Origin of the sequence: Chimaeribacter arupi (assembly GCF_002858805.1) — a bacterium.
GTDB classification, from domain to species: Bacteria; Pseudomonadota; Gammaproteobacteria; order Enterobacterales; family Enterobacteriaceae; genus Chimaeribacter; species Chimaeribacter arupi.
The window spans coordinates 1-57,671 of the sequence record NZ_PJZI01000018.1 but is presented as its reverse complement, the minus strand read 5'-3'; the positions used below and the strand labels follow the sequence as shown (position 1 = coordinate 57,671).

Genomic DNA, 57,671 nt, shown 5'->3' with positions numbered 1-57,671 from the left:
CCGCCCGCCTGTTCAAAATTAAGGTAGAGCACCCGGTGGGTGTCGGTGTCTGACGAGGGCTTTTTGCTGCCTTCCACCACGCGGCCGCTCTCCAGCTCCACCACCACCATGTCTTCGGCCGTCATATGCGCATACTCCACCCCCGAGGGTTTGATCACCAACAGCCCCTGTCCGCGGTCAACGGCGCTGACATTTCCCCAGGTAAAGGTCACCAGATTGTGGCGCGGCAGGGCCAGGTTTGCTTCCAGCACCTGTTGTTTCAATTCGTTAAGCATCTTCATGTCCTTGGTTACTGCGCAGATGCCCTATTCTGGAAGCCCGGCCCGATGCCCGGTATGGGTGAAATCGCTGAAGAGTGCGTAGAAACCTGCTGTGTCGCCATCTGTGTCTTTTTGTGCGGCACCCATTCCGGGCGAAATAAATTAAGAATATTTACCTAGTCGCTGCGCCGGCAATAAATAGAATACGCCCTGTCCGGTTCTGTTTTTTTGCGTTGTTTTTATGGCCGTTCTGTCGGGCGGCGAAATAGAACACCAGGAAACCCGGTTCATTCCACGGGAATGCCAATGAACATTCTGATGTTCCCGATAATCTGCTGTGTGGAATTCCACCCAGAGACACGAAGCTGGGCATTATTGCCTATAATGAATACAGCAGTACCGGCTTGGGTTGATTAATTTCACTTAAGTCAAAATATGGCGTATTCCCCTGCAAGGAGAAGTAAACATGATGAAAGTCAATAAACGTCTGACCACCGTGGTGCTGGTCACGACCCTGGCCCTTTCCCTGTCGGCCTGTTCCAACATGTCCCACCGCGGCCGTAACACCGCCATCGGCGCAGGTGCCGGTGCACTGGGCGGCGCAGTCCTGACAGACGGCAGCACCCTGGGTACGCTGGGCGGTGCAGCCATCGGCGGGATTATCGGCCATCAGGTTGATCGTTAATTGAAATAGCGTTGAAAAAAGAAAAGTAAAGAAATGTCTGTCCGGGTCAGGTTATTTAACCGGCCGCGTTTACCTGCTAAAGGCGTTATAAACGCAACAACAGGCAGGACAGATAATCAGGCAGGATGCCGGTAACAGATTTCAGGTCTGATAATAAAAAAGGTGCGTTAAAGGCACCCGCGTCAGGAATAACCGGGCTATCCGCCGGGATATCCCCCTCAGCGTTACCTGAGCGCATTTTGATAAGTATGACGTTTATTCACGCCCAGCAACCTCAACGTTGTCACCTGCGGGCGCACTGTGCGCCCGCAGTTTTCATCACCGGTATCAGCCGCCCGCCAGTTTGACTTTCATGCCTTTGGCTTCCAGCAATTGCTGCAACAGCTCACGCTTGTCGCCCTGGATTTCAATCACGCCCTCTTTTACCGCACCGCCGCAGCCGCATTTTTTCTTCAGCTCCGCCGCCAGTTTCTCCAGTGCCGCGTCATCCAGATCCACCCCGGTGATCACGCAGACCCCTTTGCCTTTACGGCCGCTGGTCTGGCGCTGGATACGTACGATGCCGTCACCTTTCGGCCGCGCCGGTTTGCTCTGTGGGGCGACAATCCGGCCGCTGTCGGTGGAGTACACCAGCGGGTTATCATCACGTGCCATCCTCTTCTCCTCAGGCCAGTTCAGCTAAAATAGCGCGCAGCGCCGCAGCCGGATCGGCAGATTGGGTAATCGGACGCCCGATCACCATATAGTCCACGCCCGCGGCCTGTGCCTGTTGCGGGGTCATGATGCGGCGCTGGTCGCCTGCGTCACTGCCCGCCGGGCGGATGCCGGGGGTCACCAGCCGGAAATCAGGGCCGCACTGCTGCTTGAGGCGCACCGCTTCGTGGGCGGAACAGACCACGCCATCCAGCCCGCAGTCACGGGTCAGGCGCGCCAGCCGCTCTGCATGGTCTGCCGGGGAGAGATCAATGCCGACGTCGGCCAGATCGCCCTGTTCCATGCTGGTCAGCACAGTGACGGCAATCAGCAGCGGCGCATCGGCACCCAGCGGCAGCAGCGCCTCGCGGGCGGCCGTCATCATCCGGCGGCCACCGCCGGCGTGCACGTTCACCATCCAGACGCCCAGCTCAGCGGCTGCGGCCACCGCTTTGGCCACGGTGTTGGGGATGTCATGGAATTTCAGATCGAGAAACAGCTCAAAACCCCGGCTGTGCAGGTCACGCACCAGTTGCGGCCCAAACAGGGTGAACATCTCCTTGCCGATTTTCAGGCGGCAGTCACGCGGGTCAATCTGGTCAGCAAAGGCCAGCGCGGCCGCCTGATCAGCATAGTCCAGCGCGACAACAACCGGTGAGGAGACCGGGCCACGGGAGGTGGGGGTGAGAACAGACGCCATTTCTTCATCCTTATACGCGGGGGGTTGGGCAGGGATCGCCATTTTTACCGCCCGCATTCTACATGGCAGCGGCGGGAAAGCCCAGCGTGCGCCGGGCCGCACGGCAGAGCGCCGTGCTTACTGGCCGTCTAGGCCGCGGATCGGTTTGACGGAGGCCCAGGCACGGCAGGACGGGCAGTGCCAATACAGGGAATGGGCGGTAAAGCCGCATTTATGGCAGCGGTAGCGCGGTTTGGTACGGATCTGCTCGCCGACCATGTCACGCAGCAGTTGCAGGCTCTCTTTGGCGCGCCCCTCTTCGGCGTCGGCCAGGTGGTAATCCATCAGCCGGTAGAAGACGCGCATGGTCGGGTGGCGCTGCAACTGGCGGTTGATATAGACCTGCGCCACGTCACGGCCTTCGTCCTGCTCCAGGATCTCCGCCAGATAAAGCTCCGCCACCGCGCCGGTGTTGCTCTCCACACAGCGCTTGAGGAAGGCTGTCCACTCCGCCGGTTGTTGCAGGTGAGAAAAACATTCATGCAGCATCGGCAGGGTTTCGCTGACCATCTCTTTGTCCTGCTCCAGCACCTGCTCCAGTGCGGCGGCGGCTTTCGCCCACGCCTCCTGCGCCATAAAAATGCGGCCCTGCATGATGGAAACGCGCGCGCAGTTGCGGTCGGCGGCGGAGGCTTTTTTCAGCAGCCCCATCGCCTTTTCCTGATCGTCACTGCCCATCGCCAGCAGGGCCAGTTCACAGTAGAAGTGCGCCACCTCGGCCCGTTTGTCCTCTTTGCCCAACCGGGTGAGTTTTTCCGCGACATCAATCGCTTTTTGCCAGTCGCTGGTGGCCTGGTGAATCACCAGCAGCTGTTGCAGTGCCGAGTGCTGGAAATCCTCTTCTTTAATCAGCTGGGTGAACATCTCCTCCGCCCGGTCATAGAACCCGGCGGCCATGTAGTCGCGCCCCAGTTGCTGTACCGCCAGTAACCGCTGTTCAAAAGAGAGCGACGCGCTCTCCATCAACGCCTGGTGGATGCGGATGGCGCGATCGACCTCGCCGCGTGAACGGAACAGGTTACCCAGCGTCAGGTGGGCTTCCACGGTGCTGCTGTCCTCTTTCAACATATCGAGGAACAGGTCGACCGCTTTATCCTGCTGGTTGGAAAGCAGGAAGTTCACCCCGGCCACATACTCGCGTGACAGGCGGTTCGCCTCCTGTTGCTTGTTCTGTTGAGCACTTCTGTGCCCCATGTACCAGCCGTAGGCGGCTGCCACAGGCAACAACAGAAACAGCAGCTCTAACATAGGGGGCTATTCCTTGCTGAGAGAGGTCTGCGCGGCAGGCTGGCTCTCACCGGCCGGTGCAATCTGCTGCTCCAGGCGTTTGATCTTACGCTGTGCGCGGGAGAGTGACAGGCGTACGCGCAGGTAGAACAGGCCGCAGATGACCCAGCCAAGGATAAAGCCGGTGCCGAACAGCGTGGCCAGCAAGGTAGAGACGCGGTAATCGCCCTGGGCAAGGAGATAATTAAAGGTGACCACCTGATCGTTATGGGCGCCTAACGTGATGGAAATCACGATGATCACCAGCAAGACCAAAAAAATGAGCAAATATTTCACATTTATTCCTGTGATGCCGGGTTAACCGGATGAATTAAGCCAACATTGTGGCGTCCTGACCTATTAAGTTAGCACTTCCCATTGCAGCTGGGAAACCCTGCGCCATGATAAAGCCGCTTACCGCCGCTATTTGCACACTGTGTGCCCAATGGCCGGAATAAACCGGCAGGGGCGCGGCGGGAAAACGCCCGCCCTCGCCCCGCCAGGATCAGGTTTTTTCGCGCTCGGCGATCTCTTTATGCTCGTCACGCTCCACGTTCAGCGGGCCGATGAAGCGTTGCACCACACAGCAGGCCAGCGTCACCAGCGCCCAGCTCATCACCGTCGCCATCGCCAGATCGCGCGGCCAGTGCATCCCGAGCACCAGCCGGCTGCCCATCACCGCCACGGCCCAGACCACCAGCAGCACAATGGTTTTATAGCGGCGGCGCGGCCAGAGCAGGCCGATGCCGAGCAGCGCCCAACTGGCGGCAAACATGGTATGGCCGGAGGGGAAGGCAAAACCGGTCTCAAACTGCCAGTGCGCTTTCAGCCAGTGCGGCACCTGGGTATTGTCCCGCAACTGTTCCTCCACCAGCGCGCTGCGGTCCGCCCGCTTGAGCTGGTAGAACGCCTGGTTATCCACCTGGTACTGCTGTTCCATCCAGACCACAAACGGCCGCGGCTCCTGGACATGCTCCTTGACCAGGCTTTTGAGTTGCTGCCCCAGCAGGATGGCCGCTGACAGCAGCAGCGCCAGCCCGATCGCCCCACGCAGCTGGAAACGCAGGCACCACAGGAACCAGGCGATCAACAGCGCAGAGGTGATAATCCCCCACGGGCGGGTCACGGTCTGGGTTATCCAGTACAGCCCCCGCAGGAAAGGCCCGGCATCACCCGGCTGCCACTGCCAGCCCGACGCCCAGACGGCCAGCGGCATCAGCAGCAGGATCAGCGCACCCAGCGTGGTGCGTTTTACAATGGCGAACAGCGTGCCGTTTGCCAACAGGGAAGTGCGATTTTCAGGCATGGTACCGTCCTTGTAAAAATGAGCGTTAATTTAACCACGTCGTCATAAGCTTGACACAATAAATCCATTTCACCGCGGCCAAAGTACGCTAGTATTTCGAATGGCCGAAAACAGGCCGCTCCCCGGCAGGTCATCAGCCCTTTTGTTGCCTATCCAGCATGATCGGCGGGTTTTTGCCTGCCCGGCGTCTGCTTTTTGCTGTGGCGGCGGCGGCCGGTTGTACGGCTCCCCGGCGGTTTAGTGCTGGTCAAGGCGCGCCGCAGAACGTAGGATGCGCAACAAGAATAACGTCAAATATCAGTTTTTTTGGAGAGTAACATGCAGCTTAAACGGGTCGCCGAAGCGAAACTGCCGACGCCGTGGGGGGATTTCCTCATGGTCGGCTTCGAAGAGTTGGCCACCGGGCAGGATCACGTGGCGCTGGTGTACGGCGATGTCTCCGGCAGTGCGCCGGTGCTGGCACGTGTGCATTCAGAGTGCCTGACCGGCGATGCCCTGTTCAGCCTGCGTTGCGACTGTGGTTTCCAGCTGGAAGCCGCCCTGACGCAGATTGCCGAAGAGGGGCGCGGCATCCTGCTCTACCACCGTCAGGAAGGGCGCAACATCGGGCTGCTGAACAAAATCCGCGCGTATGCGTTGCAGGACAAAGGCGCAGACACCGTGGAAGCCAACCATCAGCTCGGGTTCGCCGCCGATGAGCGTGACTTCACCCTGTGCGCGGATATGTTCAAGCTGCTGGGGGTAGACGCCGTGCGCCTGCTGACCAATAACCCGAAAAAAGTGGCGATCCTGACGGAAGCCGGCATCAACATCACCGAACGTGTGCCGTTGATTGTGGGGCGCAACCCGAAAAATGAGCACTATCTGGCGACCAAAGCGGCCAAAATGGGCCACCTGCTCGACCCGAAAAAATAAGCCGTTCCGGCACGAAAAAGGGCACCCCAGCGGGTGCCCTTTTTTATAGGCCGCCGGGCAACAGGTGCCCGGCACATCGCGGCTTAGGCCAGCATTTTACGGATCATATAGTGCAGGATGCCGTCATTGTTGAAGTAGGTCAGCTCATTGCTGGTATCGATGCGGCAACGGGCGTCGATCTCAGCGGTATGGCCATCTGCGTAGGTCAGCGTCACTTTTACCGTTTGCCCCGGTGACAGGGTTTGCAGGCCATGAATACTGATCTGCTCCTCGCCGGTCAGCGCCAGGGTTTTGCGGGTTACCCCGTCCGGGAACTCCAGCGGCAAAATCCCCATGCCGATCAGGTTAGAACGGTGGATACGTTCAAACGATTCGGCAATCACCACACGGATCCCCAGCAGTCGCGGCCCTTTCGCCGCCCAGTCACGGCTGGAGCCGGAACCATATTCCTTACCGGCAATCACCGCCAGCGGCACCTTCTCCTGCTGGTAACGCATTGCGGCATCATACACTGCCATCTGCTCCTGGGACGGCAGGTGGCGGGTGATCCCACCCTCCACGCCCGGCACCAGCTCGTTACGGATGCGCACGTTGGCAAAGGTCCCGCGTACCATCACCTCGTAGTTGCCGCGGCGCGAACCGTAGGAGTTGAAATCCTCTTTCGCCACGCCATGATCGCGCAGATAGTACCCGGCCGGGCTTTCCGCCTTGATGTTACCCGCCGGCGAGATGTGGTCCGTGGTCACTGAGTCGCCCAGCATCAGCAGGATGCGCGCGCCTTCGATGTCCTGCACCGTTTTCGGCTCCGCCTCCATGTCGTCGAAGAACGGCGAATGGCGGATGTAGGTGGAGTCATGCTGCCAGCTGTAGGTCGGCGAGCCTTTCACCTGAATCGCCTGCCAGTTTTCATCGCCGTTAAACACCTCAGAGTACTCTTTGAGGAACATCTCGGTGCGTACCTGCTCCACGGCCTGCGCGATCTCATTGGCACTCGGCCAGATCTCATGCAGGTAGACAGGTTTGCCCTCTTTGTCGGTGCCGAGCGGATCGGCACTGAGGTTGACCTTCAGGTTACCGGCCAGCGCATAGGCCACCACCAGCGGCGGCGAGGCGAGCCAGTTGGTTTTGATCAGCGGGTGGATGCGCCCTTCAAAGTTACGGTTGCCGGAGAGCACCGCGCCCACCGTCAGGTCACCGGCTTTGATCGCCTCTTCAATCGGGCCGAGCAGCGGGCCGGAGTTGCCGATACAGGTGGTACAGCCGTAGCCCACCAGGTTGAAGCCGAGCTTGTCGAGATAGCTCATCAGCCCCGCCTTGGCCAGGTAGTTGGTCACCACCATTGAACCGGGTGCCAGCGAGGTTTTTACCCACGGCTTGCTCGTCAGGCCGCGCTCCACCGCTTTTTTCGCCACCAGCCCGGCGGCCATCAGGATGCTGGGGTTGGAGGTGTTGGTGCAGGAGGTGATGGCGGCGATCACCACCGCGCCGTTTTCCAGGTTCAGCTCCTCACCGCGCAGGGTGATGGTTTCGGCCTCGCTGCCGGCACGGGCGTTGACATCCAGTTCCGTCGCGGCGTTAAACGCCTGCGGCACGCCGGGCAGCGCCACGCGGTCTTGCGGGCGTTTCGGCCCCGACACGCTGGACTCCACCGTCCCCATATCCAGCGCCAGGGTGCTGGTAAAGATCGGTTCGTCGCCCTCATGCCGCCACAACCCCTGCTCGCGGGTGTATTTCTCCACCAGCGCGATCTGCTCATCGCTGCGACCGGTGAGTTTCATGTAGCTCAGCGTCACCTCGTCTACCGGGAAGAAGCCGCAGGTGGCACCATATTCCGGTGCCATGTTGGCGATGGTGGAGCGGTCGGCCAGCGGCAGATCGGCCAGCCCGTCGCCGTAGAACTCCACAAATTTGCCGACCACGCCGTGTTTGCGCAGCATCTGCGTCACCGTCAGCACCAGGTCAGTGGCGGTGATGCCCTCACGCAGTTTGCCGGTGAGTTTGAAGCCCACCACATCCGGGATCAGCATCGACACCGGCTGGCCGAGCATCGCCGCTTCCGCCTCAATACCCCCCACCCCCCAGCCCAGCACGCCCAGGCCGTTGATCATGGTGGTGTGGGAGTCGGTGCCGACCAGGGTGTCCGGGTAGGCGATCTCTTTGCCGTCCTGCTCCTCATGCCACACCGCCTGCCCGAGGTACTCCAGGTTCACCTGGTGGCAGATGCCGGTACCCGGCGGCACCACGCGGAAGCGGTTAAACGCCTGCTGCCCCCAACGCAGGAACTGGTAGCGCTCATGGTTACGTTCCATCTCCAGCCGCACGTTCTCATCAAACGCGTGGGTGGTGCCGTACTCATCCACGGTGACCGAGTGGTCAATCACCAGGTCAACCGGTGACAGCGGGTTAACCTGATCCACGGCCCCGCCCAGCCGTTTCACCGCCTCACGCATTGCGGCCAGATCCACCACCGCCGGGACGCCGGTGAAGTCCTGCATCAGCACGCGTGCCGGGCGGTAGGCAATCTCACGGTTGGCATGGCCGGTTTTCTGCCAGTTCACCATCGCCCGCAGGTCGTCCTCGGTGACGGTGTCGCCATCAATATGGCGCAACAGGTTCTCCAGCAAGACCTTCATCGATTTCGGCAAGCGGGAGATGTCCCCCAGTTGCTCAGACACCGTATTCAGGCTGTGGTAGTGGTACTCGTGATTCAGCGCGTCCAGCTTTTTCTGACTTTGCTCACGAAGATCGGATGACATGGCGCTCCTCCCATTTGGATCTGTTCATGTCACACAATGCCCGGCCGGAGAGCGGAATACCGCCAATACCCGGTCAGGTTGTGCGTCTTAATTTAAAGATAACACAAACAGCGCGTAACGTTTTGATAACAACACCTTTTGATCAGGACGATCGGCGCAACCCCTTAATGGCAGGGGAAAATCGGTAAAACCGCGTAGACAGGGGGGAACAGGCGGGAGGGCAAAGCCGCCGGGCAGTACCCGGCAGGCAGGGTTATTTTACCGGCAGGGACACGGTTATTTCACCGGCAGGGAGATGTCTTTGAACATCGCCTCAATCTCTTCGTTCGAGCGCAGTGACACCGCGCTGTCCACCACGTCACGCGTCAGGTGCGGTGCGAAACGGTGGATGAAGTCGTACATGTAACTGCGCAGGAAGGTGCTGCGGCGGAAACCGATTTTGGTGGTGCTGTAGGTAAAGATGTCGCGCGCATCCACCGTGACCAGATCCGGGTCTTGTACCGGGTCAATCGCCATGCTGGCGATCACGCCGACGCCCAGCCCCAGCCGTACGTAGGTTTTGATCACATCGGCATCGGTGGCGGTAAACACGATGCGCGGCGTCAGCCCGGCGCGGTTGAAGGCAGTGTCCAGCTCCGAGCGGCCGGTAAAGCCGAAGGTGTACGTCACGATCGGGTACGTCGCCAGTTCTTCAATGGTGACATGCTCTTTCCCGGCCAGCGGATGGTCGGGCTGGACCACCACGGCACGGTTCCAGTGGTAGCACGGCAGCATCACCAGATCGTCATACAGGTGCAGCGCCTCGGTAGCGATGGCGAAATCAGCCGTGCCTTTGGACACCGCCTCAGCGATCTGGGTCGGCGACCCCTGGTGCATATGCAGCGACACCCGCGGGTAACGCTCAATAAAGCCCTTAATCACTTGCGGCAAGGCATAACGCGCCTGGGTATGGGTGGTGGCGACATAGAGCGAGCCTTTGTCAGGATAGGTATGCTCACCGGCCACGGCTTTGATGGCGTCAACTTTAGACAGCACTTCACGTGCAATGCGGATGATCTCCTGCCCGGCGGGCGTCACCTGGGTGAGGTGCTTGCCGCTGCGGGCAAAGATCTGAATGCCCAGCTCATCCTCCAGCATCCGCACCTGCTTGCTGATGCCCGGTTGTGAGGTGTAAAGCCCTTCAGCCGTCGAGGAGACGTTAAGGTTGTGATTGACAACTTCCACAATGTAACGAAGCTGCTGCAATTTCATATCTTTACCGTCCTAGGTTAAGCACTGCCCCGCAGGCAGTCAGACAAGGGGTGATAAGCGCATCGCCGATCTGTGCATCGCCGGGGGAAGCGTAACGCCGGGGCGAAAAAAGTCAGGTCAGTTAATGACAATTAAACATAAAAAAAGATTTTATATAACCATTATAACAATCGGGACGGGCCTGTATAGCGCTTCACCCTGCCTGCTGGTAATTTCTGTCAATCAATGCACATAAAATCATATGTATGCATGATGATAAATCCACCCGCTATAAAAAAACCAGCGTTTAGACGCTGGTTTTTTGCGGAGTGCTCAGGCGGTCACCTTCTCAGGGACGCTTATTTTTTGGTTTCAGCCCACTTGCCGTCGACAAAGAACGCTGACCAACCGGTCGCCTTGCCGTCTTTCTCAGAGGAGACGTACTGCTGCTTGGTTTTGCGGCTGTAGCGTACCAGGGTTTTGTTGCCGTCCGGGTCAGTGGCCGGTGCATCCGCCAGGTAACGCAGTTTCTCCGGCAGGCGGTCACGGAAACGGGCCAGCTCTTCAACCAGCGGCGCACGGGTTTCGCGCGATTTCGGGAAAGTGTTGGCCGCCAGGAAGACCCCGGCCGCGCCGTCACGCAGCACGAAATAAGCGTCAGACTTCTCACACTCCAGCTCCGGCAATGGTACCGGATCTTCCTTCGGCGGCGCCACTTCGCCGTTACGCAGGATTTTACGGGTGTTTTTACAGGCGTCGTTGGTGCAGCCCATGTACTTGCCGAAACGCCCCATTTTCAGGTGCATCTCTGAACCGCACTTCTCGCACTCCACCACCGGGCCGTCATAGCCTTTCAGGCGGAATTCGCCCTGCTCAATCTCGTACCCTTCACAGGCCGGGTTGTTACCGCAGACGTGCAGCTTGCGCTGGTTGTCGATCAGGTAGCTGTCCATCGCCGTGCCGCATTTCGGGCAGCGGCGGCGGGCGCGCAGCGCGTTGGTTTCGGCATCTTCGCCTTCCAGCACGTTAAGCACTTCGGTTTCCGGCACCAGGTTAATGGTGGTTTTGCAGCGCTCTTTCGGTGACAGCGCATAGCCGGAGCAACCGAGGAACACGCCGGTGCTGGCGGTGCGGATCCCCATTTTACGGCCGCAGGTCGGGCAGTCGATGCTGGTCAGCACCATCTGGTTCGGGCGCATACCGCCCTCTTCCGGGTCCTGCTCAGCTTTGCCGAGCTGGTCACTGAAATCGCTGAAGAAGCCGTCCAGCACCGCTTTCCATTCCGCCTGATTGTTGGCGACCTGGTCGAGGTCATTTTCCATGCGTGCCGTGAAATCGTAGTTCATCAGCTCGCGGAAATTCTCTTCCAGCCGGTCAGTGACGATCTCACCCATCTTCTCAGCGTAGAAACGGCGGTTTTCCACCCGCACGTAACCCCGGTCCTGAATGGTGGAGATAATCGACGCATAGGTTGACGGGCGGCCGATGCCGCGTTTTTCCAGCTCTTTCACCAGCGAGGCTTCGCTGAAGCGCGCCGGCGGCTTGGTGAAGTGCTGGCTCGGCAACAGCTGTTGCAGGCTCAGTTCGGTACCGATCGCCACGTTCGGCAGCGTGCGGTCTTCATCATTTTTACGCAGCGCCGGCATCACGCGCGTCCAGCCGTCAAAGCGCAGGATGCGCCCCTTGGCGCGCAGCTGGTAATCCGCTGCCTGCACCGTCAGGGTGGTGGAATCATATTTGGCCGGGGTCATCTGGCAGGCAACAAACTGGCGCCAGATCAGCTGGTACAGCTTCTGCGCGTCCGCTTCCATGTCTTTCAGCTGCTCGGCCACCACCTGCACATCCGAAGGACGGATCGCTTCGTGCGCTTCCTGGGAGTTCTCTTTGCTGCTGTAGGTGTTCGGCTCTTTCGGCAGGTATTTGTCACCAAATTCGCTGCCGATGTAACCGCGCACCATGGTCAGGGCGTCCTGGCTCAGGTTGGTGGAGTCGGTACGCATGTAGGTGATGTGGCCCGCTTCATACAGGCGCTGCGCCATCATCATGGTTTTTTTCACGCCGAAGCCCAGACGGGTACTGGCCGCCTGTTGCAGCGTGGAAGTAATGAACGGGGCGCTGGGGCGGCTGCTGGTCGGCTTGTCTTCACGATCCAGCACCGTGTAGCGCGCTTTTTCCAGCAGCGCGACGGCGGCATGGGTCTGTTCGCGGTTGACCGGTTTGAACGGCTTGTCATGGTGGTGGGTCACCTCCATGTTCAGCACGGTGTCGTCCTGGGTGTTCAGCTGGGCATGCAGCTCCCAGTACTCTTCCGGCACGAACGCCTTGATTTCGCGCTCACGCTCCACCACCAGCCGGACGGCCACCGACTGCACGCGGCCGGCGGACAGGCCGCGGGCGATTTTTTTCCACAACAGCGGGGAGACCATGTAGCCCACCACGCGGTCCATAAACCGGCGTGCCTGCTGGGCATTAACGCGGTCAATGTTCAGCTCGCCAGGCTGGTTAAACGCCTGCTTGATGGCGTTTTTGGTGATTTCGTTGAACACCACGCGGCTGAAGCGGCTGTCATCACCGCCGATCACTTCCCGCAGGTGCCAGGCAATGGCTTCCCCTTCGCGGTCAAGGTCGGTAGCGAGGTAGATGTGGTCGGCGTTTTCCGCCAGGGACTTCAGCTCCGCCACCACTTTCTCTTTGCCGGGCAGGATTTCATACTGCGCCTGCCAGCCGTGGTAAGGGTCAACCCCCATGCGGTTTACCAGTGCGGCTTTCTCATCCTTTTTGACTTTTTTCTTTGGTTTTTCTTCGGAAGATTCGGCGCTTTTTTTACTGGCTGACCCGCTGGTGGGTAAATCGCGGATATGACCGACGCTGGACTTCACCACGTAGTCATTGCCTAAATATTTATTAATCGTTTTGGCTTTTGCCGGGGACTCAACTATTACGAGAGCTTTTCCCATATTTATCTTTACCTAAATTAATTCTTCCGAAAAAGAAATTTTTATCTCGTTATGCCGCAGCAGTATGACTCTCTTTTTTATATTGCGGCAGTGAAGCAGGAGATCAAGGCATTTTTCATCATCGGGTTCCTGATTGGTCATCACTGACACAATCCGCCCGGTCCGCCTGCGGGGCTGGCCCCGGCACCTGCCGATTGCAACCACTTTTTTGACGCGCCTGACGGATGACCGGCACACAAAAAAGTCTGAAGCGTAAAGTAAATCTTCCACTTATCCGGCGAAAGGCCACACTCTACCTGATAAATATCGCCACGCAACCTAATTAGCATGGATCCTGCGTTTTCGCCAATGGTCTCTTTTGCACGCCATACCCTTGCGGGGTTTGCGGGTTTTCCGTTGGCGCACTACACTGGCGGCGGATAATCAGTTGCGGAGTCATCAGGATGAACAAAAATAGAACGGCCATCAGTAAAAACGCGTTACTGGATCTCGCCAATAATATTATCAAAACACATGAAGATTATTTGCACGGTATGGTTGCCACCGATGTGCGGCAAAATGGCGACGTGCTGGTTTTCAGCGGGGAGTTTTTCCTTGATCAGCAAGGGTTGCCAACGGCGAAAAGCACCGCGGTATTTAATATGTTTAAACATCTGGCCCATCAGTTATCTGATAAATATTATCTGGAAAATTAACCATTCGGTTAAAAGGGGCTGACGCCCCTTTTTCTTCTTTATAACACCGCTGTTTTGTTTATAACATTGGCTTCTGGCCCCGCTGCCACCAGCGCAGCAGCAGGCGGTCAGCACTTTCGGCGGCGCTGCCGGTAAAGCGGTCCATCAGGCGCTTGCGGCGGGTGTAACGAACGCTTATCACCTCGTGGTTTTCCATCTCCGCGATCAGCAGATCATCACTGGTGCCGATGGCGTCAATCAGCCCTTTTTCGCGGGCCTGCATCCCGAACCAGTGCTCGCCGGTGGCCACGCTGTCGATGTCCAGTGACGGGCGCTGCTGCTTGACGAACTCTTTGAACAGCAGGTGCGTTTCATTCAGGTCCTCGCGGAACTTCTCCCGCCCCTGCTCGGTGTTTTCACCAAACAGGGTCAGGGTGCGTTTGAACTCGCCGGCGGTGTGCAGCTCCACGTCGATGTCGTTTTTCTTCAGCAGCCGGTTGAAGTTAGGGATCTGGGCCACCACGCCTATCGAGCCAATCACCGCGAACGGTGCCGCGATGATGCGGTCCGCCACACAGGCCATCATGTAGCCGCCGCTGGCGGCCACTTTGTCCACCGCCACCGTCAGCCGGATACCGGCCTGGCGCAGGCGGGTCAGCTGAGAGGCTGCCAGCCCGTAGCCGTGCACCACCCCGCCGGGGCTTTCCAGGCGCAGCAGCACTTCATCCTGCGGCGTTGCCACCGCCAGAATGGCCGTGATCTCCTCACGCAGCGACGCCACTTCATGCGCGTCGATGCTGCCGCGGAAATCCAGCACGTAGAGGCAAGGTTTGCCGTGGCTGACGCCCTGCTTCGCATTGTGTTTTGCCTGTTTCGCCTCCGCTTTGCGCTCTTTTTTCAACGCTTTGGCGCGGGCCTTGCGCGCGGGCTCATCCAGGCGCGCCGCACGCATTTCCTGCTGCACCTCCCGGTACTGCTCCGAAAGATCGGTGAGTTGCAGTTCGCCGGGGCGCTGCGCTTTGCGCGCCCGCAGGCTGAAGATCAGCACCACCAGGGCGCCGATGGCCACCACCAGGGTGACGACTTTGGCCAGAAACAGCCCATACAGAGAGAGTAACTCCACGAATTTCCGCCTTTTTCCTGTCAGTAAACGTCCGGTTAACCAGTGTAAACATTTCCGGCGGCGGCGTCTTGCCGCAGGCTGCCGGACCGGGCAAAGAGTGTCGCACGGCCGCTGCGCCCACGCACGGTATGTTCCTGTTTTGTTACAAATAATAGGATGAAATTGCGGTTATTCATTGAAAAGTCGATCCATTTAAGGCATATAACGTGCAATATTCCTGAAATCACCCACGATTCGCGCCAGGGCTGCGTTGACGGTCGAGCCTGCTCCCGCCGTGCCCTGGTCTTTGTGACCGGCCCACGCCGCCGGCACCTTTGCCACGCGAGAGGACACCCCTGTGCACTACCATCCAAAGCGTAACCTGCTTGAAAACCGCCTGATTCTGGTCACCGGTGCCGGTGACGGCATCGGCCGTGAAGCCGCCCTGACCTACGCCCGCTTCGGCGCGAGCGTCATCCTGCTGGGCCGTACCGAAAGCAAACTGCTGGCCGTGCAACAACAGATCGCCCAGGCCGGGCTGAAACCGGCACGCGTCATCACCCTGGATCTGCTGACAGCCACCCCGGCCGATTGCCGCGCGGTGGCCGACACGCTGGCGCAACACCTGCCGCGCCTTGACGGCGTGCTGCACAATGCCGGGCTGCTGGGTGAAATCACCCCGATGGCGCAACAGGACAGCGAGATGTGGCATCAGGTGATGCAGGTCAACGTCAATGCCACCTTTATGCTGACCCAGGCGCTGCTGCCGCTGTTGCTGAAATCCCCCGGCGGCTCGCTGGTGTTTACCTCGTCCAGCGTTGGCCGCGAAGGGCGTGCGGGCTGGGGCGCGTATGCCGTCTCCAAGTTCGCCACCGAAGGCATGATGCAGGTGCTGGCGGAAGAGTATAAACACTCTACCCTGCGGGTGAACTGCATTAACCCCGGCGGCACCCGCACCACCATGCGCGCCTCGGCGTTCCCGCAGGAGGATGCCAACAAGCTGAAGACCCCGGCAGATATTATGCCGCTGTATCTCTACCTGATGGGCGATGACAGCCGCCGTAAAACCGGCATCAGTTTCGATGCGCAACCGGGCCGCAAGCCCGGCCCGGCGGAGTGATGCGATGAGCGACCGTCACCAGCAACGTCAACAGAAACTCAAAGAACAGGTGGATGCGCGCATTGCTGCCGCCCAGGAGACACGCGGCCTGTTAATGGTGTTCACCGGCAACGGCAAAGGCAAAACCACGGCCGCTTTCGGCACCGTGACCCGCGCAATTGGGCATGGGCTGCGCGCCGGGGTGATCCAGTTCATCAAGGGCGAATGGCCGAACGGCGAGCGCAACCTGCTGGAACCGCACGGCGTGGAATTTCAGGTGATGGCGACCGGCTTCACCTGGGAGACGCAGAACCGCGACACCGACACCGCTGCCTGCCAGGCGGTGTGGCAGCACGGCAAAAAGATGCTGGCTGATGAAACGCTCGACCTGGTGCTGCTGGATGAGCTGACTTACATGGTGAGTTACGGTTACCTTGATCTGGCGGAGCTGATGGCCGCGCTGGATGCCCGCCCGGCGCACCAGACGGTGATCATCACCGGGCGCGGCTGCCACCGTGACCTGCTGGAGAAGGCGGATACGGTGAGCGAACTGCGTCCGGTAAAACACGCCTTTGACGCCGGGATCATGGCGCAGAAAGGCATCGACTGGTAATCGTCAGCGCTGACTGGCCGTTAAAGCTGAATATTGCACTCTGCCAGCGTGGCCATGTCGTTGTGCATGGCGCAGGCAGCATCCACCAGCGTAAAGGCCAGCGCAGCCCCGCTGCCCTCACCGAGGCGCATTGAGAGGTCGAGATAGGGGCACAGTTGCAGATGCGCCAGCGCCAGCTGGCTGCCGCGTTCCGCCGACCTATGTGACGGAATCAGGTAGTCACGGGCCGCCGGGGCGATCAGGCAGGCCGCCAGCGCCGAGGCATAAGAGAGGTAGCCGTCCAGCACCACCGGGATGCCCGCCGCCGCTGCGCCGAGGATCGCCCCGCTCATTGCCGCCAGCTCAAAGCCACCGACGGCGGCCAGGATGGCGATGCCGTCCTGCGCGTCCGGCTGGTTGGTCGCCAGTGCGCGCTGCACCACCGCCACTTTGTGGCCCAGCTGCTCCGGCGGCAGGTTTGCGCCAAGGCCCACCACCTCTTCCGGCGGCTGGCCGGTCACGGCACATATCACTGCGGCGGCCGGGGTGGTATTGCCCATACCCAGCTCACCGACGCCCAGCAGATCCAGCCCCTGTGCCACCTGTGCTGCCACCCAGCGCACACTCCACAGGATAATCGCCTCTGCCTGCGCACGGCTCATGGCCGGCCCCACGGCGATGTTCGCGCTGCCCTGCCCCTGGTGGCAGTCAACGGCCCCGGCCACCGGGCCGCCGATGATGCCGGTGTCCACCAGCGTCACGCGGGCGCCGGCGGTTTTAGCCATCACATTGACCCCAGCCACCCCGCGCAGAATATTGTTTGCCTGAATCGCTGTGACGACCTGCGGTGACGGGGTGATCCCCTCCTGCCAGACGCCATGATCGGCGGCCATGACCACAATCTCTTTCTGCGGGAATTGCAGCGGCCGATCGCTGCCGCGGATACCGGCCAGCTGGATGGCCAGGGTTTCCAGGCGGCCGAGGCTGCCGGGCGGCTTGACCAGGGAGTCCAGCCGTTGCCGGGCGCGCGCCATCGCGGCGTTGTCCAGGGGGGCGATAGCGCCGGGGATGTCGTTGACCGATGTCATGTTAACTCTCCATGTGATGTCGCGGCAGCCATGCCGCCGCCGTTCATTTAATAGGTTCAGAAAGGGGGTAATGCGCCGCCGGGCGGGAATAGCCCCCTGCGGAAAAAGGGCTGCCCCGCCATCACGGGCGGTGTGGGCAGCCGGGGGATGACATCAGTGCCACATCAGTGCCAGCAGGAACACAATCTCAAACAGCTCATTACCGGCACCCAGCGTGTCACCGGTCTGGCCGCCGATCTTTTCCTGCACCGCACTGCGGAACATCAGCGCAAAAAACAGCGTGACGGCCACCGCAATCAGGCTCATGACGCCGCACAGCAGCGCCACGCCTGCCAGGGTGATAAGCAGGGTAAGCACGAAGCGGCGCGGGCAGATCTTGCCGATATAGAGGTTGCCCAGCCCATCCTCCCGCGCATAGTTCTGCCGGAACATCAGCAGCAACAGCGTACCGCGGCTCAGCAACGGGGTGGCGAGCAGCACCGGCAGCATGGCGTAGCCGCTGACGCTCATCTGGTAAATCGCCCCCACGCGGATCAGCAGCGTCAGGACCACCGCAGCGGCGCCATACGTGCCGATACGGCTGTCACGCATAATCTCCAGCGCCCGCGCCCGGCCGGAACGGGAAAACAGCCCGTCACAGCTGTCTGCCAGGCCGTTGAGGTGGAATGCCCCGGTCACCAGCACATTGGTGGTGACCGCCAGCATCGCGGCCATCAACGGCCCCAGCGCACTGGCCGTCAGCATATAGATGACGGTGCAGCACATCCCCACGATTAATCCGATAACCGGGAACCAGTAAACGCCGCGGGGATAGTCCTCCACACTCATCCGGGCTGAGGCGTTGGCCGGAACCGGAAGGCGGGTTAAAAATTGTAAGGTTGCCAAAAACACTTTCATAGCGAGCATCTGTCCATTGATGTTAATCCTAGCCTTTAATGTTGTACTCAATGCCGGTGACCCTGGGCGCGGCCCAGCGTGCATCCGGTAATATGCAGGCATTCCCTGCCGGCCTGATGGTTTCCCTCCCTTCCCGTGCCGCAGGGCATTCCCTGCCGGACGGGCATTGCTCACGGCTTGTTGTCATATGGCCAACCTGTCCGGCGGAGCCGGGTCAATGCGCGCACCACTCTATTTTGGTGGTTTATCCGATCACGGCCTAATAACCGTGACGGCATGATGAACAGGCAGAATGCCCGCCCCCGGCGCATTTCCTCCGGTGTCGCCGTTTATTAATATCACAGGTCTTACCACGGGTTAATCGCAATTGATTGAAATGAAATTCGTTTCTATTTCAGCACTGAATATCTTACTGAAATAATGTTACTTTTATATAATTTCATTGGCTAAAATTCAGAAAAATTCAAAAAAAAACCGCAGCCAGGGCTGCGGTTCAGGGAATACGGCGCGGAGAATTGATTAGCCGCGCTTATTGGTTGTGCTGCGACGGCCGGGGGCGACCTGGCTGTGGCGTTTCACTGCACGGCGGATCTGGTTAGCTTTTACGCGGCGGCGATCTTTTTCCACCGGCATTTTGCTGACGGTTTCCGGGTCCAGCTCCACCAGCTCACGCAGGTAGTTGATCTGCGGCAGATCCAGCTCTGTCCAGCCGCCGCGCGGCAGGCCTTTCGGCAGGGTCAGGTCACCGTAACGCACACGGATCAGGCGGCTGACCTGCACGCCCACCGCTTCCCACAGGCGGCGGACTTCGCGGTTGCGGCCTTCGGTCAGGGTCACGTTGTACCACTGGTTCAGCCCTTCGCCACCCTGGTAGGTGATGGTGCGGAACGCCGCCGGGCCATCTTCCAGCTGCACACCGCGGCTGAGCTGTTTGATTTTTTCATCATCCACCTGGCCGAACACACGCACGGCGTATTCACGCTCGACTTCACGGCTCGGGTGCATCAGGCGGTTTGCCAGCTCACCATCGGTGGTGAACAACAGCAGGCCGGAGGTGTTGACGTCAAGACGCCCTACTGCCACCCAGCGTGCGCCGCGCAGTTTCGGCAGGCGGTCAAACACCGTCGGGCGGCCTTCCGGATCGTTACGGGTACACAGCTCGCCTTCCGGCTTGTAGTACGCCAGCACGCGGCACACGGCTTCCGTGGATTCACTGATGGAAACCACGTGGCCATCCATACGGATTTTCATGCCTGCGGTCACTTCGACGCGATCGCCGAGCGTGGCGATTTTGCCGTCTACACTGACGCGGCCTGCCTGGATAATGGCTTCAATTTCGCGGCGGGAACCGTGGCCGGCCCGCGCCAGAACTTTCTGTAATTTCTCGCTCATTGAGCAACCTCTGTTGTCGCCTTCACAGGCGTCAGATAAACCGCAAAAGAGATTTCTGCGGCTCAGGAATGGGGCTTATAAGCAATCTTGATATAAATCAATCACTTATAAAAAGTTTAGCCGACTATTATACACAGTTACGCCCGCTTTGTATTCCCTATTATAGCGTGCGGAGAAGGTAAGGGGCGGCCGCAGCGGCCCTGATGTGGGAAAGGGAAACGTTAACTGAACAGCCACCAGAGCAGGCAGGCCCAGAACAGGCCACAGCCTGCCAGCATCGCCAGCCACACGGTGCGGCGCAGCCGGTTGCCGCCGGCTTGTTGTTTCGGTGCACGCATAAATCGTCTCAAGAGAAAATAAGGCTAATCTTATTGTGTAGAGATAAGCGCGGATAATCGTTTGAACCATTTAATAATATGAATGTAATAGCCCTGATTAATCATCTTAACGCGTTGAATTAACGGAACCCGTAATTCACACCTGATGAAATAGGATTAATTTTACTTAAGTCGCTTTAATAAAAATACGTAAGCCAAATTCAGGCTGAAAGATAAGAGAAAATAAAGCGGGAAACTGAGGCTGTGGGGTTTACAGGATTACAGGTGAGGTTGACCCGTTTAAGCAGCGGGTTTAGCGGGTTTAGCGGGTTTAAAAAGCCTTTAGCGGATTTGAAAAGCCTTTAGCGGGTTTGAAAAAGCCTTTAGCAGGTTTGAAAAAGCATGCGGCCTAAAGGCGGGTGCAGGTCTATGCCCGGCCACGCTGAGGGGCCGGGCGGCGGAAATTAGCGGAACGGCGCCGGGTCGCCCGCCCCTTCGCGGATCACTTCCGGGGTGCTGTCAGTCAGGTCAACCACCGTGGTCGGCTGCTGGCCCAGGGAACCGCCGTGGATAATCAGATCCACCTGTTTGCCCAGCATGTCTTTGATTTCGTCCGGGTCGGATTCGGCAAAATCGTTGCCCGGCAGCATCAGCGTAGTGGACATCAGCGGCTCATGGAGCGCCTCCAGCAACGCCAGGGTAATCGGGTTGGACGGCACCCGCAGGCCGATGGTTTTGCGTTTTTCGCTCATCAACCGGCGCGGCACCTCTTTGGTGGCTTTCAGGATGAACGTGTAGTTACCCGGCGTGTTGTTTTTAATCAGGCGAAACGCGCTGTTGTCCACGTAGGCGTAAGTGGAGAGCTCGCTCAAATCGCGGCACACCAGCGTAAAGTTGTGATTGCTGTCCAGCTGGCGGATGCGGCAGATGCGCTCCATCGCCGCTTTCTCCTCCAGCCGGCACCCGAGCGCATAACCGGAGTCCGTCGGGTAGACAATCACCCCGCCTTTTCGCAGCACATCCACCGTCTGGTTGATCAGGCGCTGTTGCGGGTTTTCGGGGTGAATATAGAAAAACTGACTCATCAGGTACCTCTTTTATCAGGGTTATCCCGGCGTCATGCCGGGCTTCCGGCTCGTCAGGCGGTGGGCCAGTCACGCCAGACCGGCTCCACGCCGCCCGGCAGCCAGAGCTTGCGGCCCAGCTCTATCCACGAGCAGGGCTGGTGGAAGTCCGATCCCTGCGACGCCAGCAGTTGATACTGCTGCGCGTACTGGGCCAGTTGCGTGCGTTCATTGGGGGCCTGCTGACACTGGGCCACTTCCATGGCGTCGCCCCCGTGCTCAGCAAAAAAGGCCAGCAGCCGCTTAAGCCATTTTGCTGACAGATCGTAACGGCCGGGGTGGGCGACCACCGCCTGACCGCCAGATTGATGAATAACATCAATAGCCTGTTCTATTGTACACCACTGAGGCGGAACGTAGCCGGTTTTCCCCTTGGCCAGGTATTTCTTGAACACCTGCGCGACGTTTTCGGCTTTGCCGGCCTCAATCAGGAAACGGGCAAAATGGCCGCGCGTCACGGCCCCGCCGTCCGCCAGCCGTAATGCGCCTGCCAGCGCACCGGGAATGTGCGCTTTCTCCAGACGGCGCGCCATCTCTTCTGCCCGCTGCTGACGGTAGAGCCGCTGCTGCGCCAGCAAGGCCTGCATCATTGGGTGCTGTGGGTCAATATTCAACCCGACGATGTGGATCTCATGGTTTTCCCACAGGGTGGAGATCTCCACCCCGTTTACCAGCCGCAGCGGCAACTGTTGCGCCGCTATGGCCTCCGCTGCTGCCGCCAGGCCGTCAACCGAGTCATGGTCTGTGATCGCCAGCACCCCGACGCGCATCTCCACGGCGCGCGCCACCAGCGCGGCGGGCGTCAGGAACCCGTCCGAGGCGGTGGTGTGGCTGTGGAGGTCGAACAGGGTAAAGGCGGTGGAAGTGGCTTCAGTCAACATGGTCATCCTGCAAAAAACGTGAATCCCCGGTGGGGCAGTGGCGGCACGTTACCCCATAGTGGCGGGCGGATGCCAGCCCTATGTCATCTTCATCATTTTTATCATTTCACGTTAACCCCCGGAAATGAGGGTTGACTTTCCTTCACCGAACCAGTTAACTAGTACACAAGTTCACGACAACCTGGTGCCTGATGATGAAAACCGTGCTGATTACCCTTCTTGTTCGTTGGTGGCGCTCCTCCCTTTTGCGGGCGGTGTAATCACGCATACGGTCATCAGACCTTGCAGATACCCAGAAGCCCGCCGAGTGCGGGCTTTTTTGTGGATAAAAATAACGACGTGGAAGCAAACATGAACACAACCCAACCTACCCTGACGCTGCTGAGCATGACCGGTTGCTACCGGGATGACCCGACCGCCATCTTCAACCAGCTGTGCGGCGCACGCCCGGCCACGCTGCTGCTGGAATCCGCCGAGATCACCAGCAAGCAGAACCTGAAAAGCCTGCTGATTGTCGACAGCGCCCTGCGCATCACCGCGCTGGGCCGCACCGTCAGCCTCCAGGCCCTCACCGCCAACGGTGCCTCGCTGCTGCCGCTGCTGGATGCGGCGCTGCCGCCGGAGGTCGCTAACCACGTGCGCCCCAACGGCCGCGAGCTGACATTCCCGGCCATCGACCCGATGCAGGATGAGGACGCGCGCCTCTGTTCACTGTCCGTGTTTGATGCATTGCGCCGCATCCTGACGTTGGTGGCCTGCCCGGCTGATGAGCGTGAGGCGATGTTCCTCGGCGGCCTGTTCGCCTACGATCTGGTGGCCGGGTTTGAAGACCTGCCGCCGCTGCGCGCTGACCAGCGCTGCCCCGATTTCTGCTTCTACCTGGCGGAGACGCTGCTGGTGCTCGACCACCAGCACCGCACCAGCCGCCTGCAAGCCAGCGTGTTTACCCCGTCTGCCGGTGAGGAACAGCGCCTGCAACAACGGCTGGAACAGTTGCAACAGCAGTTGCAGCAGCCCGCGCGCCCGATCCCGTACCAGGCGGTGCAGGACATGGCGCTGAGCTGCAACCAGAGCGACGCCGAATACGGCGCGGTGGTCAGCGGGTTACAACAGGCGATCCGCGCCGGGGAGATTTTCCAGGTGGTGCCGTCGCGCCGCTTCTCCCTGCCCTGCCCGTCACCACTGGCCGCCTACCAGACGCTGAAAGAGAACAACCCCAGCCCCTATATGTTCTTTATGCAGGACAACGATTTCCAGCTGTTCGGTGCCTCGCCGGAAAGCGCCCTGAAGTATGAGGCCGACAGCCGCCAGATTGAGATCTACCCGATTGCCGGCACCCGCCCGCGCGGCCGCCATGCCGACGGCTCGCTGGACCGTGACCTCGACAGCCGGATTGAGCTGGAGATGCGCACTGACCACAAAGAGCTGGCCGAACATCTGATGCTGGTGGATCTGGCGCGCAACGACCTGGCGCGCATCTGCGAGCCGGGCAGCCGCTACGTCGCTGACCTCACCAAAGTTGACCGCTACTCGTTCGTGATGCACCTGGTGTCCCGCGTGGTCGGCACCCTGCGCCACGATCTTGATGTGCTGCACGCCTATCAGGCCTGCATGAACATGGGCACCCTGAGCGGCGCACCGAAAGTGCGCGCCATGCAACTGATTGCCGCCTCCGAAGGCAGCCGCCGCGGCAGTTACGGCGGGGCCGTGGGGTACTTCACCGCCCACGGAGACCTCGATACCTGCATCGTGATCCGCTCTGCGTATGTGGAAGACGGCATCGCCACCGTGCAGGCCGGGGCCGGCGTGGTGCTGGACTCCATTCCGCAGGCGGAAGCGGACGAAACCCGCAACAAAGCCCGCGCCGTGCTGCGCGCCATTGCTACCGCACACCATGCCGGGGAGGTGTTCTGATGGCTGATATCCTGCTGCTCGATAATATCGATTCCTTTACCTACAACCTGGTGGACCAGCTGCGCACCTTCGGCCACCGGGTGGTCATCTACCGCAACCAGATCCCGGCGGACACCATCATCGCCAGGCTGAAAGAGATGGAGCAGCCGATCCTGATGCTCTCCCCCGGCCCCGGCACCCCGGCAGAGGCGGGCTGTATGCCGGAACTGCTGCAACGGCTGCGCGGCCAGTTGCCGGTGATCGGCATCTGCCTCGGCCATCAGGCGATTGTGGAAGCCTACGGCGGCCACGTCGGCCAGGCGGGTGAAATCCTGCACGGCAAGGCCTCCCCGGTTGAACATGACAACCAGGCGATGTTTGCCGGGCTGCCGAACCCGCTGCCGGTGGCGCGTTACCATTCACTGGTCGGCAGTGATATTCCGGCCGGGCTGGTGGTGAACGCCCATTTCAACGGCATGGTGATGGCCGTCCGCCACGACGCCGATCGCGTCTGCGGCCTGCAGTTCCACCCGGAATCCATCCTGACCTCACAGGGCGCGCGTCTGCTGGAGCAGACCCTGGCCTGGGCGCTGGCTTAAGACAAGGAGACAGATCATGACAACGTCACATGACCACCACGCCGCCATCCTCGAGCAGCTCTACCGTGCCGAGCCGATGAGCCAGGCACAGAGCCGCCGGCTGTTTACCGCCATTATTCACGGCGAGCTGGAGCCGTCCCAACTGGCAGCGGCGCTGATCAGCATGAAAGTGCGCGGCGAGCGCCCGGAAGAGATTGCCGGGGCGGCGCAGGCGCTGCTGGCTGATGCGCAGCCTTTCCCGCGCCCCGACTATCCGTTTGCCGATATCGTCGGCACCGGCGGCGACGGCAGCAACAGCATTAACATCTCCACCGCCAGCGCCTTTGTGGCCGCGGCGTGCGGGGTGCGGGTCGCCAAACACGGCAACCGCAGCGTCTCCAGCCGGTCCGGTTCGTCCGACCTGCTGGCGGCATTCGGCATCCGCCTGGATTTACCGGCTGACGAAGCGCGTCAGGCGCTGGACGACCTCGGCGTCTGCTTCCTGTTTGCGCCGCAGTACCACACCGGCTTCCGCCACGCGATGCCGGTACGCCAGCAGCTGAAAACCCGCACGCTGTTTAATGTGCTGGGGCCGCTGATTAACCCGGCGCGCCCGCCGCTGGCGCTGATTGGCGTCTACAGCCCGGAGCTGGTGCTGCCGATTGCCGAAACCCTGCGTACGCTGGGCTACCAGCGCGCGGCGGTGGTGCACGGCGGCGGTATGGATGAGGTGGCGATCCACGCCCCGACCCAGGTGGCAGAGCTGAACCAGGGCCGCGTCACCACCTATCAGCTGACCCCGGCTGACCTCGGGTTGCAAAGTTACCCGGTGGAGGCGCTGCTGGGCGGTACGCCGGAAGAAAACCGTGACATTCTGGCACGCTTGTTACAAGGTAAAGGTGAACCCGCCCATGAGGCCGCGGTGGCCGCTAATGTCGCGCTTTTACTGAAGCTTTTCGGGCAAGAAGACCTAAAACAAAATGCGCAGCAGGCGCTCGCGGTGATCCGCAGCGGCGACGCTTACCAGCGTGTCAGCGCATTGGCAGCAAGAGGATAAGTGATGCAGGAAACCGTGCTCCACCGGATCGTTCGTGACAAGGCAGTTTGGGTCGCGGCGCGTAAAGAACAGCAGCCGCTGGCCGATTTTGAACACCTGCTCGGCCCCAGCCAGCGCAGCTTTTACCACGCCCTTCAGGGCGCCCGCACCGCCTTTATCCTGGAATGCAAAAAGGCGTCGCCCTCCAAGGGGCTTATCCGGGAAGATTTTAACCCGGCCGAGATTGCCGGGATTTACAGTGACTATGCCTCGGCCATTTCAGTGCTGACTGACGAGAAATATTTCCAGGGCAGTTTTGATTTCCTGCCGCAGGTCAGCGCTGCCGTCACCCAGCCGGTGCTGTGTAAAGATTTCATCATCGACCCGTACCAGATCTACCTGGCGCGCCACTATCAGGCCGATGCCGTGCTGCTGATGCTCTCCGTGCTGGACGATGAACAGTACCGCCAACTGGCTGCAGTGGCCCACAGCCTGAACATGGGCGTGCTGACCGAGGTGATCAGTGACGAAGAAGCGGCGCGCGCGCTGCGTTTGGGCGCGAAAGTGGTCGGCATCAACAACCGTGACCTGCGCGACCTGAGCATCGACCTTGACCGCACCCGCCGCCTGGCCCCGCTTCTGCCGGGTGTGACGGTGATCAGCGAGTCAGGCATCAACACCTACGCCCAGATCCGCGAGCTGAGCCGCTTTGCCAACGGCTTCCTGATTGGCAGCGCGCTGATGGCGGAGCCGGATCTGGCGGCGGCCGTACGCCGTGTGATGCTGGGTGAGAATAAAGTCTGCGGCCTGACCCGGCCGGAAGATGCCCAGGCGGCCCATCAGGCCGGCGCGGCCTTCGGCGGGCTGATTTTTGTCGCCCGCTCACCGCGTTGCATCTCGCCGGAACAGGCGCGGCAGGTGATGGCAGGTGCGCCGCTGAAGTATGTCGGCGTGTTCAGCGACCAGCCGGCTGACGAGGTGGCGCAGACCGCCGCCACGCTCGGCCTGCATGCGGTGCAGTTGCACGGGCAGGAGGATCAGGCGTACATCGGCCGCCTGCGCGCTTTACTGCCGGATACCTGCCAAATCTGGAAAGCGCTGAGCGTGCGCGACCAGATGCCCGCCCGTGACCTGAACCAGGTGGACCGCTATGTGCTGGACAACGGCAACGGCGGCAGCGGCCAACGCTTTGACTGGCGGGTGCTGGCCGGGCAGCCGCTGGAGAATGTGCTGCTGGCCGGTGGGCTGGGCGCAGACAACTGCGTGCAGGCCGCCCAGCTCGGCTGTGCCGGGCTGGATTTCAACTCCGGCGTGGAGTCTGCCCCCGGCATTAAAGACCCTGCGAAACTGATCGCCGTATTCCAGACGCTGCGCGCCTACTGAGGCGCGCCGTCAGACCGTTTTCATACACAGGACAGCGAAGAATGACATTACTTAACCCCTACTTTGGTGAGTTCGGCGGGATGTATGTGCCGCAGATTCTGATGCCCGCACTGAAACAGCTGGAAGAGGCGTTTGTCAGCGCCCAGCGCGACCCGGCTTTTCAGGCTGAATTTTTTGACCTGCTGAAAAACTACGCCGGCCGCCCGACCGCCCTGACGCTGTGCCGCAACCTGACGGCCGGTACCCGTACCACGCTCTATCTGAAGCGTGAGGATCTGCTGCATGGCGGCGCGCACAAAACCAACCAGGTACTGGGCCAGGCCTTGCTGGCGAAGCGGATGGGCAAAACCGAAATCATTGCCGAAACCGGTGCCGGGCAGCACGGCGTGGCGTCGGCACTGGCGTCCGCCCTGCTTGGCCTGAAGTGCCGCATCTATATGGGTGCGAAAGATATTGCCCGCCAGTCCCCCAATGTGTTCCGGATGCGGCTGATGGGCGCGGAGGTGATCCCGGTGCACAGCGGTTCGTCCACGCTGAAAGATGCCTGCAATGAGGCGCTGCGCGACTGGTCTGCCAGCTATGAGAATGCCCACTATATGCTGGGCACCGCCGCCGGGCCGCACCCCTACCCGACCATTGTGCGTGAGTTCCAGCGGATGATCGGCGAAGAGACCAAGGCGCAGGTGCTGGAAAAAGAGGGCCGCCTGCCGGATGCGGTGCTGGCCTGTGTGGGCGGCGGCTCCAATGCCATCGGCATGTTTGCCGACTTCATCGAAGAGGAATCGGTGGCGCTGATAGGCGTAGAGCCGGGCGGGCTGGGCATTGAGTCCGGCCAGCATGGCGCACCGCTCAAGCATGGCCACGTCGGCATCTATTTCGGCATGAAAGCGCCGATGATGCAGACTGAAGAGGGGCAGATTGAGGAGTCTTACTCTATCTCCGCCGGGCTGGATTTCCCGTCCGTCGGCCCGCAGCACGCCTACCTGAACAGCATCGGCCGCGCCGAGTATGTCTCGATTACCGATGAGGAGGCGCTGGACGCCTTCAAGGCGCTCTGCCGCAGCGAGGGAATTATCCCGGCGCTGGAGTCCTCCCATGCGCTGGCCCATGCGCTGAAAATGATTAAAGAGAACCCGGAGAAAGAGCAACTGCTGGTGGTGAACCTCTCCGGCCGCGGCGACAAGGATATTTTCACGGTCCATGACATTCTGAAAGCACGGGGAGAGATTTGATGGAACGCTATCAGCAACGTTTTGCGGCGCTGGCCGCCCGCCGGGAAGGCGCGTTTGTGCCCTTCGTGACCCTTGGCGACCCGAACCCGGAACTCTCGCTGGCGATTATCGACACGCTGGTGGAAGCCGGGGCCGATGCGCTGGAACTGGGCATCCCGTTCTCTGACCCGCTGGCGGATGGCCCGACGATCCAGAATGCCGCCCTGCGCGCCTTTGCCGCCGGGGTGACGCCGACCCGCTGCTTTGAGATGCTGGCGGCGATCCGCGAAAAGCACCCGGACATCCCGATTGGCCTGCTGATGTACGCCAACCTGGTGTTCCACAAAGGGATTGATGCTTTCTACCAGCGCTGCGCCGAGGTGGGCGTAGATTCGGTGCTGGTGGCGGATGTGCCGATCGAGGAGTCCGCGCCGTTCCGCGCGGCCGCCCTGCGCCACAACATCGCGCCGATCTTTATCTGCCCGCCGAATGCCGATGATGACCTGCTGCGCGAGGTGGCTGCCCACGGCCGCGGTTACACCTACCTGCTGTCACGCGCCGGGGTGACCGGCACCGAGCAGCGCGCCCAGTTGCCGCTTGGGCACCTGATCGACAAGCTGACCGAATACCAGGCCGCGCCGCCGTTGCAGGGCTTCGGCATCTCCGAGCCGTCACAGGTGCGGGACGCGCTGAATGCCGGGGCCGCCGGGGCGATCTCCGGCTCTGCCATCGTACGCATCATCGAGCAGTACCATGAGCAGCCGGAGGAGATGCTGCGCCGTTTGGCCACCTTCGTCACTGACATGAAAGCCGCTACCCGCGCCTGATCCTCCACGCCTTACCGTTTCGTGCGGTAAGGCGTTATTTGTGCTGCTTATTTCCCCGCTGGATTTGTCTAACCCTCATCTATGCACCAAACTGATTGAACCTGCGCCCGTAACGGCCGATTGGCTGTGGCAAAGGATGATTCCTTTATTTGGCATGGAGAGTGGACATGAAGATAGTCAAAGCCTTATCTGCACTGTGTATGGCGCTGATGGTTGCGCTGACCTTGTCTGCCTGCGCACCGACGGCAAAATCGGAAGGCACCGGCGGTTACCTGGATGACACGGTCATCACTACCAAGGTGAAATCTGCCCTGCTGGCGGATGACACCCTGAAATCGACCGAGATCAATGTCGAAACCTTTAAAGGCCGGGTGCAGTTGAGCGGCTTCGTCAGCTCGATGGCCGACGCCAGCCGCGCCGTTCAGGTGACGCGTAAAGTGACCGGTGTACGCTCGGTAGAGAACGCGATGCAGATCAAATAGTCGTTTTGCCGTAAAGAAACAGAAAAGGCGCACCCCGGTGCGCCTTTTTTCTGCCTGATGAAACGCGGCCTCTCAGAAGCGGTAACCGGCACCAAACATAAAGACCCACGGGTCGATGCGGGTGTCGATACTCTGGTGGGCATCCCCGGCATTGAAGCGCGCCTTGGTTTCAATATTCATCCACCAGACCGACATGTTCAGCAGCCAGTGCTCATTGAGGTTATAGTCCAGCCCCGCCTGCCCGGCGATGCCCCACGAATCTTTCAGGCTGAGGTCGCTGAGGCCCGCCGCTTTGCCGGTATCGTTGAATTTCTCGTCAAAGAAGGTGGTGTAGTTCACCCCGACACCCAGGTAGGGGCGCAGCGCGTCCTGTTTGCTGCCGAAATAGTATTGCGCCATCAAGGTCGGCGGCAGTTGCTTGACTTCGGCAAGGGTGCCGGTGGATTGCAGGCCAATTTTATGTTTGAACGGCGTGGCCGCCAGCAACTCAACGCCGATGTTGTCGGTCACCAGGTAGCTGAAGGTCAGCCCCAGTTGGGTGTTGTTATCCACATCGAAAGGGCCAAGCCCCAGCACATTGTCTGACCCTTCCGTTGGCCGCACCGTGGCGGTTCCGGCGCGCACGATGAAATCCCCTGCCTGATGCGCCGACGCGATGGCCGGCAGTGCCGCTGCCGCCAGCAAAACCCAGGATGCCTTGTTCATTCTCCTCTCCTTTGCCTGAATATATTTCCGTGAGAAATGTTTATGGTTTTTACATTCATATTTCGTATAGGCGCGCATCATTGCATTGAAAAGATGAGGATTCCATCCCGATCAATTTACCCGGATACATTAAAAAGCAATGAATTGATCCAGATCAAAAACACCTGTTTTTATCGGCGCTTTTTCCGGCCTGAAATTTCTGTTGCCAAAAAACGGGGCCGTGAGTAACGTGCTCTTTCCCCGTGTTTTTGGTTCGAAACCGTAAGGAGTCGGTGGGTAATCAAGATGAGCGAATCCCTTAATCCCTGCGTTAGCTGTGGCGCGTGCTGCGCCTATTTCCGTGTCTCCTTTTATTGGGCCGAAGCCGAAGACGGCGGCGGGCTGGTACCGGTTGACCGCACGGAACCTCTCACCCCGTTTCTCCGCTGTATGCAAGGCACCAACAGTAAATCGCCGCGCTGCACGGCCCTTGAGGGCGAGATAGGCCAGTCAGTCTCCTGTTCCATTTACCTTAACCGGCCCACCCCGTGCCGGGAGTTTGATCAGTCTGGTGAAAACGGTGTTGCCAATGAGGCGTGCGACCGGGCGCGGGCGCGCTATGGCCTGCCGCCGCTCCCGGTGGTGCCGGTCAGCCTGCTGCCGGCGGCAATGCCGGATGCGGGGTGCCACACAGCCACGTAACAGGTTACAATCAGTGTCTTATTGTGATTTTGATTGTTGCCAAGGAGTTTCCATGCCCATCACGGCCAGTACGTTGTACCGTGACAGTTTCAACTTTATGCGTAACCAGCTGGCCAGTATCCTGCTGCTGGCGCTGCTGACCGCATTTATTACCGTGCTGCTGAATCAGGCCTTTATCCCGGATGCCGACCAGCTCAACATTCTGGCCAACGCGGAGAGTGACCTGGCTTCGACGGCCGGAATGGGGCTGCAGGAGATTATCCAGCAGATGACACCGGAGCAGCAGATCGTATTGCTGAAGGTGTCTGCGGCGGCGACCTTCTCCGCGCTGGTGGGCAATGTGCTGCTGGCGGGCGGGATGCTGACGCTGATCCGGCTGGTGTCTGAACGTCAGCCCACCAGCGCGCTGCGGGCCATTGGGGCCTCGGCCCCGATCCTGCCGCGTATGCTGCTGCTGATGTTCATCTGTACCCTGCTGATTCAGCTGGGCATGATGTTGTTTATCCTGCCGGGTGTGCTGATTGCGATTGCGGTGTCACTGGCCCCGGTGATTGTTGCCAGTGAGCGGGTCGGCGTAATGGGCGCGTTGCGCCTCAGTGCGCGGCTGGCTTACGCCAACATCCGTCTGGTTGTCCCGGCGATGATGCTGTGGCTGGCGGCTAAATTGCTGCTGCTGTTTCTGGTCAGCCACCTCACGGCCCTGACCCCGACGGTGGCAACCGTGGTGCTGACGGCGCTGAGCAACGTGGTCTCCGCCATGCTGCTTGTCTACCTGTTCCGTCTCTATATGCTGTTACGCAAGTAACCAGGATGGAATGGCAAGGGCACCTGCGGGTGCCCTTTTTTCTGCCTGCCCGGCACCGTTTGCGCGCCCGGCCGGTGGTACACACGCCCCGCTGAATCCGGTATAGTCGGCCAATCGGTTTAACATGGAATAATGTATGAAGCAGTTTCTGGATTTTCTTCCACTGGTTGTGTTTTTTGTGGTTTACAAGCTGTATGACATTTACGCCGCTTCCGGCGCATTGATCGCGGCGACCGCGCTGGCGCTGGTTTTCACCTGGGTGAAATACCGTAAAGTTGAAAAAATGACGCTGATCACCTTCGCGATGGTGGCGGTGTTCGGCACGCTGACGCTGGTCTTCCATGACGATCTGTTTATCAAATGGAAAGTCACGGTGATTTATGGGCTGTTTGCCCTGGCGCTGCTGATAAGCCAGTGGGTGCTGCGCAAGCCGCTGATCCAGCGGATGCTGGGGAAAGAGCTGACGTTGCCGGACAGCGTCTGGAACCGGCTCAACAGTGCCTGGGCGCTGTTCTTCCTGCTATGTGGCCTGGCTAACATCTATGTGGCGTTCTGGCTGCCGCAGAGCGTCTGGGTGAATTTCAAGGTGTTTGGCCTGACGGCGCTGACGCTGGTGTTTACCCTGCTGAGCGGCCTCTATATCTACCGCCATATGCCGGATGACCAGAAACACCCGCAAGAGCCTAAAAAATAAGTGGCCTGCCCCTGCCGGACAGGCAGGGATTTACTTTCTTAGTGTGAAGCAATCCCATGAGTGAAAAACAGAGTTTACCCAACGGCGAGCTGGTGCTGCGTACGCTGGCGATGCCGGCAGACACCAACGCCAACGGCGATATTTTCGGCGGCTGGCTGATGGCGCAGATGGACATGGGCGGCGCGATCCAGGCCAAAGAGATCGCCGAAGGCCGGGTCGTCACGGTGCGCGTGGACGGCATGACCTTCCTGAAGCCGGTGGCAGTGGGTGATGTGGTGTGCTGCTATGCGCGCTGTATCCGTACCGGGCGCAGCTCGATGACCATCAATGTGGAAGTGTGGGTGAAGAAGGTGTCGTCTGAGCCATTGGGCCAGCGCTACCGCGCCACCGAGGCGGTGTTTACCTACGTGGCGGTGGACGATCAGGGCAAGTCCCGCCAGTTGCCCGCCGGGAAGGATAATTTCCGCGTCGGCAGCGACAGCTGACCGGTTCCAGCTCTGAGCCCCATCAAAAAGCCACGGCCTGCGCCGTGGCTTTTTTTCGTTTACTGGATGCTGCTGCCGCCATTGATTTTAAACACAATGGTTACCACCAGATCTTTACCGGGCTTCGCTTCGTAACGCCATTTGCGCATCGCCTGTTTGACTTCGCGCTCAAACATGTTGCGCGGCTCCGCAGACAAGATGCGCACGTTACCGACGCTGCCGTCACTCTCCACATCAAACTGGACTTTAACCCGCCCTTCCAGCCGCAGCGCAAACGCACGTTGGGGGTAAGTCGGCTGGCCGCGCTGCAAGGGACGCGGCCCCTGGGCCACTGTTGGCTGCGCGGCCGCGGCCGGGGCTGATTTTGCCGGTGACGGCGTGTTGGCCGTCTGCTTAAACGGGGAAGCGTCCGGTTTTTCCTGCCGCTCTGCGGGTTTCACCACCTCTTTTGGCCGTGGTTTCGGTTTTGGTTTTTCAACCTTTTTCTCAACCGGTTTTGGCTTCGGCTTCTCAATGGTCACCGCTTTCGGCGGGGGCGGCGGCTCAGGTTCCGGCTCCGGCTCTGCTTGCGGTTCCGGCGGTGCAGGCTCCGGTTCCACCGGCGGCGGCGGCTCCACGGCTTTTGGCGGCGCAAAATCCGCCGGGTTCACCATCGTGACGCTGATCGGTGCTTCCTGCTTAGGCGGCAAGGTGACCTCCTGATTAAAGGAGGCGTAAAGCAAACCGCCCACCACGGCACTATGCAATCCAACCGAGAGCACAACCGGGAGCGATATCCTGCGGGCAAATGAGAAGGTTTTTGGCGGCATAATGATTCATTTTCCTCTGAAGCCGCAAGTTTAAATGCAAATAGCAATCATATTCAATAAGCAGCAGGAAACTCTTCTGCCTTACGTCGCTAAAAAAACGATAAATCTTATTTTTTCAGCAAGTTATTAACAGAAGAGGAAAATTAACCCTACAGAAGTTACGTTCTGTTAACGTGAGCCGGCTGCCCTGGCGCGACAGAGCGCACGTTAATCCCTTCCCGCCGCCCCCGATTTTCAGCTATGGTAGAACCCTGTGCAGCTTAATGATTTGAAAGGTGAAATATGCTCTATCTGTTCTATTGCGAAGATCATCCTGACACGCTGGCCAAACGCCAGGTTGCCCGGCCGGAACATCTGGCACGTTTACAGGCCTTGCATGATGCCGGGCGCCTGATTGTTGCCGGGCCGCATCCGGCCATCGACAGCAACGATCCGGGCGAGGCCGGGTTCAGCGGTTCCACGATTATTGCGGAATTTGATTCGCTGTCTGACGCGCAGGCCTGGGCCGATGCCGAGCCTTATCTTGCCGCCGGGATTTATAAGTCAGTGGTGGTGAAGCCGTTCCGCCGCACCTTTTAAGCAGGCGGGCCTGTTTCACGCAGCCTGGCCCTGAAAGCAAAACAGTCCCGTCAGGGACTGTTGTTTTCTCAGTAGTTCACCGCATTAAGCACCATGCGACGCAGCAGCTGATGGTGGTTTACCGCACGGATCCGGTAGATGTGCCGGTAGCGACGCGATTGCGCCTCCAGCCAACGGCTGCGGCGGCGTTGCTGTTGACGCAGCATCCGCCAGCGTCCCACTTCATTTCTGGTGCGTTTCATGACAATAATTTCTCAGTTCTGGGGTGACAGGGGCATTATAGGGATTTCATTTTGTGATCCAAGTCTAAAAATGCTGCGCTAATTCCCTGCTTTTTCTCAGTCTTTTCCCGCAGCCCCCGGCATACGCGGCGTGACGCCCACCGTGCCCGGAGGTCTGATCACTTTGCGCCGCTTTATGTGGGACAAAAGGTTTCACCTTTCGTTAACTCTGCGTAAACTCAATAAAACGGCTTGCGAACAGGATTTTTCGCCCTTATGACAACATTTTATACAGTGATCAGTTGGCTGATGGTATTTGGCTATTGGTTACTGATTGCCGGGATCACCCTGCGGATTTTGATGAAACGCCGGGCAGTGCCGTCGGCCATGGCCTGGCTGCTGATTATCTACATCCTGCCGCTGGTAGGGATTGTGGCGTATCTCTCCTTCGGGGAGCTGCACCTGGGGAAACGCCGCGCAGAACGGGCCAAGGCGATGTGGCCCGCCACGGCCCGCTGGCTGAGTGAACTGAAACAATCCAAGGATATTTTTGCCACGGAGCACAGTGAAGTGGCCCTGCCGCTGTTTCAGCTGTGCGAGCGCCGCCAGGGCGTGCCGGGGGTGAAAGGCAACCAGTTACAGCTGCTGACCACCTGTGATGACACCCTGAAATCGCTGATCCGCGACATTGAACTGGCGCGCCATAATATTGAGATGGTGTTTTACATCTGGCAGCCGGGCGGACTGGTGGATCAGGTAGCGGAATCGCTGATGGCGGCGGCCCGCCGCGGCATCCATTGCCGGTTGATGCTCGACTCGGCCGGCAGCCTGCAATTTTTCCGCAGCCCCTACCCGGCCATGATGCGCAATGCCGGCATCGAAGTAGTGGAAGCGCTGAAAGTGAACCTGTTCCGTGTGTTCCTGCGCCGCATGGACCTGCGCCAGCACCGTAAAGTGGTGTTGATCGATAACTATGTGGCTTACACCGGCAGCATGAATATGGTGGACCCGCGCTACTTCAAGCAGGATTCAGGCGTCGGACAGTGGATTGACCTGATGGCACGCATGGAGGGGCCGGTCGCCACAACGATGGGCATCGTCTACTCCTGTGACTGGGAGATCGAAACCGGCAAGCGTATTCTGCCGCCGGAGCCGGAATCGACCATTATGCCGTTTGAGCAGGAGAGCGGGCACACTATCCAGGTGATCGCCTCCGGCCCCGGTTTCCCTGAGGAGATGATCCATCAGGCGCTGCTGACGGCAGCCTATTCCGCACGTGAACAGCTGATCATGACCACGCCCTATTTCGTGCCGAGTGACGATTTGCTGCATGCCATCTGTACCGCCGCCCAGCGCGGGGTGGAAGTCAGCATCATTGTGCCGCGCAAGAATGACTCCATGCTGGTGGATTGGGCCAGCCGGGCCTTCTTCAATGAGTTACTGGAAGCGGGCGTCAATATCTATCAGTTTGAGGGCGGGCTGCTGCACACCAAGAGCGTGCTGGTGGATGGCCAGCTGAGCCTGGTGGGCACCGTCAACCTGGATATGCGCAGTTTGTGGCTTAACTTTGAGATTACGCTGGTCATCGATGATGATGGTTTTGGGGCCGATCTGGCCAGGGTGCAGGAAGATTACATCGCGCGCTCGACCCTGTTAAATGGCAAAAAATGGCTGAACCGGCCACTGTGGCACCGGATCGTTGAGCGGTTGTTTTACTTTTTCAGCCCGCTGCTGTAAAAAACGGGGCGCCGGCCAGGCAGGCCGGCGTGCCGCCAGAATAATGGCCGGCAGAGAGAAAAAGGTTTTAAAAAGGAGTGCGGCGGCTCATGCTATGCTGCACGTTCCCCCACTTTGTTAATGGGATTCTCTATGGATCTGAATAACCGCCTGACGGAAGATGAAACGCTGGAACAGGCCTACGATATTTTTCTGGAGCTGGCGACCGAGAACCTGGATCCTGCGGATGTGCTGCTGTTCAATCTTCAGTTCGAAGAACGCGGTGGCGCAGAGCTGTACGACCCGGCTGAAGACTGGAACGAACATGTTGATCTCGATCTGAACCCGGACTTTTTTGCCGAGGTGGTGATTGGCCTGGCCGATGCCGATGGTGAGCCGATCAATGATGTGTTCGCCCGCGTATTGATCTGCCGCGAAAAAGATCACAAGTTCTGCCACATCCTCTGGAAAGAGTAACGGCCCTGGCTCCGTGCGGCAGGCGTCAGCCTGCCCCCTGCGGATGTTCCTGGCTGTTTGCGGTTGCCTGAGCTTTCTCCTGGCGGCTGCGCTTATTTCTGTTTCCCCTTGCCGTTGTTGCCTCAACCCTTGCTGTTGCCTCAACCCTTGCTGTTGCCTTAACCCTCGCTGTGCTGACGTTTCCGCTGTGACCTGACGGCCCGTATGCCCTCACCCTCTGCGCCTGCCCGTTCCACCCTGTAAGACATTGCGATGCTGAGTTTGTCACAGTTGCCGGAGAGTATGACGGGGGTCTATACAGTATGTTGTAACTATAAGAGGCGTGACGTCCCCTGACAAGCGTATTCACGGCTAAACGGGCCGGAGGGTGAAGCCGGAAGACGCAGGACATAAAAAAAACACCGCGCAACCGGCGCGGTGTCTGAGCTGCACGGCAACACAAGATGTTATAACGGGTCAACTTTCAGGCAGGAAACCGCGTGGCGGAAACTGCCTTCCAGCAGCGGCCGGGTCTGCGCGCATTCCGGCCCGGCAATCGGGCAACGGGTACGGAAGACACACCCCGAAGGCGGGTTAATCGGTGACGGCAAATCCCCTTCCAGCAATTGGACAACCTTCAGTTTCTCTTTGTCCGGGTCAGGGATCGGCACTGCCGACATCAATGCGCGGGTATAAGGATGCTGTGGGTTATGGTACACCTCATCATAAGTGCCCAGCTCCACCGCATGCCCCAGGTACATTACCAGCACCCGGTCAGAAATGTGTTTCACCACGGCCAGATCGTGGGCGATAAAGATTAACGACAGCCCCATCTCCCGTTGCAGTTTCTGCAACAGGTTGACCACCTGCGCCTGGATAGAAACATCCAGTGCCGAAACCGGCTCATCACAAATGATCAGTTTCGGCTCCAGGATCAGCGCGCGTGCAATGCCGATGCGCTGGCACTGGCCGCCTGAGAACTCATGGGGATAGCGGTTAACCAGGTTTGGCAGCAGCCCTACCTTCATCATCATCGCTTTGACTTTGTCTTTGACCTCGGCGCGCGGCATGTTGGGGTAATAAGTCCGCAGCGGCTCGGCGATAATTTCACCGATGGTCATCCGCGGGTTCAGTGAGGCCAGCGGGTCCTGGAAGATCATCTGAATATCGCTGCGGGTTTCACGCCATTGGGCCTCGTTCATGCCGAGCAAATCTTTCCCCAGCCAGGCGACCCGCCCGCTGGTGGCTTTCACCAGGCCAATAATGGCCCGGGCAAACGTCGATTTACCACAGCCGGACTCCCCCACCACGCCCAGGGTCTCCCCTTCGAACAGCCGCAGGGTCACGCCGTCTACCGCTTTCAGGGTTTTGGGCGGTTGCCAGAACCACTGTTTGCCGTCTTTGATGTCGAAATGCACTTTCAGATCGGCCACTTCAAGCAACACTTTCTTTTCAGCGATGCTGTTCATACCAACTCCTCCACCGGCTTGAAGCAGGCGCGCAGGCGCCCATCACCAAAGCGTTCCAACGGCGGCGCGTTAGAACAGATCTCCATCGCATAGGGGCAACGCGGCTGGAAAGGACAGCCTTTCGGCAGACGCAGCAGGTTGGGCGGGTTGCCGGGAATGGTCATCAGGGTTTCGCCTTCTGCATCCAGGCGCGGCACCGCATTCAGCAGGCCAATAGAGTACGGGTGCGTCGGTTGATAGAACACATCCCGCGCGTTGCCGTACTCCATGGTGCGCCCGGCATACATCACCAGCACTTTGTCACAGATACCGGCCACAACGCCCAGATCGTGGGTAATCATGATAATGGCGGTGTTGAATTCGCGTTTCAGCTCGTTCAGCAGCGTCATGATCTGCGCCTGAACTGTTACGTCAAGTGCGGTGGTCGGCTCATCGGCAATCAGCAGTTTGGGCTGGCAGAGCAGCGCCATGGCGATCATCACCCGCTGGCGCATCCCACCGGAAAACTCATGCGGGTACATGGTCATACGCTTGCGCGCTTCCGGCATTTTCACCGCATCCAGCATCCGTACCGACTCATCAAACGCCTCGCGGCGGCTCATCTTTTTATGCAGCTGCAATACTTCCATCAGCTGTTCGCCGACCCGCATGTAGGGGTTCAGTGAGGTCATTGGATCCTGGAAGATCATGGCGATCTCTTCGGCGCGCAGTTTGTTGAGCTGTGCTTCCGGCAGGTTCAGGATCTCCCGCCCGTTCAGTTTTGCCGAACCGCCGATCCGGCCGTTACCGGCCAGCAGGCCCATCAGGGCAAACGCCGTCTGGGATTTGCCGGAGCCGGATTCCCCGACAATGCCCAGCGTTTCACCGGCCCGCAGGTCGAAGTTAAGATCGTTAACCGCCGTGACGTCACCGTCCGGTGTGCTGAAGGTCACGCGCAGGTCTTTGACATCCAGCAGGCTTGCCGCCGGATTATTGACAGTAATGGTGCTCATGATTGCACTCCTTAACGATCTTTCGGGTCGAGGGCATCACGCAGGCCATCGCCGATAAAGTTAAAACAAAACAGAGTGACAACCAGGAAACCTGCCGGGAACAGCAGCAACCAGGGTGAAACTTCCATGGAGTTGGCACCGTCGCTTAACAGTGCCCCCCAACTGCTCAGCGGCTCCTGCGTGCCCAGCCCCAGGAAGCTCAGGAAGGACTCAAACAGGATCATGCTCGGCACCAGCAAGGAGGCATACACCACCACCACGCCCAGCACGTTCGGGACAATATGGCGCAGCACGATATTGCGGGTAGAGACCCCACCCACCAGCGCCGCTTCGATGAACTCTTTGCGTCTCAGGCTCAGGGTCTGGCCGCGCACAATACGTGCCATATCCAGCCATGACACCATGCCAATCGCCACAAAGATCAGCAGGATGTTCTGACCAAAAAAGGTCACCAGCAGGATGACGAAGAACATAAACGGGAAGGAGTTCAGGATCTCCAGCAGGCGCATCATCACGGAGTCGGTTTTGCCGCCGAGGTAACCGGAAAGTGAGCCGTACAGCGTCCCGACGATCACGGCCACCAGCGCGGCTGCCACCCCAACCATCAGGGAGATGCGGCCGCCAATCGCCACCCGCACCAGCAGGTCACGCCCGGAGGAGTCCGTGCCGAAATAGTGGCCGGAGGCCATATCCGGCGCAGCGGACATCATGTTCCAGTCGGTGTCATCATAGGTAAAGGCCGCGAACAGCGGGGCCAGCGCCACGAACAGCGCAATCAGGCAGAGCACGATAAGGCTGGTGACCGCGGCACGGTTATGCATAAAACGACGGCGGGCGTCCTGCCACAGGCTGCGCCCTTCCACTTCCAGCTTTTCACTGAAACTTTCCAGAGCGTCGCTGTTTTTCTTACTGACAATCATGAGCGTGCTCCAGCGTTAATAACGGATTTTCGGATCGATAACGGCATACAGCACGTCAACAATCGCGTTGAACAGAATCGTCAGCCCGCCCACCAGGATGGTCAGGCTCAGCACCAGGGAGTAGTCACGGTTCAGGGCGCCGTTCACAAACAACTGGCCGATACCCGGCAGGCCGTAAATGGTTTCAATCACCATTGACCCGGTGATGATGCCGACAAAGGCCGGGCCCATGTAGGACATCACCGGCAACAGCGCCGGCTTCAGCGCGTGGCGCAGGATGATGCGGCGCATCGGCAGCCCTTTGGCACGGGCGGTGCGGATGAAGTTGGAGTGCAGCACCTCAATCATTGACCCGCGGGTGATGCGCGCGATACTGGCGATATACGCCAGGGATAACGCCACCATCGGCAGGATGATGAATCTGGGTGCCCCGCCGTTCCAGCCCCCGCCCGGCAGCCATTTCAGCGTGATGGCGAAGATAAGCACCAGCAACGGCGCCACCACAAAGCTCGGGATAACCACGCCGGTCATCGCGAACCCCATCACGGTATAATCCCATTTGGTGTTCTGGTTCAGCGCGGCAATGACACCGGCCGTGACCCCCAGCACCACCGCCAGCACAAAGGCGGCCAGCCCCAGTTTGGCGGATACCGGGAAGGACGCCGCCACCAGGTCATTCACCGTGTAGTCTTTGTATTTAAAGGACGGGCCGAAGTCGCCTTTGGCCAGTTGCTCCAGGTAATTGAAATACTGTTTGTACATCGGATCATTGAGGTGATATTTCGCCTCAATATTAGCCATCACCTCGGGCGGAAGATTACGCTCACCGGTAAACGGGCTGCCCGGCGCAAGACGCATCATAAAGAACGAGATGGTGATCAGAATAAAAAGTGTCGGAATGGCTTCCAGACAGCGACGGAAAATAAACTTTAACATTGCCCATACCTGTTCTTAAGCCGCAAAAACGGCTTTATAACGACAGCTCACTCTCTTCATTATGATAAGCGGGCAGGCTCAGGGCCTGCCCGTCGCACTCAGTGTGTCACTCAGTGTTTAATAATGTAGAGGTCTTTAACGTAGACGTTGTCCTGCGGGTCTTTACCGGTATAGCCACCGACGTAAGGTTTCACCAGACGTGCGTTAACATAGTAGTAGACCGGGACGAGCACGGAGTCTTTATCCAGTTGTGCTTCCGCTTTCTGGTAAAGGTCGGCGCGCTCGCTGTCCGTTTTCACCGTCATGGTATCTGCGATCAGCTTATCAAATACTTCACTTTTATAATGGGCAGTATTGTTGCTGCTGTCGGAGAGTAACATGTTCAGGAACGAGGTCGGCTCGTTGTAATCAGAACACCAGCCGGCACGTGCCACATCAAACGTCCCCTGATGACGGGTATCCAGGAAGGTTTTCCATTCCTGGTTCTCCAGCTTCACGTTGACGCCCAGGTTTTTCTTCCAGATGGACGAGGCGGCAATCGCCAGCTTTTTGTGCAGGTCAGAGGTGTTGTACAGCAGGTCAAAGCTCAGCGGTTTGCCTGGGCCGTAGCCCGCTTCTGCCAGCAGTTTTTTGGCTTCTTCGTTGCGTTTTTCCTGCGTCCAGGTGAACCACTCCGGCTTGGTCAGCTTGCCTTCCGTGCCGTCAGTGTACGGCGGGGTAAAGCCGTAGGCCGGCAGATCGCCCTGGTTTTTCACTTTATTGACGATGATGTCACGATCCAGGCCCAGTTTCAGCGCGGTACGGACACGCACGTCATTGAACGGGGCTTTCTGGTTATTGATTTCGTAATAGTAGGTGCAGAGATACGGGTCAACATGCACCTCGTTCGGGATCTCTTTCTTCAGTTTCTGGAACAGCTCAATCGGCATGTTGTTGTAGGTCATGTCGATTTCACCGCTGCGGTAGCGGTTAACGTCGGTGACTTCCGAGGAGATCGGCAGGTAGGTGACCTGATTGATCACCGTATGGGCGTTATCCCAGTATTGCGGGTTGCGCTCCAGCACGATGCGCTCGTTGACCGTCCAGGTTTTCAGCTTGTAAGCGCCGTTGCTGACGTAGTTTTCCGGCTGCGTCCATTTGTCGCCAAACTTCTCCACGGCCTTTTTATTGACCGGTTTCATCGAGGTATGGGAAAGCATTTTAACGAAATACGGCACCGGCTGGGTCAGGGTGACTTCCAGGGTGTGGTCATCAATGGCTTTCACGCCCAGCGTATCCGGGCTTTTTTTGCCGGTGATGATGTCATCAATATTGGCAATGTGACCATATTGCAGGTAGCTCTCATACGGTGAAGCGGTTTTCGGATCGGCCAGGCGCTGCCAGCTGAACACGAAATCTTCTGCCGTCACCGGCTCGCCGTTCGACCATTTGGCGTCTTTACGCAGGTGGAACGTCCAGACTTTGAAGTCTTTGTTATCCCAGCTTTCTGCCACACCCGGCGTGACGCTGCCGTCTTTGACTGAGGTGTTGACCAGCCCTTCCTGCAAATCACGGATGACGTTGGATTCCGGCACCCCTTCCACTTTATGCGGGTCAAGGGATTGCACTTCCGACCCGTTGTTACGTACCAGCTCCTGTTTCGCTGCCAGCTGGACGCCTGCCGGCACCTCAGCCGCAAACGCGCTGCTGATGCCCATCGCTGCCATGACCGCGACGGCCAGCCCTGTTTTTTTCGTGATGTTGGTCATTCTCTTTTTAACTCCACTTTTTATTATGAACCCGCCGCCAAACGGCAGGATTGCTCCGCGAACGGAGTGTGACTGCGGATGGGCCGGAACGGAGGCCGCACCGCAGTGGCTCACTTTGTACCGCCCTGAGTAAGGGCACTACCCCTGATTCTTATGACAGGAAGCCCGGTTCAGGGCTGGATCCGGTAGTAATTCTTCAAATCCGTCAGGTCCTGCGGGTCTTTGCCGGTAAAACCGCCCACCGTGGGTTTCACCAGCCGGGCGCTGACGCGGTAATAGACCGGCACCACCGCGGAATCGCTGTCCAGCTGATTCTCTGCCTGCTGGTACAGGGCATGGCGGGCTGCGTCATCCGGTGCGGTCAGTGACTGCGCCATCAGGCGGTCAAACGCCGCACTTTTATAGAACATGGTGTTATTGCTGCTGGTCGAGATCGCCATGCTGAGGAAACTTGACGGCTCGTTGTAATCGGCGCACCAGGTCGCGCGGGCAATGTCATAGTTACCCTGGCGGCGCGTTTCCAGCATGGTTTTCCACTCCTGGTTCTGCAGGGTGACCTGCGCGCCCAGGTTTTTCGTCCACATTGAGGCGGCAGCAATCGCCTGTTGTTTGTTTTGATCAGACGTGTTGTAAAGCAGCGCGACTTTCAGCGGGTTCTGGGCAGTGAACCCGGCCTCCGCCAGTAATTTGCGCCCTTCGGCATTGCGCTGCTGCTGGCTCCAGCCGGCCCAGGCAGGCGCGGTAAACCCGGCACCTGCGGTGTAAGGCGGCGTCAGGCCATAGGCCGGGATCTGCCCCTGCCCCATGATTTTTTCCGTGATGATCTGGCGGTCCAGCCCCATTTTCAGCGCGGTACGCACACGCGCATCATTCAATGGTGGGCGGCGGTTATTCAGCTCATAGTAAAAGGTGCACAGCAGCGGGCTGACATGCAGCTGGGTCGTCAGCTCTTTTTTCACCATCGGGAATAAGGTGGGGGGAATCGCACTGCTGGTGATGTCGGTATCGCCGCTGCGGTAACGGTTAACGTCGCTCACTTCCGAGGAGATCGGCAGGAAGGTCGCGTGTTCAATCACCGTCTTACCGTTGTTCCAGTAGGTGGGGCTGCGCTCAAGTTCAATGCGCTCATTCACCACCCACTTTTTCAGGCGGAAGGCCCCATTGCCGACGTAATTCTCCGGCTGGGTCCAGCGTTCGCCATACTTTTCAATCACTGACCGCTTGACCGGCTTAAGGGATGTATTCGCCAGCAGTGAGACGAAATAAGGCACCGGCGCACTTAACGTCACCTGCAGCGTTGTTGCATCCAGTGCCTTGACGCCCAATGTATCCGGCGCTTTTTTACCGGCCAGAATGTCGTCGATATTGTCGACTTTGCCGAATTGCAGGTAACTGCCGTAAGGTGAGGCTGTTTTTGGGTCGACCAGGCGCTGCCAGCTATAGACGAAGTCTTCAGCCGTGACCGGCGTACCGTCACTCCAGCGGCTGTTTTGACGCAGATGGAATGTCCAGACCCGGTAACCGCTGTTTTCCCAGCGCTCTGCCACACCCGGCACAATGTGGCCGTTGGCGTCCGTCTCAACCAGGCCTTCAAGGAGGTTGAGAATAATATTCGATTCAGGCACACCCTCTATTTTTTGCGGATCCAGGGAAGAGACTTCTGAGCCATTATTAATCACGATGCTCTGCTGTTTAGCCAGCGCCACAGATGCCGGGACGTCGGCAGCAAACAACATGGGAACAGGTAAAGTACCGGCCAACGCGGCAAACATGGCTGCACGGGCAGGGTTAAACAATAATGAGATCACTGCCACACTCTCCTCCCTCTGTTTTAATTAGATCACATAAGACGTGTTAACTAGCAAATTTCAGGCCTGCCTGTTTGAATTGGCTGAATGAAACTGCCATTGCCCAAAAGAGACTGCTGTTGTCCGAAAAGGTCTGCACACAAGGTGGGTTCGAAAAATTATCAGAAGCGAAAATGTTGTGCCAATCTAATTTACAGAAATGTTAAGCATTTCTCTTTTAACAAAAGGCACCCAGACCGGAAAGGACTGGAAACAAACCGCCAAATCTAAATAAATCAACTAAATACAATAACTTACACTATGACCAGGAAATCTTCCTGACCCAGGCTTCTGTGATAATCAAAAAACCAAAAACAAAGCGTTAACAACACTGACGCCTGAAGAATAAACCGCTGTGCAAGTCCGAATTAACACTAATATCATCTCACCACGTGCTTCACAAGCCCTGCAGAATGATGTGACTAAATTAACATCAGTGAGAAAAATGACATTTTTATGACAGCTTTAAACACAGGAAAAGTATCAGAAAGGAGGCCATGAACACCGTTGGATCATTCATGCCGTTTTAATGCGCCATGATGGTGCAACCGCTGTTTTACTCAGCAAATAGTGCACTGATAAAAGGCAGGAAAGAATAAGGGAGGCTGCCTGTCAGCCCGTAAAGCGTGTTCACGAACTAACAGGGACAAGCGAAAAGAAAAGGCGTGTGCGGAAATAATGTTACAGCAGTCCGGGGAAAATTGTTTTGATACCGGTAACAATAAATTCGATACCTAGTGCCATCAATAATAATCCCATAATCCGTGTCACCACGTTGATGCCGGTCTGCCCCAGCAGCCGCACCACTAGGGGAGCCGCCCGGAACAACAGCCAACAGCAGAAAGAGAAGAAGGCGATAGCTAGTGTCAGCCCGAGCAGGTTCTGCCAGCTATGGTAACGGGAGCTCCAGACAATAGTGGAGCTGATTGCGCCCGGCCCTGCCATTAACGGCAACGCCAGCGGCACCACCCCAACACTTTCGCGGATCGCTGACTCCGATTTTTCCTGCTTGTTTTGCTTGTCTTCGCCCAGCTTCCCGCTGATCATTGACATCGCAATGGTCACGACCAGTATGCCGCCGGCAATCCTGAAGGAATCAATGGAAATGCCGAAAAGATGCAGAATCGCATCCCCCAGGAACAGCGAGGTACACAGAATAATGGCCACTGACAAATTCGCCGTCAGGTTGGTTTTATTTCTGCCGGCTGCCGCCTGGTAGCTGGTCATACTGATAAATACCGGCAGGATGCCGATCGGGTTAACCAGCGCAAAAAGGCCGACAAAAAATTTAATGTATCCTGACAAATCCAGTAGTGTCTGGCTCACGCAGAACTCCGTCAACAGGCCATAAAGGTGACATTTTGAAGGCCGCTAATGTAATGGAATTACCCGATATAATCCATCCTCATAAGCAGGATTTAATAGCGATATTAGAAGTAGTTATAAGATAAAACACTCCCCTCTGGCGAAGCTTTTTCTGTAATCTTTTATTTTTTACAAGAAATAAAAAACATTTCTTATCTATGAGAGTTTTTCTCATTTTATCTGTTGCTGAAAGGTGTCAGCTTGGGGTTTTCTTGATCCAGATCAAGAAAACCTGTGCAGGGAAGAGTACCATGAGCACATATTAAGAAATCACGAGATCCTGTCCAACTTCATCATTAGCGGCCATTTTCCTCATTACGCCGCACTGCAGCATGCTGACAAGCTCTTTCAGTAAATAAGCGATAATTGTACATCCCCAGGGAATCGGGTAACGCCCCAAGCGAATATGTCCCCCAGGACTATACTTGATGCGGTGCTGACAGCTCATTTACTAAAAGAGTTTAACCTTATCAGGAGAGCATTATGGCTGTAACGAATGTTGCTGAACTTAACGCACTTGTGGCCCGTGTCAAAGAAGCCCAGCGCGAGTATGCCAACTTTACTCAGGAGCAAGTCGACAAGATCTTCCGTGCCGCTGCCCTGGCTGCCGCCGATGCCCGTATTCCCTTAGCCAAAATGGCTGTTGCAGAATCCGGCATGGGTATTGTGGAAGATAAAGTCATCAAAAACCACTTTGCTTCTGAATATATTTACAACGCCTATAAAGATGAAAAAACCTGTGGGGTTTTGTCAGAAGATGACACCTTCGGGACTATCACCATCGCTGAACCTATTGGCCTGATTTGCGGTATCGTTCCTACCACCAACCCAACTTCTACTGCGATTTTCAAGGCGCTGATTAGCCTGAAAACCCGTAACGGCATCATCTTTTCCCCGCACCCACGTGCTAAAAACGCCACCAACAAGGCCGCAGACATTGTCCTGCAGGCCGCCATTGCCGCTGGGGCGCCAAAAGACATTATCGGCTGGATTGATGAGCCGTCCGTTGAGCTTTCCAATCAACTGATGCATCACCCGGACCTGAACCTGATTCTGGCGACCGGTGGCCCGGGTATGGTGAAAGCCGCCTATAGCTCCGGTAAACCGGCTATCGGTGTAGGGGCCGGTAACACCCCGGTAGTCGTGGATGAAACGGCAGATATCAAACGTGTTGTCGCGTCTATCCTGATGTCCAAAACCTTCGATAACGGCGTTATCTGTGCGTCTGAACAGTCCGTCATCGTTGTAGACGCTGTGTATGACGCTGTCCGCGAACGTTTTGCCAGCCACGGCGGCTATCTGCTGCGCGGCCAGGAGCTGAAAGCCGTTCAGGATATTATCCTGAAAAATGGTGGCCTGAACGCAGCAATTGTTGGCCAGCCGGCGCATAAAATCGCTGAAATGGCCGGTATCCGTGTGCCGGCTTCCACCAAAGTGCTGATTGGTGAAGTAACGCTGGTGGATGAGTCTGAGCCTTTCGCTCATGAAAAACTCTCCCCCACCCTGGCGATGTACCGTGCCACTGACTTCCATGATGCGGTCAGCAAGGCAGAAAAACTGGTGGCGATGGGTGGTATCGGCCACACCTCCTGCCTCTACACAGACCAGGACAACCAGCCGGAACGCGTAAATTACTTCGGCGACAAGATGAAGACGGCCCGTATCCTGATTAACACCCCGGCGTCACAGGGTGGGATCGGTGACCTGTACAACTTCAAACTGGCTCCTTCTCTGACTCTGGGCTGCGGCTCCTGGGGCGGTAACTCAATTTCTGAGAACGTAGGGCCTAAACACCTGATCAACAAGAAAACCGTTGCGAAACGAGCAGAAAATATGTTGTGGCATAAACTTCCGAAATCCATCTACTTCCGTCGTGGCTCACTGCCGATTGCACTGGAAGAGGTGGCAACTGATGGCGCTAAACGTGCCTTTATCGTCACTGACCGTTTCCTGTTCAACAATGGTTATGCCGACCAGGTCACCAGCGTACTGAAATCGCACGGTATCGAAACCGAGGTGTTCTTTGAAGTAGAGGCTGATCCAACCCTGAGCATTGTGCGTAAAGGGGCGGAGCTGATGAACTCCTTTAAACCAGACGTCATTATCGCGCTGGGTGGTGGTTCGCCGATGGATGCAGCCAAAATTATGTGGGTCATGTACGAGCATCCGGAAACCCATTTCGAAGAACTGGCGCTGCGCTTTATGGATATCCGTAAACGCATCTACAAATTCCCGAAAATGGGCGTCAAAGCAAAAATGGTGGCCATTACCACCACCTCAGGTACCGGCTCTGAAGTTACGCCGTTTGCCGTGGTGACCGATGACGCAACCGGCCAGAAATACCCGCTGGCAGACTATGCCCTGACCCCGGATATGGCGATTGTTGACGCCAACCTGGTGATGAACATGCCGAAGTCGCTGTGTGCCTTTGGCGGTTTGGATGCAGTGACCCATGCGCTGGAAGCCTATGTGTCTGTGCTGGCGAATGAGTATTCTGACGGCCAGGCGCTGCAAGCCCTGAAACTGCTGAAAGAGAACCTGCCGCAAAGCTACCGTGACGGGGCGAAAAACCCGGTTGCCCGCGAACGTGTACATAACGCGGCGACTATCGCAGGGATCGCCTTTGCGAACGCCTTCCTGGGGGTCTGCCACTCTATCGCCCACAAACTGGGTTCAGAGTTCCACATTCCTCACGGTCTGGCGAATGCGATGCTGATCTCCAACGTCATCCGCTATAACGCGAATGATAACCCGACCAAGCAAACAGCCTTCAGCCAGTATGACCGTCCGCAGGCGCGTCGTCGTTATGCTGAAATCGCTGACCACCTTGGCCTGAGTGCACCCGGCGATCGCACTGCACAAAAAATCGAGAAACTGCTTAACTGGCTGGATGAGATCAAAACCGACCTGGGTATTCCGACCTCTATCCGCGAAGCCGGCGTACAGGAAGCTGATTTCCTGGCAAAAGTGGACAAGCTGTCTGAAGATGCCTTTGACGACCAGTGTACTGGGGCTAACCCACGTTACCCGCTGATTGCTGAGCTGAAACAGATCCTGCTGGACACTTACTACGGCCGCAAATTTACTGAGGAAGAGAAGGCTACAGCGGTTGAAGCCGTTGAACCGGTTGCCGTGACTGAGTCAGTAAAAGCGGATAAAAAAGCGAAAAAATAAGGCCTGCCTGCTGTGCCTCTCCTTAAAAGAGGCACAGTGTGAGAACCCTCCCCCTGCGGGAAGATAATTTCACACTGGCCACAAAAAACCCGCCGTCAGGCGGGTTTTTTTATGCGTCGATGCACAGCAGACTATTTACGGGGTATCTTCACCGGTACCGGACAACGCATCCCGATAGTGTTTGCGGCACACTGAAACATAACGCTCATTGCCGCCAATGACCACTTGTTCGCCTGCATGCATCGGGCGGCCGTTCTGGTCCAGGCGCAGCACGCGGTTGGCTTTACGGCCACAATGACAAATTGTCTTTAGTTCTACCAGTTTATCTGCCCAGGCCAGCAGATATTGACTGCCGATGAACAACTCCCCGAGAAAATCTGTTCTGAGCCCATAACATAAAACCGGAATATCCAGGTGATCGACCACGTCGCAGAGCTGGCTCACCTGGCTTTTTGTCAGGAACTGGCTTTCATCTAATAAAACACAATGTACCGGTTGCTGAACGTGTTCCTGGGTAATCATGGCCTGCAGATCGGTTTCCGCATTATAGAGCTGCGCCTGAGAGGAGAGTCCAATACGGGAACTGACCTTGCCGACCCCAAAGCGTCGGTCAATTTCAGCGGTGAACACCAGGGTACGCATACCGCGTTCCTGATAGTTATAGGATGATTGCAGCAAGGCCGTAGATTTTCCGGCATTCATCGCAGAATAATAAAAATAGAGTTGAGCCATTGCTCTCGCGTTCCCTATCACACCAAATTAAATTTGCGTGGAGTGTAACATAGCACCGGGGGCAGATCCTCTGCCTGTTCCCCCGCCCTGCACCGCCTGCTGTGTTGCGACGCCGGTTAGCCCGCTAATTTATGCCGGTGTGACAAAATGAATAAGAAGGCAGCATGTTGGCGACTTCTCCTCCAGACATCTTACGATTTTCTTACAAAATAGCGTAAATAGTGGCTGGTTTATGGAAACAGGAATAATAAAACTGTTTTTCATAATCAAAAAAGACGCGAGGCGACAGTAAATTCAAATACATGTAGGCACGCTATTTACCTGTTCTCTTTTTTATCTCCCTTTGGTTTATAGGCTATTTTTAACGGGAAAAATAATCGCCTTATACTATAACTGCCTGAAGCGCGGCATATTGGCTGTTGCAGAATTTAAACCCGCACTCTATTATTACGGCGAATACCCCATATGATAATTAGAGAGTAGGACAATGAGCGAAGCTTTGAAAATTCTGAACAACATCCGCACTTTGCGGGCGCAGGCAAGAGAGTGCTCTCTTGAAACGCTTGAAGAGATGCTGGAAAAATTGGATGTTGTTGTTAATGAACGCCGGGAAGAAGAACAACATGTTGCTGCGGAAACAGAAGAACGTACCCGCAAACTGCAACAGTACCGTGAGATGTTAATTGCTGACGGTATTGATCCAAACGAGTTAATGCAAACCCTGGCGGCGGCTAAGCCGGCAGGTAAAGCCAAGCGTGCTGCACGCCCGGCTAAATACCAATATCAGGATGAAAACGGTGAAACCCGTACCTGGACAGGCCAGGGGCGTACTCCGGCTGTGATCAAAAAAGCAATTGATGAAGAAGGTAAATCGCTGGACGATTTCCTGCTGTAATTGCTCTATTGCTATTGCACGTCACCTGCTTAAAACAATACTCCCGCCGGGGAGTATTTTTATATACATTTATTTTACATTCTACCTACAAAAATAAAACAATGAACCCTTACCCATAAAAAAGGGATGCCAACGCATCCCTTTTTAAACTGTTCACGTTTTATTGCTGGTAAAAGTCACGATACCAATCAACAAAGCGTTGAATACCGTCTGTCACGCTGGTCTCTGGCTTAAAACCAATCGCCTCATAGAGCGCGGTGGTATCAGCGCTGGTTTCAAGCACGTCACCCGGCTGCATAGGCAGCAGGTTTTTCTTTGCTTCAATGCCCAACGCAGTTTCCAGCGCTTCAATGTAAGCCATCAGTTTCACCGGTTGGCTGTTACCGATATTGTACACCCGGTAAGGCGCCGAACTGGTGGCGGCAGAGCCCTGCTCCACCGTCCAGCGGGTGTCCGGCTGCGGAATGACCTCTTGTAACCGGACAATGGCTTCGGCGATATCATCGATGTAGGTGAAATCACGGCGCATCTCGCCACGGTTATAGACGTCAATCGCCTCTCCGGCCAGCATGGCCTTAGTAAACTTAAACAGTGCCATATCCGGCCGGCCCCAGGGGCCGTACACGGTAAAGAAGCGCAACCCGGTGGTCGGCAGACTATAGAGGTGCGAATAAGTATGTGACATCAGCTCATTCGCTTTCTTGGTCGCCGCATACAACGACACCGGGTGATCAACCGAATCTTCGGTAGAGAAAGGCATTTTCTGGTTCAGGCCATAGACTGAACTGGAGGAGGCATAAAGCAGGTGTTCCACCTTGTTATGCCTGCACCCTTCCAGCACATTCAGATGCCCAATCAGGTTAGCATCAGCATACGCCAGCGGATTCTCCAGCGAATAGCGAACCCCGGCCTGCGCACCCAAATGGATGACGCGCTGGAACTGATGTGCGGCAAACAGCTCAGCCATGCCCTCGCGGTCAGCCAGGTCCATTTTGATAAAGGTGAAACCCGGCTGCTCCAGCCTGGCCAGGCGTGCCCGCTTAAGATTGACATCATAATAGTCATTCAGGTTATCAATCCCGACCACCTGATGGCCGGCGGCCAGCAGTCGTTCCGTGACATGATAACCGATAAAACCGGCCGCACCTGTTACCAGAAAATTCATACCTACCTCTTAATCATGCACTTGCACCGATGCGCCGCGGCCGATTCCATAATAGGTGAAACCACGCTTCGCCAGACGCTCCGGATCGAAAAGGTTACGGCCATCAAAAATGACCGGCTGCTTCAGCGACGCCTTGATGACATCAAAGTCCGGCGCGCGGAAGTTCTGCCATTCGGTACAAATTACCAGTGCATCAGCGCCTTGCAAAGCAGCTTCTTTGGTGCCCATCAGTTTCAGGGAGTCACGGTGACCATAAATGCGCTGGGTTTCGTCCATCGCTTCCGGGTCAAATGCCTGTACCTGCGCACCGGCTTCCCACAGGGTTTCCATCAGCACACGGCTGGAGGCTTCACGCATATCGTCGGTGTTTGGCTTGAAGGAGAGGCCCCACAGCGCGAAGGTTTTGCCTTTCAGGTTGTCACCGAACTCACGTTTGATGAACTGGGTCAGCTTATATTTCTGCTGATAGTTCACGTGCTCAACAGCTTGCAGCAGCTTCGGCTGGTAACCGATCTGTTCGGAGGTACGGATCAGGGCCTGCACATCTTTCGGGAAGCAGGAACCGCCGTAGCCGCAGCCCGGATAGATGAAGTGGTAACCGATACGGGAATCAGAACCGATGCCCTGACGCACTTTTTCGATATCCGCACCCAGGATTTCAGCCAGGTTAGCGATTTCGTTCATGAAGCTGATCTTGGTGGCCAGCATACAGTTGGCCGCATATTTGGTCAGCTCAGCACTGCGCACATCCATCAGGATCATACGGTCGTGATTGCGGTTGAACGGCTCATAGAGCTCACGGATCGGCTCAATGGCTTCCGGGTTGTCCGTACCGATAACAATACGTTCCGGACGCATACAGTCAGCCACTGCGGCGCCTTCTTTCAGGAATTCCGGGTTGGAAACCACATCATAGGCGATCTCTGCGCCACGCTGTTTCAGCGTCTCTGCCATCACGGCGCGCACTTTGTCAGCAGTACCGACCGGTACGGTAGATTTGTCGATCACGACTTTGCGATCGGTCATGTGCTGCGCGATGGTACGCGCCACGGCCGTCACGTATTTCAGGTCGGCAGAGCCGTCTTCATCCGGCGGGGTGCCTACCGCGATGAACTGCATCACACCATGCGCCACGCCCTGCTCTGCGTTCGTGGTGAACTGCAGGCGGCCGGCTTCATAGTTTTGCTGGACCAGCGGGGTCAGGCCCGGTTCATAAATCGGGATGATGCCTTTTTTCAGGTTCTCGACCTTACGCTCATCCACATCTACACAGAGTACATCATGGCCAACTTCAGCTAGGACGGCAGCTTGCACCAAACCGACATAACCAATACCAAAAACTGTTACTTTCATTGGAAAATCCTAGTTTTTAAAATTGAAAAGAAAAAGGGTGTTACGCGTGCCCGGCAGTGCGTTCGTCCTGTTGCTTGACGAAATCGGCTACCCAGTCACTGAATGCTTTACCCAACCCCTGGTGACGCATGCCATATTCAACAAAAGCCTGCATATAGCCCATCTTGTTGCCGCAATCATGGCTCACGCCCTGGAGGTGATAGGCCTCAACAGTTTCGTTATCCATCAGCATGGCGATGGCGTCCGTCAGCTGGATCTCGTCACCGGCACCCGGCTCCGTTTTTTCCAGTAACGGCCAGATGTCAGCGGAGAGGACATAACGCCCTACCACGGCCAGATTGGACGGCGCAGTCCCGGCGGCAGGTTTTTCCACCATGCCGACCATCGGCGCGCTTTCACCCGCGGACAGCTCACGGCCTTCGCAATCTGCCACGCCATAGTTGGAGACGTCGCTTTCCGGCACCGGCTCAACCAGGATCTGGCTGCGGCCGCTCTGCTCAAAACGCGCCATCATCTCTGCAAGGTTTTCTTTGGTCAGATCGGCGGAGTATTCATCGAGGATCACATCCGGCAGTACCACGGCAACCGGCTCGTTGCCCACCAGCGGTTTGGCGCAGAGGATGGCATGGCCGAGGCCCTTGGCCTCACCCTGACGCACCTGCATGATGGTGACATGTTTCGGGCAGATCGCCTGCACTTCTTCAAGCAACTGGCGCTTGACGCGTTTTTCCAGCATGGCTTCCAGTTCGAAACTGGTATCGAAGTGGTTCTCGATGGAGTTTTTAGAGGAGTGGGTCACCAGGATGATTTCCTGGATGCCTGCGGCGATGCATTCGTTGACCACATACTGAATCAGCGGCTTATCCACCAGCGGCAACATCTCTTTAGGAATGGCTTTCGTTGCAGGCAGCATACGCGTCCCAAGCCCTGCAACAGGAATCACAGCCTTTTTTACTTTTCTATTTGATGCAGACATTGACTATCTCTCTCTTGCCCGTTCATTTAATGAACATTAGCGGGTTTACCCTAAATTAGCGTTTTCGAGTATACCACCTTCATTCCGTCGCGCTTATTTCATATGAGGGTTTGAGAAAAATTAAGATAATTACCTAATAGCCCTTATCTGCAATATATTGAACCCGGTTAAATAATGAATATAAAAAGGAAGCAACGCTCCCTTTTTTACAGATTAATCTGAGGAAAGCATTAAACGCAGCCGTCCCCCGGCACCCCATACCTGACACTGCCAGGCGGCGCAACGTTGTGAAATCTGGTTTGAATAGGTCGCCCCCAGCGTGCCTAACGGCACCCCATTACTGAGTTGAATCTGATTTTCACCGGTGTTGACTGTGGCATGTAACCCCGCCGAGACCAATATTAAATTCTTATACTCAGCATGGTAATAACCCAGCAACAGAGGGAATTGCCCCTCCAGATGTGCCTGTTTTAATAACTGGTTAACCTGCTTTAAAATAGTGGACATCTGCGGCAAACGCTGGCGTTGATTGGTTAAATGGTCACGTAATAATCCATTGAATATTGCCCGCAGCAGCAGCGCGGCTAATACACCGTTTTCCCCGGCGCGTGTCACATCCAGGCAATAAAATGCCAGATCGTTTGGCGATAACGCGGCAACATCCAACACCAGCCCCGGGTGTTCTGCCATCGTCAGTTGCCGGTAGTTGATGCGGCAGTGCGCCAGCACCTGCTGTACCGGTGGCTGAAGCTGTTTCAGCAGCTTGGCCGCCTGCGCCGGGTCCTGGCAGAGCGCCGACCAATCCTGAATCAGGTCATTCCCCTCCATCGCCTGTGAGGTAAACAGGTTGGGATAGAGGCAGGCCAGCAGCGCTTCGCGCAGCCGGGTAAGATCGTTAAGCGGTTTCAACAGCACGTCTTCGACGCCCAGCCGCAATACTTTTGCCACATCGCTCATGTTGTCGGTTGCGGAAATCACCAGCACCGGAATTTTATTCCCCTGCAGGCGGAGGTTCTCGACAAACTCAATACCGTCCATCTCGGGCATCGCCAGATCACACAGGATCAAATCAGGCGACACCTCCTCTACAGCTGATAACGCTTCCAGGCCATTCTCCGCTTCGCTGGTGGTTGCCCCCAGCGTTTTCAGGTAGCCGACAAGCACCGAGCGAAAGACGGCCTCGTCCTCCACGATCAGGATATGCTTGCTTGTTAACGGTTTATCCATCTGGCCCCCTTGCTCACTCCTCTTTAATAGTGGCCTAAAAAGCGGTTTTTCGCATGTCTGAAAGTGGGGTTAGTGCACCAAACTGGTGAGAAACCCGCCTGCTGACTCACTTTTTTTACGAAACAAAGTTTTTTATCACCTAACCCACTCTGTGGCCTGACACAGTAAACAGCCGGATAATACGATCGTACCCAATGTTGACGTGCAGGTAAACGCTTGCACTGAGGACAGCCTGTCAGGCTGTCCTCAGTGCAAAAAACAGAACCTGCCGGTTGCATTGTCAGCCGGCGATATTGTTAGGTAACATAGTCCGCCTATGTGATTCAAGTGCGCCGGTGCGCCAAACTTATTGTTAAATCAGGAGTCATTGTGTCCCAGACCTGTCCTTGCGGCAGTGGCGTAACCTACAGCCTCTGTTGCCAGCCTTACCATAAGGGCACTGATATTGCCCCCACGCCGGTGGCCCTGATGCGCTCGCGCTATACTGCGTATGTCATGAATGATGTCGCTTACCTGCTGGCCAGCTGGCACCCGGATTGCCGGGCTGAACAGTGGCGCGAAAGCCTGGCCGAGAGTGCCGCCCAGACCCGGTGGCTGGGGCTGCGCATCATTGAGGAGGCTGCAGGCCGCGGGCCGGATGAAGGGTTCGTCGAGTTTGCCGCCCGCTTCAGTGAAGGCGACAACCCGCACGTGCATCTGCTGCATGAACGCTCACGCTTTCTTCGTGTAAATGAACGCTGGTACTATAGGGACGGCACCCACCTGCAAAGCGGCCGTAATGATGCCTGCCCTTGTGGTTCCGGTAAAAAATATAAGAAATGTTGCGGACAATAATTCCGAACATTCCGAAAACAGAGACATACTCACACCATCGCAACGCCTACAGGATTACCCCCGATGCAACATCAGCACGTACAACGAAAAATTCTGCGCACCATCTGCCCTGATGCCAAGGGCCTGATCGCCAAGATCACCAATATTTGTTACAAGCATGAGCTCAATATCGTGCAAAACAATGAGTATGTTGATCACCGTACCGGGCGGTTTTTTATGCGCACCGAGTTGGAAGGCATCTTCAACGACAATACCTTGCTGGCCGATCTGGACAGCGCCCTGCCTGAAGGCTCTGTGCGTGAGCTGCATGCCGCCGGCCGCCGCCGGATTGTGGTGCTGGTCACCAAAGAGGCCCACTGCCTGGGCGATCTGCTGATGAAGAGTGCTTATGGCGGCCTGGATGTGGAAATTGCGGCGGTCATTGGTAACCACACCACGTTGCAGACGCTGGTGGAGCGTTTTGATATTCCGTTCCACCTGGTGAGCCACGAAGGGCTGACACGCGAGCAGCATGACAGCCAGATGATTGCGCAGATTGACCAGTACCAGCCTGATTACGTGGTGCTGGCGAAATATATGCGTGTGCTGACCCCGCAGTTTGTGCAGCACTACCCGAATCAGGTGATCAATATCCACCATTCCTTCCTGCCGGCCTTTATCGGTGCGCGCCCTTACCATCAGGCGTATGAGCGTGGCGTGAAGATTATCGGGGCGACTGCGCACTATGTGAATGACAATCTGGATGAAGGCCCGATCATCATGCAGGATGTGATTCACGTGGATCATACTTACACGGCGGATGACATGATGCGTGCCGGCCGGGACGTAGAGAAGAATGTGCTGAGCCGGGCCCTGTACCGGGTGCTGGCCCAGCGCGTGTTTGTCTACGGTAACCGTACCATTATCTTGTAATCCGGCTGCCGGGCGGTGCAAAAGGTGAAGAATGCACCGTCCGGGGCAAAAAATCGGCAAACGGATCCTTTTCTGCATTTCAACACTTTACAGCGTGGATTCATTTGATATGATGCGCCCCGCTTACCGCGACAGCGCAAGCACGCAAGGCCAGTGGTGGGGTTCCCGAGCGGCCAAAGGGAGCAGACTGTAAATCTGCCGTCACAGACTTCGAAGGTTCGAATCCTTCCCCCACCACCATCCTTTCAGACAGCACGCACTTCCTGATAAACATCCCAGTAAAAAAAGAGTTGCCCATGCGGGGAAGGACGAGAACCTTCGACAAGGTTCGGCGAGCGAACGCGAGCAACGTTGCGCAGCAACGGCCCGGAGGGTGAGGAACGAAGTGACGAATAATCCTTCCCCCACCACCATTTTTCGATATCAGCGTGATATCAACCCTCAGAGCAGCCGGTTAGCCAGGCCGTTTTGAGCGAAGGAGACATCCTTCTACAATTCGCAAATCCACGAATTTCGTGGTGGGGTTCCCGAGCGGCCAAAGGGAGCAGACTGTAAATCTGCCGTCACAGACTTCGAAGGTTCGAATCCTTCC

51 protein-coding genes, 2 tRNA genes, 1 other RNA gene, 1 pseudogene and 1 other annotated feature (1 of these 56 running past the window's edge) are annotated in these 57,671 nt (G+C 57.5%); of the genes and pseudogenes, 25 read left to right on the top strand and 30 right to left on the bottom strand.

Translation table 11 applies throughout. The features are described 5' to 3' along the window. Positions 1-275: the 5' end (the start) of an L-ribulose-5-phosphate 4-epimerase gene (gene araD / locus CYR52_RS12090; protein ID WP_072933021.1), read on the bottom strand. It extends 421 nt beyond the left edge of the window; only the first 275 of its 696 coding nucleotides appear in the window; its start codon is at positions 273-275; its stop codon lies off the left edge, out of view. 451 nt (positions 276-726) lie between these two features. Between araD and osmB the strand changes: the two genes are divergently transcribed. Beyond that, positions 727-945: an osmotically-inducible lipoprotein OsmB gene (osmB, locus tag CYR52_RS12085; RefSeq protein ID WP_072933019.1), complete on the top strand. Its 219-nt coding sequence runs from the start codon at positions 727-729 to the stop codon at positions 943-945. A 327-nt stretch (positions 946-1,272) separates the two neighbouring features. On the opposite strand, the gene yciH is transcribed toward osmB, so the two are convergent. The 5 genes from yciH to pgpB all read right to left on the bottom strand — a co-directional run bounded on the left by yciH (position 1,273) and on the right by pgpB (position 4,910). Next, positions 1,273-1,599, bottom strand: a complete 327-nt coding sequence (yciH, locus tag CYR52_RS12080; RefSeq protein ID WP_072933016.1) for a stress response translation initiation inhibitor YciH — start codon at positions 1,597-1,599, stop codon at positions 1,273-1,275. Positions 1,600-1,609: 10 nt separating this feature from the next. Beyond that, entirely contained in the window at positions 1,610-2,338 is a 729-nt protein-coding gene (gene pyrF / locus CYR52_RS12075) for an orotidine-5'-phosphate decarboxylase (RefSeq protein WP_072933014.1), read from the bottom strand. A 117-nt stretch (positions 2,339-2,455) separates the two neighbouring features. Beyond that, on the bottom strand, positions 2,456-3,625 hold the full coding sequence (lapB, locus tag CYR52_RS12070; protein WP_072930703.1) for a lipopolysaccharide assembly protein LapB: 1,170 nt from the start codon (positions 3,623-3,625) through the stop codon (positions 2,456-2,458). Between the two features lie 6 nt (positions 3,626-3,631). Continuing rightward, positions 3,632-3,940, bottom strand: coding sequence for a LapA family protein (locus tag CYR52_RS12065; protein WP_072930705.1), 309 nt, complete (start codon positions 3,938-3,940; stop codon positions 3,632-3,634). Between the two features lie 208 nt (positions 3,941-4,148). Continuing rightward, the gene (gene pgpB, locus CYR52_RS12060; protein ID WP_072931021.1) at positions 4,149-4,910 is read right to left on the bottom strand and encodes a phosphatidylglycerophosphatase B; all 762 of its coding nucleotides are present in this window, start codon (positions 4,908-4,910) and stop codon (positions 4,149-4,151) included. A 357-nt stretch (positions 4,911-5,267) separates the two neighbouring features. Here pgpB and ribA point away from each other — a divergent pair, with 357 nt between their 5' ends. Next, positions 5,268-5,864 (top strand): GTP cyclohydrolase II, encoded by a 597-nt coding sequence (gene ribA / locus CYR52_RS12055; RefSeq protein WP_072930715.1) that lies wholly within the window; start codon positions 5,268-5,270, stop codon positions 5,862-5,864. Positions 5,865-5,947: 83 nt separating this feature from the next. On the opposite strand, the gene acnA is transcribed toward ribA, so the two are convergent. From acnA to topA, 3 genes are all read right to left on the bottom strand, one after another. After that, a complete protein-coding gene (gene acnA, locus CYR52_RS12050) occupies positions 5,948-8,620 on the bottom strand; it encodes an aconitate hydratase AcnA (protein WP_101828660.1) in 2,673 nt (890 codons plus the stop codon). Between the two features lie 276 nt (positions 8,621-8,896). Next, positions 8,897-9,871: an HTH-type transcriptional regulator CysB gene (gene cysB / locus CYR52_RS12045; protein WP_101814522.1), complete on the bottom strand. Its 975-nt coding sequence runs from the start codon at positions 9,869-9,871 to the stop codon at positions 8,897-8,899. Between the two features lie 338 nt (positions 9,872-10,209). Beyond that, a complete protein-coding gene (gene topA, locus CYR52_RS12040; RefSeq protein ID WP_072930721.1) occupies positions 10,210-12,807 on the bottom strand; it encodes a type I DNA topoisomerase in 2,598 nt (865 codons plus the stop codon). A 443-nt stretch (positions 12,808-13,250) separates the two neighbouring features. On the opposite strand from topA, the gene CYR52_RS12035 reads away from it, so the two are divergent. After that, positions 13,251-13,502: a YciN family protein gene (locus tag CYR52_RS12035; RefSeq protein ID WP_072930723.1), complete on the top strand. Its 252-nt coding sequence runs from the start codon at positions 13,251-13,253 to the stop codon at positions 13,500-13,502. Positions 13,503-13,560: 58 nt separating this feature from the next. Here CYR52_RS12035 and sohB read toward each other — a convergent pair whose 3' ends face one another. Then, positions 13,561-14,604: a protease SohB gene (sohB, locus tag CYR52_RS12030; RefSeq protein WP_072930725.1), complete on the bottom strand. Its 1,044-nt coding sequence runs from the start codon at positions 14,602-14,604 to the stop codon at positions 13,561-13,563. A 337-nt stretch (positions 14,605-14,941) separates the two neighbouring features. Here sohB and CYR52_RS12025 point away from each other — a divergent pair, with 337 nt between their 5' ends. Further along, positions 14,942-15,703 (top strand): YciK family oxidoreductase, encoded by a 762-nt coding sequence (locus tag CYR52_RS12025; RefSeq protein WP_072930727.1) that lies wholly within the window; start codon positions 14,942-14,944, stop codon positions 15,701-15,703. A 4-nt stretch (positions 15,704-15,707) separates the two neighbouring features. Next, positions 15,708-16,295, top strand: a complete 588-nt coding sequence (cobO, locus tag CYR52_RS12020; RefSeq protein WP_072931023.1) for a cob(I)yrinic acid a,c-diamide adenosyltransferase — start codon at positions 15,708-15,710, stop codon at positions 16,293-16,295. A 20-nt stretch (positions 16,296-16,315) separates the two neighbouring features. Here cobO and cobT read toward each other — a convergent pair whose 3' ends face one another. From cobT to rnm, 5 genes are all read right to left on the bottom strand, one after another. Continuing rightward, on the bottom strand, positions 16,316-17,362 hold the full coding sequence (gene cobT, locus CYR52_RS12015; RefSeq protein WP_072930729.1) for a nicotinate-nucleotide--dimethylbenzimidazole phosphoribosyltransferase: 1,047 nt from the start codon (positions 17,360-17,362) through the stop codon (positions 16,316-16,318). Positions 17,363-17,515: 153 nt separating this feature from the next. Further along, positions 17,516-18,259, bottom strand: coding sequence for an adenosylcobinamide-GDP ribazoletransferase (gene cobS, locus CYR52_RS12010; RefSeq protein ID WP_072930731.1), 744 nt, complete (start codon positions 18,257-18,259; stop codon positions 17,516-17,518). 519 nt (positions 18,260-18,778) lie between these two features. Then, positions 18,779-19,651: a 23S rRNA pseudouridine(2605) synthase RluB gene (rluB, locus tag CYR52_RS12005; RefSeq protein WP_072930733.1), complete on the bottom strand. Its 873-nt coding sequence runs from the start codon at positions 19,649-19,651 to the stop codon at positions 18,779-18,781. A 781-nt stretch (positions 19,652-20,432) separates the two neighbouring features. Beyond that, positions 20,433-21,053, bottom strand: coding sequence for an L-threonylcarbamoyladenylate synthase (locus CYR52_RS12000; protein ID WP_072930735.1), 621 nt, complete (start codon positions 21,051-21,053; stop codon positions 20,433-20,435). 53 nt (positions 21,054-21,106) lie between these two features. Then, positions 21,107-21,973: an RNase RNM gene (gene rnm, locus CYR52_RS11995; RefSeq protein ID WP_146001240.1), complete on the bottom strand. Its 867-nt coding sequence runs from the start codon at positions 21,971-21,973 to the stop codon at positions 21,107-21,109. Between the two features lie 221 nt (positions 21,974-22,194). Beyond that, positions 22,195-22,296: a sequence feature (Trp leader region), on the top strand. A 28-nt stretch (positions 22,297-22,324) separates the two neighbouring features. Here rnm and CYR52_RS11990 point away from each other — a divergent pair. The 6 genes and pseudogenes from CYR52_RS11990 to CYR52_RS11960 all read left to right on the top strand — a co-directional run bounded on the left by CYR52_RS11990 (position 22,325) and on the right by CYR52_RS11960 (position 29,383). Further along, complete coding sequence (locus CYR52_RS11990; protein WP_101828673.1) at positions 22,325-23,887, top strand: anthranilate synthase component 1; 1,563 nt, start codon at positions 22,325-22,327, stop codon at positions 23,885-23,887. Next, positions 23,887-25,501, top strand: a pseudogene (trpD, locus tag CYR52_RS22920) (bifunctional anthranilate synthase glutamate amidotransferase component TrpG/anthranilate phosphoribosyltransferase TrpD). The gene CYR52_RS11990 and the pseudogene trpD overlap by 1 nt, the downstream one beginning before the upstream one ends. 3 nt (positions 25,502-25,504) lie before the next feature. Further along, positions 25,505-26,863, top strand: coding sequence for a bifunctional indole-3-glycerol-phosphate synthase TrpC/phosphoribosylanthranilate isomerase TrpF (gene trpCF, locus CYR52_RS11975; protein WP_072930743.1), 1,359 nt, complete (start codon positions 25,505-25,507; stop codon positions 26,861-26,863). Positions 26,864-26,904: 41 nt separating this feature from the next. Continuing rightward, on the top strand, positions 26,905-28,095 hold the full coding sequence (trpB, locus tag CYR52_RS11970; RefSeq protein ID WP_072930745.1) for a tryptophan synthase subunit beta: 1,191 nt from the start codon (positions 26,905-26,907) through the stop codon (positions 28,093-28,095). Then, entirely contained in the window at positions 28,095-28,901 is an 807-nt protein-coding gene (gene trpA, locus CYR52_RS11965; protein WP_101828657.1) for a tryptophan synthase subunit alpha, read from the top strand. Before trpB ends, trpA begins: the two co-directional genes overlap by 1 nt. A 167-nt stretch (positions 28,902-29,068) precedes the next feature. Further along, positions 29,069-29,383 carry a BON domain-containing protein gene (locus tag CYR52_RS11960; protein WP_072930756.1) on the top strand — a complete coding sequence of 105 codons (315 nt, stop codon included), beginning with the start codon at positions 29,069-29,071 and terminating at the stop codon, positions 29,381-29,383. A gap of 72 nt (positions 29,384-29,455) precedes the next feature. Here CYR52_RS11960 and ompW read toward each other — a convergent pair whose 3' ends face one another. Continuing rightward, positions 29,456-30,088 (bottom strand): outer membrane protein OmpW, encoded by a 633-nt coding sequence (gene ompW, locus CYR52_RS11955; protein WP_072930757.1) that lies wholly within the window; start codon positions 30,086-30,088, stop codon positions 29,456-29,458. 285 nt (positions 30,089-30,373) lie between these two features. Between ompW and CYR52_RS11950 the strand changes: the two genes are divergently transcribed. The 4 genes from CYR52_RS11950 to yciA all read left to right on the top strand — a co-directional run bounded on the left by CYR52_RS11950 (position 30,374) and on the right by yciA (position 32,753). After that, a complete protein-coding gene (locus CYR52_RS11950; RefSeq protein WP_072930758.1) occupies positions 30,374-30,769 on the top strand; it encodes a YkgJ family cysteine cluster protein in 396 nt (131 codons plus the stop codon). Positions 30,770-30,821: 52 nt separating this feature from the next. Continuing rightward, entirely contained in the window at positions 30,822-31,574 is a 753-nt protein-coding gene (locus tag CYR52_RS11945; RefSeq protein WP_072930760.1) for a YciC family protein, read from the top strand. Positions 31,575-31,710: 136 nt separating this feature from the next. Next, positions 31,711-32,268: a septation protein A gene (locus tag CYR52_RS11940; protein WP_072930762.1), complete on the top strand. Its 558-nt coding sequence runs from the start codon at positions 31,711-31,713 to the stop codon at positions 32,266-32,268. A gap of 56 nt (positions 32,269-32,324) precedes the next feature. Next, the gene (gene yciA, locus CYR52_RS11935; RefSeq protein ID WP_072930764.1) at positions 32,325-32,753 is read left to right on the top strand and encodes an acyl-CoA thioester hydrolase YciA; all 429 of its coding nucleotides are present in this window, start codon (positions 32,325-32,327) and stop codon (positions 32,751-32,753) included. A gap of 59 nt (positions 32,754-32,812) precedes the next feature. On the opposite strand, the gene CYR52_RS11930 is transcribed toward yciA, so the two are convergent. Continuing rightward, the gene (locus CYR52_RS11930) at positions 32,813-33,562 is read right to left on the bottom strand and encodes an energy transducer TonB (RefSeq protein ID WP_101828656.1); all 750 of its coding nucleotides are present in this window, start codon (positions 33,560-33,562) and stop codon (positions 32,813-32,815) included. Between the two features lie 282 nt (positions 33,563-33,844). Here CYR52_RS11930 and CYR52_RS11925 point away from each other — a divergent pair, with 282 nt between their 5' ends. Beyond that, positions 33,845-34,141, top strand: coding sequence for a YciI family protein (locus tag CYR52_RS11925; RefSeq protein ID WP_101828655.1), 297 nt, complete (start codon positions 33,845-33,847; stop codon positions 34,139-34,141). Positions 34,142-34,209: 68 nt separating this feature from the next. On the opposite strand, the gene CYR52_RS22415 is transcribed toward CYR52_RS11925, so the two are convergent. Then, entirely contained in the window at positions 34,210-34,383 is a 174-nt protein-coding gene (locus tag CYR52_RS22415; protein ID WP_139300324.1) for a YciY family protein, read from the bottom strand. 255 nt (positions 34,384-34,638) lie between these two features. On the opposite strand from CYR52_RS22415, the gene cls reads away from it, so the two are divergent. Both cls and CYR52_RS11915 read left to right on the top strand, forming a co-directional pair. After that, positions 34,639-36,099 carry a cardiolipin synthase gene (gene cls / locus CYR52_RS11920; RefSeq protein WP_072930770.1) on the top strand — a complete coding sequence of 487 codons (1,461 nt, stop codon included), beginning with the start codon at positions 34,639-34,641 and terminating at the stop codon, positions 36,097-36,099. Positions 36,100-36,231: 132 nt separating this feature from the next. Continuing rightward, the gene (locus CYR52_RS11915) at positions 36,232-36,555 is read left to right on the top strand and encodes an HI1450 family dsDNA-mimic protein (RefSeq protein ID WP_072930772.1); all 324 of its coding nucleotides are present in this window, start codon (positions 36,232-36,234) and stop codon (positions 36,553-36,555) included. Between the two features lie 446 nt (positions 36,556-37,001). Here CYR52_RS11915 and oppF read toward each other — a convergent pair whose 3' ends face one another. The 7 genes from oppF to CYR52_RS11880 all read right to left on the bottom strand — a co-directional run bounded on the left by oppF (position 37,002) and on the right by CYR52_RS11880 (position 45,772). Continuing rightward, a complete protein-coding gene (oppF, locus tag CYR52_RS11910) occupies positions 37,002-38,003 on the bottom strand; it encodes a murein tripeptide/oligopeptide ABC transporter ATP binding protein OppF (protein WP_072930774.1) in 1,002 nt (333 codons plus the stop codon). After that, positions 38,000-38,995 carry an ABC transporter ATP-binding protein gene (gene oppD, locus CYR52_RS11905; protein ID WP_101828654.1) on the bottom strand — a complete coding sequence of 332 codons (996 nt, stop codon included), beginning with the start codon at positions 38,993-38,995 and terminating at the stop codon, positions 38,000-38,002. The genes oppF and oppD overlap by 4 nt, the downstream gene beginning before the upstream one ends. Positions 38,996-39,006: 11 nt before the next feature. Beyond that, positions 39,007-39,915 (bottom strand): oligopeptide ABC transporter permease OppC, encoded by a 909-nt coding sequence (gene oppC / locus CYR52_RS11900; RefSeq protein WP_072930779.1) that lies wholly within the window; start codon positions 39,913-39,915, stop codon positions 39,007-39,009. A 15-nt stretch (positions 39,916-39,930) separates the two neighbouring features. Beyond that, positions 39,931-40,851 carry an oligopeptide ABC transporter permease OppB gene (gene oppB / locus CYR52_RS11895; RefSeq protein ID WP_072930793.1) on the bottom strand — a complete coding sequence of 307 codons (921 nt, stop codon included), beginning with the start codon at positions 40,849-40,851 and terminating at the stop codon, positions 39,931-39,933. Positions 40,852-40,961: 110 nt separating this feature from the next. Beyond that, positions 40,962-42,599, bottom strand: coding sequence for an oligopeptide ABC transporter substrate-binding protein OppA (gene oppA, locus CYR52_RS11890; protein WP_072930795.1), 1,638 nt, complete (start codon positions 42,597-42,599; stop codon positions 40,962-40,964). A 170-nt stretch (positions 42,600-42,769) separates the two neighbouring features. Beyond that, positions 42,770-44,371 carry an ABC transporter substrate-binding protein gene (locus tag CYR52_RS11885; protein ID WP_101828672.1) on the bottom strand — a complete coding sequence of 534 codons (1,602 nt, stop codon included), beginning with the start codon at positions 44,369-44,371 and terminating at the stop codon, positions 42,770-42,772. Positions 44,372-45,127: 756 nt separating this feature from the next. Then, positions 45,128-45,772, bottom strand: a complete 645-nt coding sequence (locus CYR52_RS11880; protein WP_072930797.1) for a YchE family NAAT transporter — start codon at positions 45,770-45,772, stop codon at positions 45,128-45,130. Positions 45,773-46,294: 522 nt separating this feature from the next. Here CYR52_RS11880 and adhE point away from each other — a divergent pair. After that, positions 46,295-48,985, top strand: a complete 2,691-nt coding sequence (gene adhE, locus CYR52_RS11875; protein WP_101828653.1) for a bifunctional acetaldehyde-CoA/alcohol dehydrogenase — start codon at positions 46,295-46,297, stop codon at positions 48,983-48,985. A gap of 135 nt (positions 48,986-49,120) precedes the next feature. Here the strand turns inward: adhE and CYR52_RS11870 are convergent, their stop codons facing one another. Then, entirely contained in the window at positions 49,121-49,717 is a 597-nt protein-coding gene (locus CYR52_RS11870; protein WP_072930801.1) for a thymidine kinase, read from the bottom strand. Between the two features lie 487 nt (positions 49,718-50,204). Between CYR52_RS11870 and hns the strand changes: the two genes are divergently transcribed. Then, positions 50,205-50,612: a histone-like nucleoid-structuring protein H-NS gene (hns, locus tag CYR52_RS11865; protein WP_072930803.1), complete on the top strand. Its 408-nt coding sequence runs from the start codon at positions 50,205-50,207 to the stop codon at positions 50,610-50,612. Between the two features lie 160 nt (positions 50,613-50,772). Here hns and CYR52_RS11860 read toward each other — a convergent pair whose 3' ends face one another. The 4 genes from CYR52_RS11860 to rssB form a co-directional block, all read right to left on the bottom strand. After that, positions 50,773-51,777 carry an NAD-dependent epimerase gene (locus tag CYR52_RS11860; protein WP_072930805.1) on the bottom strand — a complete coding sequence of 335 codons (1,005 nt, stop codon included), beginning with the start codon at positions 51,775-51,777 and terminating at the stop codon, positions 50,773-50,775. Between the two features lie 9 nt (positions 51,778-51,786). Next, on the bottom strand, positions 51,787-53,130 hold the full coding sequence (locus CYR52_RS11855; protein WP_072930807.1) for a UDP-glucose dehydrogenase family protein: 1,344 nt from the start codon (positions 53,128-53,130) through the stop codon (positions 51,787-51,789). A gap of 40 nt (positions 53,131-53,170) precedes the next feature. Then, entirely contained in the window at positions 53,171-54,106 is a 936-nt protein-coding gene (gene galU, locus CYR52_RS11850; RefSeq protein ID WP_072930809.1) for a UTP--glucose-1-phosphate uridylyltransferase GalU, read from the bottom strand. Positions 54,107-54,319: 213 nt separating this feature from the next. Further along, complete coding sequence (rssB, locus tag CYR52_RS11845; RefSeq protein ID WP_072930811.1) at positions 54,320-55,333, bottom strand: two-component system response regulator RssB; 1,014 nt, start codon at positions 55,331-55,333, stop codon at positions 54,320-54,322. A 369-nt stretch (positions 55,334-55,702) separates the two neighbouring features. Between rssB and CYR52_RS11840 the strand changes: the two genes are divergently transcribed. The 5 genes from CYR52_RS11840 to CYR52_RS22655 all read left to right on the top strand — a co-directional run bounded on the left by CYR52_RS11840 (position 55,703) and on the right by CYR52_RS22655 (position 57,671). Beyond that, positions 55,703-56,167: a YchJ family protein gene (locus CYR52_RS11840; RefSeq protein ID WP_072930822.1), complete on the top strand. Its 465-nt coding sequence runs from the start codon at positions 55,703-55,705 to the stop codon at positions 56,165-56,167. Positions 56,168-56,230: 63 nt separating this feature from the next. Then, positions 56,231-57,079: a formyltetrahydrofolate deformylase gene (gene purU, locus CYR52_RS11835; RefSeq protein WP_072930824.1), complete on the top strand. Its 849-nt coding sequence runs from the start codon at positions 56,231-56,233 to the stop codon at positions 57,077-57,079. Positions 57,080-57,234: 155 nt separating this feature from the next. After that, positions 57,235-57,319, top strand: a tRNA-Tyr gene (locus CYR52_RS11830). 47 nt (positions 57,320-57,366) lie between these two features. Beyond that, a non-coding RNA gene (locus CYR52_RS11825) (RtT sRNA) lies at positions 57,367-57,492 on the top strand. A gap of 112 nt (positions 57,493-57,604) precedes the next feature. Beyond that, a tRNA-Tyr gene (locus CYR52_RS22655) sits at positions 57,605-57,671 on the top strand.

Bases quoted from the DNA above. Each gene is read 5' to 3' on its own strand.
- osmB (WP_072933019.1), top strand. From the start codon at position 727: ATGATGAAAGTCAATAAACGTCTGACCACCGTGGTGCTGGTCACGACC.
- yciH (WP_072933016.1), bottom strand. From the start codon at position 1,599: ATGGCACGTGATGATAACCCGCTGGTGTACTCCACCGACAGCGGCCGG.
- pyrF (WP_072933014.1), bottom strand. From the start codon at position 2,338: ATGGCGTCTGTTCTCACCCCCACCTCCCGTGGCCCGGTCTCCTCACCG.
- lapB (WP_072930703.1), bottom strand. From the start codon at position 3,625: ATGTTAGAGCTGCTGTTTCTGTTGTTGCCTGTGGCAGCCGCCTACGGC.
- ribA (WP_072930715.1), top strand. From the start codon at position 5,268: ATGCAGCTTAAACGGGTCGCCGAAGCGAAACTGCCGACGCCGTGGGGG.
- acnA (WP_101828660.1), bottom strand. From the start codon at position 8,620: ATGTCATCCGATCTTCGTGAGCAAAGTCAGAAAAAGCTGGACGCGCTG.
- cysB (WP_101814522.1), bottom strand. From the start codon at position 9,871: ATGAAATTGCAGCAGCTTCGTTACATTGTGGAAGTTGTCAATCACAAC.
- topA (WP_072930721.1), bottom strand. From the start codon at position 12,807: ATGGGAAAAGCTCTCGTAATAGTTGAGTCCCCGGCAAAAGCCAAAACG.
- CYR52_RS12035 (WP_072930723.1), top strand. From the start codon at position 13,251: ATGAACAAAAATAGAACGGCCATCAGTAAAAACGCGTTACTGGATCTC.
- cobO (WP_072931023.1), top strand. From the start codon at position 15,708: ATGAGCGACCGTCACCAGCAACGTCAACAGAAACTCAAAGAACAGGTG.
- cobT (WP_072930729.1), bottom strand. From the start codon at position 17,362: ATGACATCGGTCAACGACATCCCCGGCGCTATCGCCCCCCTGGACAAC.
- cobS (WP_072930731.1), bottom strand. From the start codon at position 18,259: ATGAAAGTGTTTTTGGCAACCTTACAATTTTTAACCCGCCTTCCGGTT.
- rluB (WP_072930733.1), bottom strand. From the start codon at position 19,651: ATGAGCGAGAAATTACAGAAAGTTCTGGCGCGGGCCGGCCACGGTTCC.
- CYR52_RS12000 (WP_072930735.1), bottom strand. From the start codon at position 21,053: ATGAGTCAGTTTTTCTATATTCACCCCGAAAACCCGCAACAGCGCCTG.
- rnm (WP_146001240.1), bottom strand. From the start codon at position 21,973: ATGTTGACTGAAGCCACTTCCACCGCCTTTACCCTGTTCGACCTCCAC.
- CYR52_RS11990 (WP_101828673.1), top strand. From the start codon at position 22,325: ATGAACACAACCCAACCTACCCTGACGCTGCTGAGCATGACCGGTTGC.
- trpCF (WP_072930743.1), top strand. From the start codon at position 25,505: ATGCAGGAAACCGTGCTCCACCGGATCGTTCGTGACAAGGCAGTTTGG.
- trpB (WP_072930745.1), top strand. From the start codon at position 26,905: ATGACATTACTTAACCCCTACTTTGGTGAGTTCGGCGGGATGTATGTG.
- trpA (WP_101828657.1), top strand. From the start codon at position 28,095: ATGGAACGCTATCAGCAACGTTTTGCGGCGCTGGCCGCCCGCCGGGAA.
- CYR52_RS11960 (WP_072930756.1), top strand. From the start codon at position 29,069: ATGAAGATAGTCAAAGCCTTATCTGCACTGTGTATGGCGCTGATGGTT.
- ompW (WP_072930757.1), bottom strand. From the start codon at position 30,088: ATGAACAAGGCATCCTGGGTTTTGCTGGCGGCAGCGGCACTGCCGGCC.
- CYR52_RS11950 (WP_072930758.1), top strand. From the start codon at position 30,374: ATGAGCGAATCCCTTAATCCCTGCGTTAGCTGTGGCGCGTGCTGCGCC.
- CYR52_RS11945 (WP_072930760.1), top strand. From the start codon at position 30,822: ATGCCCATCACGGCCAGTACGTTGTACCGTGACAGTTTCAACTTTATG.
- CYR52_RS11940 (WP_072930762.1), top strand. From the start codon at position 31,711: ATGAAGCAGTTTCTGGATTTTCTTCCACTGGTTGTGTTTTTTGTGGTT.
- yciA (WP_072930764.1), top strand. From the start codon at position 32,325: ATGAGTGAAAAACAGAGTTTACCCAACGGCGAGCTGGTGCTGCGTACG.
- CYR52_RS11930 (WP_101828656.1), bottom strand. From the start codon at position 33,562: ATGCCGCCAAAAACCTTCTCATTTGCCCGCAGGATATCGCTCCCGGTT.
- CYR52_RS11925 (WP_101828655.1), top strand. From the start codon at position 33,845: ATGCTCTATCTGTTCTATTGCGAAGATCATCCTGACACGCTGGCCAAA.
- CYR52_RS22415 (WP_139300324.1), bottom strand. From the start codon at position 34,383: ATGAAACGCACCAGAAATGAAGTGGGACGCTGGCGGATGCTGCGTCAA.
- cls (WP_072930770.1), top strand. From the start codon at position 34,639: ATGACAACATTTTATACAGTGATCAGTTGGCTGATGGTATTTGGCTAT.
- CYR52_RS11915 (WP_072930772.1), top strand. From the start codon at position 36,232: ATGGATCTGAATAACCGCCTGACGGAAGATGAAACGCTGGAACAGGCC.
- oppF (WP_072930774.1), bottom strand. From the start codon at position 38,003: ATGAACAGCATCGCTGAAAAGAAAGTGTTGCTTGAAGTGGCCGATCTG.
- oppD (WP_101828654.1), bottom strand. From the start codon at position 38,995: ATGAGCACCATTACTGTCAATAATCCGGCGGCAAGCCTGCTGGATGTC.
- oppC (WP_072930779.1), bottom strand. From the start codon at position 39,915: ATGATTGTCAGTAAGAAAAACAGCGACGCTCTGGAAAGTTTCAGTGAA.
- oppB (WP_072930793.1), bottom strand. From the start codon at position 40,851: ATGTTAAAGTTTATTTTCCGTCGCTGTCTGGAAGCCATTCCGACACTT.
- oppA (WP_072930795.1), bottom strand. From the start codon at position 42,599: ATGACCAACATCACGAAAAAAACAGGGCTGGCCGTCGCGGTCATGGCA.
- CYR52_RS11885 (WP_101828672.1), bottom strand. From the start codon at position 44,371: ATGTTTGCCGCGTTGGCCGGTACTTTACCTGTTCCCATGTTGTTTGCT.
- adhE (WP_101828653.1), top strand. From the start codon at position 46,295: ATGGCTGTAACGAATGTTGCTGAACTTAACGCACTTGTGGCCCGTGTC.
- CYR52_RS11870 (WP_072930801.1), bottom strand. From the start codon at position 49,717: ATGGCTCAACTCTATTTTTATTATTCTGCGATGAATGCCGGAAAATCT.
- hns (WP_072930803.1), top strand. From the start codon at position 50,205: ATGAGCGAAGCTTTGAAAATTCTGAACAACATCCGCACTTTGCGGGCG.
- CYR52_RS11860 (WP_072930805.1), bottom strand. From the start codon at position 51,777: ATGAATTTTCTGGTAACAGGTGCGGCCGGTTTTATCGGTTATCATGTC.
- CYR52_RS11855 (WP_072930807.1), bottom strand. From the start codon at position 53,130: ATGAAAGTAACAGTTTTTGGTATTGGTTATGTCGGTTTGGTGCAAGCT.
- galU (WP_072930809.1), bottom strand. From the start codon at position 54,106: ATGTCTGCATCAAATAGAAAAGTAAAAAAGGCTGTGATTCCTGTTGCA.
- rssB (WP_072930811.1), bottom strand. From the start codon at position 55,333: ATGGATAAACCGTTAACAAGCAAGCATATCCTGATCGTGGAGGACGAG.
- purU (WP_072930824.1), top strand. From the start codon at position 56,231: ATGCAACATCAGCACGTACAACGAAAAATTCTGCGCACCATCTGCCCT.